At 71.5% G+C, this 53,954-nt stretch carries 58 protein-coding genes (2 of these 58 only partly in view); 36 read left to right on the top strand and 22 right to left on the bottom strand.

Going from position 1 to position 53,954, the window contains the following annotated elements:
- Together ACIBJB_RS10160 and rhaI are read right to left on the bottom strand one after the other, a co-directional pair.
- A protein-coding gene (locus ACIBJB_RS10160; protein ID WP_398928569.1) for a bifunctional aldolase/short-chain dehydrogenase crosses the window boundary here: on the bottom strand, positions 1-736 show its start. It extends 1,304 nt beyond the left edge of the window; the window shows 736 of its 2,040 coding nt (coding positions 1-736); the start codon lies at positions 734-736; its stop codon lies beyond the left edge, outside the window.
- A 138-nt stretch (positions 737-874) separates the two neighbouring features.
- On the bottom strand, positions 875-2,035 hold the full coding sequence (gene rhaI / locus ACIBJB_RS10165; protein WP_398928571.1) for an L-rhamnose isomerase: 1,161 nt from the start codon (positions 2,033-2,035) through the stop codon (positions 875-877).
- A 275-nt stretch (positions 2,036-2,310) separates the two neighbouring features.
- On the opposite strand from rhaI, the gene ACIBJB_RS10170 reads away from it, so the two are divergent.
- The 9 genes from ACIBJB_RS10170 to ACIBJB_RS10210 all read left to right on the top strand — a co-directional run bounded on the left by ACIBJB_RS10170 (position 2,311) and on the right by ACIBJB_RS10210 (position 12,052).
- Entirely contained in the window at positions 2,311-3,828 is a 1,518-nt protein-coding gene (locus tag ACIBJB_RS10170) for a sugar ABC transporter ATP-binding protein (RefSeq protein WP_398928574.1), read from the top strand.
- Complete coding sequence (locus ACIBJB_RS10175) at positions 3,825-4,865, top strand: ABC transporter permease (protein WP_398928576.1); 1,041 nt, start codon at positions 3,825-3,827, stop codon at positions 4,863-4,865. Before ACIBJB_RS10170 ends, ACIBJB_RS10175 begins: the two co-directional genes overlap by 4 nt.
- Positions 4,858-5,868, top strand: coding sequence for an ABC transporter permease (locus ACIBJB_RS10180; protein WP_398928578.1), 1,011 nt, complete (start codon positions 4,858-4,860; stop codon positions 5,866-5,868). The genes ACIBJB_RS10175 and ACIBJB_RS10180 overlap by 8 nt, the downstream gene beginning before the upstream one ends.
- A gap of 56 nt (positions 5,869-5,924) precedes the next feature.
- On the top strand, positions 5,925-7,004 hold the full coding sequence (gene rhaS, locus ACIBJB_RS10185) for a rhamnose ABC transporter substrate-binding protein (RefSeq protein WP_398928580.1): 1,080 nt from the start codon (positions 5,925-5,927) through the stop codon (positions 7,002-7,004).
- Between the two features lie 17 nt (positions 7,005-7,021).
- Positions 7,022-7,342 (top strand): L-rhamnose mutarotase, encoded by a 321-nt coding sequence (locus ACIBJB_RS10190; RefSeq protein ID WP_398928582.1) that lies wholly within the window; start codon positions 7,022-7,024, stop codon positions 7,340-7,342.
- A 42-nt stretch (positions 7,343-7,384) separates the two neighbouring features.
- Positions 7,385-8,809, top strand: coding sequence for a BNR repeat-containing protein (locus tag ACIBJB_RS10195; RefSeq protein WP_398928585.1), 1,425 nt, complete (start codon positions 7,385-7,387; stop codon positions 8,807-8,809).
- Positions 8,810-8,906: 97 nt separating this feature from the next.
- On the top strand, positions 8,907-9,932 hold the full coding sequence (locus ACIBJB_RS10200) for a LacI family DNA-binding transcriptional regulator (protein WP_398928587.1): 1,026 nt from the start codon (positions 8,907-8,909) through the stop codon (positions 9,930-9,932).
- A gap of 104 nt (positions 9,933-10,036) precedes the next feature.
- Complete coding sequence (locus ACIBJB_RS10205) at positions 10,037-11,338, top strand: alpha/beta fold hydrolase (RefSeq protein ID WP_398928589.1); 1,302 nt, start codon at positions 10,037-10,039, stop codon at positions 11,336-11,338.
- Positions 11,339-11,446: 108 nt separating this feature from the next.
- Positions 11,447-12,052, top strand: coding sequence for an FxLYD domain-containing protein (locus ACIBJB_RS10210; RefSeq protein WP_398928591.1), 606 nt, complete (start codon positions 11,447-11,449; stop codon positions 12,050-12,052).
- A gap of 1 nt (position 12,053) precedes the next feature.
- On the opposite strand, the gene ACIBJB_RS10215 is transcribed toward ACIBJB_RS10210, so the two are convergent.
- Positions 12,054-12,254, bottom strand: a complete 201-nt coding sequence (locus ACIBJB_RS10215) for a DUF5999 family protein (protein ID WP_398928593.1) — start codon at positions 12,252-12,254, stop codon at positions 12,054-12,056.
- Positions 12,255-12,416: 162 nt separating this feature from the next.
- Between ACIBJB_RS10215 and ACIBJB_RS10220 the strand changes: the two genes are divergently transcribed.
- Complete coding sequence (locus tag ACIBJB_RS10220; protein WP_398928595.1) at positions 12,417-13,232, top strand: pentapeptide repeat-containing protein; 816 nt, start codon at positions 12,417-12,419, stop codon at positions 13,230-13,232.
- On the opposite strand, the gene ACIBJB_RS10225 is transcribed toward ACIBJB_RS10220, so the two are convergent.
- Complete coding sequence (locus ACIBJB_RS10225; RefSeq protein ID WP_398928597.1) at positions 13,200-14,720, bottom strand: cytochrome P450; 1,521 nt, start codon at positions 14,718-14,720, stop codon at positions 13,200-13,202. The two genes, ACIBJB_RS10220 and ACIBJB_RS10225, sit on opposite strands and share 33 nt — an antisense overlap.
- 107 nt (positions 14,721-14,827) lie before the next feature.
- Between ACIBJB_RS10225 and ACIBJB_RS10230 the strand changes: the two genes are divergently transcribed.
- A complete protein-coding gene (locus ACIBJB_RS10230; protein ID WP_398928600.1) occupies positions 14,828-15,436 on the top strand; it encodes a TetR/AcrR family transcriptional regulator in 609 nt (202 codons plus the stop codon).
- Between the two features lie 103 nt (positions 15,437-15,539).
- Positions 15,540-16,265 carry a DUF2470 domain-containing protein gene (locus ACIBJB_RS10235; RefSeq protein WP_398928602.1) on the top strand — a complete coding sequence of 242 codons (726 nt, stop codon included), beginning with the start codon at positions 15,540-15,542 and terminating at the stop codon, positions 16,263-16,265.
- Here the strand turns inward: ACIBJB_RS10235 and ACIBJB_RS10240 are convergent.
- The 3 genes from ACIBJB_RS10240 to ACIBJB_RS10250 all read right to left on the bottom strand — a co-directional run bounded on the left by ACIBJB_RS10240 (position 16,233) and on the right by ACIBJB_RS10250 (position 19,877).
- Positions 16,233-17,450 (bottom strand): lactonase family protein, encoded by a 1,218-nt coding sequence (locus tag ACIBJB_RS10240; protein WP_398928604.1) that lies wholly within the window; start codon positions 17,448-17,450, stop codon positions 16,233-16,235. The genes ACIBJB_RS10235 and ACIBJB_RS10240 overlap by 33 nt on opposite strands.
- Positions 17,451-17,541: 91 nt before the next feature.
- On the bottom strand, positions 17,542-18,564 hold the full coding sequence (locus ACIBJB_RS10245) for a hypothetical protein (RefSeq protein WP_398928607.1): 1,023 nt from the start codon (positions 18,562-18,564) through the stop codon (positions 17,542-17,544).
- Between the two features lie 35 nt (positions 18,565-18,599).
- Positions 18,600-19,877, bottom strand: coding sequence for an aromatic acid exporter family protein (locus ACIBJB_RS10250; protein ID WP_398928609.1), 1,278 nt, complete (start codon positions 19,875-19,877; stop codon positions 18,600-18,602).
- 223 nt (positions 19,878-20,100) lie between these two features.
- Between ACIBJB_RS10250 and ACIBJB_RS10255 the strand changes: the two genes are divergently transcribed.
- Entirely contained in the window at positions 20,101-21,411 is a 1,311-nt protein-coding gene (locus tag ACIBJB_RS10255; RefSeq protein WP_398928611.1) for an erythromycin esterase family protein, read from the top strand.
- Here ACIBJB_RS10255 and ACIBJB_RS10260 read toward each other — a convergent pair.
- Entirely contained in the window at positions 21,375-21,962 is a 588-nt protein-coding gene (locus ACIBJB_RS10260; protein ID WP_398928613.1) for a CGNR zinc finger domain-containing protein, read from the bottom strand. The genes ACIBJB_RS10255 and ACIBJB_RS10260 overlap by 37 nt on opposite strands.
- 151 nt (positions 21,963-22,113) lie before the next feature.
- Here ACIBJB_RS10260 and ACIBJB_RS10265 point away from each other — a divergent pair, with 151 nt between their 5' ends.
- The 5 genes from ACIBJB_RS10265 to ACIBJB_RS10285 all read left to right on the top strand — a co-directional run bounded on the left by ACIBJB_RS10265 (position 22,114) and on the right by ACIBJB_RS10285 (position 26,782).
- Positions 22,114-23,121 carry a zinc-binding alcohol dehydrogenase family protein gene (locus tag ACIBJB_RS10265; protein WP_398928615.1) on the top strand — a complete coding sequence of 336 codons (1,008 nt, stop codon included), beginning with the start codon at positions 22,114-22,116 and terminating at the stop codon, positions 23,119-23,121.
- Positions 23,122-23,191: 70 nt separating this feature from the next.
- Positions 23,192-24,091: a DUF3626 domain-containing protein gene (locus ACIBJB_RS10270; RefSeq protein ID WP_398928617.1), complete on the top strand. Its 900-nt coding sequence runs from the start codon at positions 23,192-23,194 to the stop codon at positions 24,089-24,091.
- 55 nt (positions 24,092-24,146) lie between these two features.
- The gene (locus ACIBJB_RS10275) at positions 24,147-25,190 is read left to right on the top strand and encodes a phosphotransferase family protein (RefSeq protein WP_398928619.1); all 1,044 of its coding nucleotides are present in this window, start codon (positions 24,147-24,149) and stop codon (positions 25,188-25,190) included.
- The gene (locus ACIBJB_RS10280) at positions 25,187-26,476 is read left to right on the top strand and encodes an ROK family protein (RefSeq protein ID WP_398929816.1); all 1,290 of its coding nucleotides are present in this window, start codon (positions 25,187-25,189) and stop codon (positions 26,474-26,476) included. The genes ACIBJB_RS10275 and ACIBJB_RS10280 overlap by 4 nt, the downstream gene beginning before the upstream one ends.
- Positions 26,477-26,536: 60 nt before the next feature.
- On the top strand, positions 26,537-26,782 hold the full coding sequence (locus ACIBJB_RS10285; protein WP_398928621.1) for a hypothetical protein: 246 nt from the start codon (positions 26,537-26,539) through the stop codon (positions 26,780-26,782).
- Between the two features lie 30 nt (positions 26,783-26,812).
- Here ACIBJB_RS10285 and ACIBJB_RS10290 read toward each other — a convergent pair whose 3' ends face one another.
- Positions 26,813-27,841: an SDR family oxidoreductase gene (locus tag ACIBJB_RS10290; RefSeq protein ID WP_398928623.1), complete on the bottom strand. Its 1,029-nt coding sequence runs from the start codon at positions 27,839-27,841 to the stop codon at positions 26,813-26,815.
- Between the two features lie 104 nt (positions 27,842-27,945).
- On the opposite strand from ACIBJB_RS10290, the gene ACIBJB_RS10295 reads away from it, so the two are divergent.
- Complete coding sequence (locus ACIBJB_RS10295) at positions 27,946-28,602, top strand: M15 family metallopeptidase (protein WP_398928625.1); 657 nt, start codon at positions 27,946-27,948, stop codon at positions 28,600-28,602.
- Positions 28,603-28,651: 49 nt separating this feature from the next.
- On the opposite strand, the gene ACIBJB_RS10300 is transcribed toward ACIBJB_RS10295, so the two are convergent.
- From ACIBJB_RS10300 to ACIBJB_RS10315, 4 genes are all read right to left on the bottom strand, one after another.
- On the bottom strand, positions 28,652-29,611 hold the full coding sequence (locus tag ACIBJB_RS10300) for an SDR family NAD(P)-dependent oxidoreductase (protein WP_398928627.1): 960 nt from the start codon (positions 29,609-29,611) through the stop codon (positions 28,652-28,654).
- Between the two features lie 296 nt (positions 29,612-29,907).
- The gene (locus tag ACIBJB_RS10305) at positions 29,908-31,077 is read right to left on the bottom strand and encodes an aromatic acid exporter family protein (protein WP_398928629.1); all 1,170 of its coding nucleotides are present in this window, start codon (positions 31,075-31,077) and stop codon (positions 29,908-29,910) included.
- Positions 31,078-31,106: 29 nt separating this feature from the next.
- Positions 31,107-31,763 (bottom strand): HAD family hydrolase, encoded by a 657-nt coding sequence (locus ACIBJB_RS10310; RefSeq protein ID WP_398928631.1) that lies wholly within the window; start codon positions 31,761-31,763, stop codon positions 31,107-31,109.
- A gap of 39 nt (positions 31,764-31,802) precedes the next feature.
- The gene (locus ACIBJB_RS10315) at positions 31,803-32,840 is read right to left on the bottom strand and encodes a PHP domain-containing protein (RefSeq protein ID WP_398928633.1); all 1,038 of its coding nucleotides are present in this window, start codon (positions 32,838-32,840) and stop codon (positions 31,803-31,805) included.
- Between the two features lie 180 nt (positions 32,841-33,020).
- Here ACIBJB_RS10315 and ACIBJB_RS10320 point away from each other — a divergent pair, with 180 nt between their 5' ends.
- From ACIBJB_RS10320 to ACIBJB_RS10330, 3 genes are all read left to right on the top strand, one after another.
- A complete protein-coding gene (locus tag ACIBJB_RS10320) occupies positions 33,021-33,830 on the top strand; it encodes an SDR family oxidoreductase (RefSeq protein WP_398928636.1) in 810 nt (269 codons plus the stop codon).
- 39 nt (positions 33,831-33,869) lie between these two features.
- Complete coding sequence (locus ACIBJB_RS10325) at positions 33,870-34,052, top strand: hypothetical protein (protein WP_398928639.1); 183 nt, start codon at positions 33,870-33,872, stop codon at positions 34,050-34,052.
- A gap of 210 nt (positions 34,053-34,262) precedes the next feature.
- Positions 34,263-34,499 carry a hypothetical protein gene (locus tag ACIBJB_RS10330; protein WP_398928641.1) on the top strand — a complete coding sequence of 79 codons (237 nt, stop codon included), beginning with the start codon at positions 34,263-34,265 and terminating at the stop codon, positions 34,497-34,499.
- A 6-nt stretch (positions 34,500-34,505) separates the two neighbouring features.
- On the opposite strand, the gene ACIBJB_RS10335 is transcribed toward ACIBJB_RS10330, so the two are convergent.
- Positions 34,506-35,726, bottom strand: coding sequence for an RICIN domain-containing protein (locus ACIBJB_RS10335; RefSeq protein ID WP_398928643.1), 1,221 nt, complete (start codon positions 35,724-35,726; stop codon positions 34,506-34,508).
- Positions 35,727-35,835: 109 nt separating this feature from the next.
- Entirely contained in the window at positions 35,836-36,429 is a 594-nt protein-coding gene (locus ACIBJB_RS10340; protein WP_398928646.1) for a VanZ family protein, read from the bottom strand.
- Between the two features lie 215 nt (positions 36,430-36,644).
- Between ACIBJB_RS10340 and ACIBJB_RS10345 the strand changes: the two genes are divergently transcribed.
- Genes ACIBJB_RS10345 through ACIBJB_RS10370 form a run of 6 tightly spaced genes read left to right on the top strand, consistent with a single transcriptional unit; the run spans position 36,645 to position 40,373 of the window.
- Positions 36,645-36,827 (top strand): hypothetical protein, encoded by a 183-nt coding sequence (locus tag ACIBJB_RS10345; protein WP_398928649.1) that lies wholly within the window; start codon positions 36,645-36,647, stop codon positions 36,825-36,827.
- Positions 36,824-37,276 carry a monovalent cation/H+ antiporter complex subunit F gene (locus tag ACIBJB_RS10350; protein WP_398928651.1) on the top strand — a complete coding sequence of 151 codons (453 nt, stop codon included), beginning with the start codon at positions 36,824-36,826 and terminating at the stop codon, positions 37,274-37,276. Before ACIBJB_RS10345 ends, ACIBJB_RS10350 begins: the two co-directional genes overlap by 4 nt.
- On the top strand, positions 37,269-37,529 hold the full coding sequence (locus tag ACIBJB_RS10355; RefSeq protein WP_280860863.1) for a hydrogenase subunit MbhD domain-containing protein: 261 nt from the start codon (positions 37,269-37,271) through the stop codon (positions 37,527-37,529). The genes ACIBJB_RS10350 and ACIBJB_RS10355 overlap by 8 nt, the downstream gene beginning before the upstream one ends.
- A complete protein-coding gene (locus ACIBJB_RS10360) occupies positions 37,526-38,266 on the top strand; it encodes an MnhB domain-containing protein (protein ID WP_398928653.1) in 741 nt (246 codons plus the stop codon). Before ACIBJB_RS10355 ends, ACIBJB_RS10360 begins: the two co-directional genes overlap by 4 nt.
- A complete protein-coding gene (locus ACIBJB_RS10365) occupies positions 38,266-38,613 on the top strand; it encodes a sodium:proton antiporter (protein ID WP_398928655.1) in 348 nt (115 codons plus the stop codon). Before ACIBJB_RS10360 ends, ACIBJB_RS10365 begins: the two co-directional genes overlap by 1 nt.
- Complete coding sequence (locus ACIBJB_RS10370) at positions 38,613-40,373, top strand: complex I subunit 5 family protein (protein WP_398928657.1); 1,761 nt, start codon at positions 38,613-38,615, stop codon at positions 40,371-40,373. Before ACIBJB_RS10365 ends, ACIBJB_RS10370 begins: the two co-directional genes overlap by 1 nt.
- On the opposite strand, the gene ACIBJB_RS10375 is transcribed toward ACIBJB_RS10370, so the two are convergent.
- A complete protein-coding gene (locus tag ACIBJB_RS10375; RefSeq protein WP_398928660.1) occupies positions 40,374-41,036 on the bottom strand; it encodes a DUF4230 domain-containing protein in 663 nt (220 codons plus the stop codon).
- Between the two features lie 151 nt (positions 41,037-41,187).
- On the opposite strand from ACIBJB_RS10375, the gene ACIBJB_RS10380 reads away from it, so the two are divergent.
- Positions 41,188-42,381: a cytochrome P450 gene (locus ACIBJB_RS10380; RefSeq protein ID WP_398928662.1), complete on the top strand. Its 1,194-nt coding sequence runs from the start codon at positions 41,188-41,190 to the stop codon at positions 42,379-42,381.
- Positions 42,382-42,387: 6 nt separating this feature from the next.
- Here ACIBJB_RS10380 and otr(A) read toward each other — a convergent pair whose 3' ends face one another.
- Positions 42,388-44,235, bottom strand: a complete 1,848-nt coding sequence (gene otr(A) / locus ACIBJB_RS10385; RefSeq protein WP_398928664.1) for a tetracycline resistance ribosomal protection protein Otr(A) — start codon at positions 44,233-44,235, stop codon at positions 42,388-42,390.
- Positions 44,236-44,434: 199 nt separating this feature from the next.
- On the opposite strand from otr(A), the gene ACIBJB_RS10390 reads away from it, so the two are divergent.
- Positions 44,435-45,388, top strand: coding sequence for a ribose-phosphate diphosphokinase (locus ACIBJB_RS10390; RefSeq protein ID WP_398928666.1), 954 nt, complete (start codon positions 44,435-44,437; stop codon positions 45,386-45,388).
- A gap of 52 nt (positions 45,389-45,440) precedes the next feature.
- Here the strand turns inward: ACIBJB_RS10390 and ACIBJB_RS10395 are convergent, their stop codons facing one another.
- Positions 45,441-45,872 carry an anti-sigma factor antagonist gene (locus ACIBJB_RS10395; RefSeq protein WP_398928668.1) on the bottom strand — a complete coding sequence of 144 codons (432 nt, stop codon included), beginning with the start codon at positions 45,870-45,872 and terminating at the stop codon, positions 45,441-45,443.
- A gap of 118 nt (positions 45,873-45,990) precedes the next feature.
- A complete protein-coding gene (locus tag ACIBJB_RS10400) occupies positions 45,991-46,428 on the bottom strand; it encodes a MarR family winged helix-turn-helix transcriptional regulator (protein WP_398928671.1) in 438 nt (145 codons plus the stop codon).
- A gap of 103 nt (positions 46,429-46,531) precedes the next feature.
- On the opposite strand from ACIBJB_RS10400, the gene ACIBJB_RS10405 reads away from it, so the two are divergent.
- Entirely contained in the window at positions 46,532-47,986 is a 1,455-nt protein-coding gene (locus ACIBJB_RS10405; RefSeq protein ID WP_398928673.1) for an aldehyde dehydrogenase family protein, read from the top strand.
- A gap of 42 nt (positions 47,987-48,028) precedes the next feature.
- On the top strand, positions 48,029-49,135 hold the full coding sequence (locus ACIBJB_RS10410) for an NAD(P)-dependent alcohol dehydrogenase (protein WP_398928676.1): 1,107 nt from the start codon (positions 48,029-48,031) through the stop codon (positions 49,133-49,135).
- Between the two features lie 4 nt (positions 49,136-49,139).
- Here ACIBJB_RS10410 and ACIBJB_RS10415 read toward each other — a convergent pair whose 3' ends face one another.
- Positions 49,140-50,090 (bottom strand): NADP-dependent oxidoreductase, encoded by a 951-nt coding sequence (locus ACIBJB_RS10415; protein WP_398928678.1) that lies wholly within the window; start codon positions 50,088-50,090, stop codon positions 49,140-49,142.
- A 71-nt stretch (positions 50,091-50,161) separates the two neighbouring features.
- On the opposite strand from ACIBJB_RS10415, the gene ACIBJB_RS10420 reads away from it, so the two are divergent.
- Both ACIBJB_RS10420 and ACIBJB_RS10425 read left to right on the top strand, forming a co-directional pair.
- A complete protein-coding gene (locus tag ACIBJB_RS10420) occupies positions 50,162-51,121 on the top strand; it encodes a GlxA family transcriptional regulator (RefSeq protein ID WP_398928681.1) in 960 nt (319 codons plus the stop codon).
- Positions 51,122-51,182: 61 nt separating this feature from the next.
- Positions 51,183-52,022, top strand: coding sequence for a hypothetical protein (locus ACIBJB_RS10425; RefSeq protein WP_398928683.1), 840 nt, complete (start codon positions 51,183-51,185; stop codon positions 52,020-52,022).
- Positions 52,023-52,029: 7 nt separating this feature from the next.
- Here ACIBJB_RS10425 and ACIBJB_RS10430 read toward each other — a convergent pair whose 3' ends face one another.
- A complete protein-coding gene (locus ACIBJB_RS10430; protein ID WP_398928686.1) occupies positions 52,030-52,593 on the bottom strand; it encodes a TetR/AcrR family transcriptional regulator in 564 nt (187 codons plus the stop codon).
- Positions 52,590-52,952, bottom strand: a complete 363-nt coding sequence (locus ACIBJB_RS10435; protein ID WP_398928689.1) for a DUF1304 domain-containing protein — start codon at positions 52,950-52,952, stop codon at positions 52,590-52,592. The genes ACIBJB_RS10430 and ACIBJB_RS10435 overlap by 4 nt, the downstream gene beginning before the upstream one ends.
- Before the next feature lie 91 nt (positions 52,953-53,043).
- Between ACIBJB_RS10435 and ACIBJB_RS10440 the strand changes: the two genes are divergently transcribed.
- The gene (locus ACIBJB_RS10440; protein WP_398928692.1) at positions 53,044-53,574 is read left to right on the top strand and encodes a GNAT family N-acetyltransferase; all 531 of its coding nucleotides are present in this window, start codon (positions 53,044-53,046) and stop codon (positions 53,572-53,574) included.
- 23 nt (positions 53,575-53,597) lie between these two features.
- Positions 53,598-53,954, top strand: partial view of a pyridoxamine 5'-phosphate oxidase family protein gene (locus tag ACIBJB_RS10445; protein WP_398929818.1) — the 5' portion only. The gene runs 111 nt beyond the window's last position; 357 of the gene's 468 nt are visible here — the first part of the coding sequence; it begins with the start codon at positions 53,598-53,600; its stop codon lies beyond the right edge, outside the window.

Consider the following 53,954-nt stretch of genomic DNA (forward strand, 5'->3'; position numbering starts at 1 on the left):
CGTGCGGAGCGAGAGCGGCGGCCCGTGCGCGCCGCTCCGAGGGCTCCAGGGCCGCGTAGCCGTCGATCACCGGACCGAAAGGCTCCGGCTTCCCCCGCTCGGCGAGAAACGCCTCCGCCGTGCGGATGATGTGCAGCGAGTTCCGCTCGCACTCCTCGGCGGTGTCACCCCAGGCGGTGATCCCGTGCCCACCGAGCACGACCCCGATCGCCTGCGGGTTGGCCTCCTTGATGGCGGCGATGTCCAGCCCCAGCTGGAACCCGGGCCGCCGCCACGGCACCCAGGCGACGGTGTCGCCGAAACACTCGGCGGTCAGCTTCTCCCCGTCGGCAGCGCAGGCGAGCGCGATACCGGAGTCCGGGTGCAGATGATCGACATGGGCGGCCTCGACCAGCCCGTGCATGGCGGTGTCGATGGACGGAGCCGCCCCACCCTTCCCATGCAGGCAGTAGTCGAACGCGGCGACCATCTCGTCCTCGCGCTCGACCCCCGGGTACACATCGACGAGCGCCCGCATCCGGTCCAGCCGCAACACGGCCAGCCCCGCCTCGGTCAGCGTCCCGAGGTCACCCCCGGACCCCTTGACCCACATCAACTCCACATCACCCCCGGTGACGGGATCGACGGAGGTGCCCTTGGCGGACGCGTTGCCGCCGGCGTAGTTGGTATTACGGGCATCGGAGCCAAGCCGACGGGACCGGGCAAGGAGAGCGGCGGCTTCGGGGTGGGTAGCCATGACGTTCGGTTCCTTCTGGAGAGAGGGGAAGTTTTCCTACCTAGGGGCGCGGGGCTGCATCAATGTGCGGCTCCGCCGCGTGGGCGCGACCAGCCACAACGGACCCGCACCCCGCATACGACGGAAATCGGCAGACGCTTACGCTCCCCAACCAGCCTGTTCTCCACCAACCCGCTCAGACACGATCTTCTCGGCCCATCCGGACCGCTTGTACGCAGCAATCGGGTTGGCGTCCAAGCCCATCTCTTCCCGCACCTCGGCAAGCAGCGGCCGCACGTCGGTGTTGTACGCATCCATCAGCACGGCATTCGCCTCAAGAACATCCCCCTCCCGCTGAGCCACCGCAAGAGCGTCCCGGTCGACCAGCAGCGCCTTCGCCGTCGCTTCCTGCACGTTCATCACCGACCGGATGATCGCCGGAATCTTCGCCTCGATGTTGTGGCACTGGTCGAGCATGAAGGCGACGTCGGGCGTGAACCCCCCGCCACGGATGACCTCGTACATGATCCGGAACAGCTGGAACGGATCAGCCGCCCCCACCATGAGGTCGTCGTCGGCGTAGAACCGCGAGTTGAAGTCGAACCCGCCGAGCTTCCCCTCCCGCAGCAGCGTGGCGACGATGAACTCGATGTTGGTGCCGGGAGCGTGGTGCCCGGTGTCGACGACGACCTGCGCCTTGGGACCGAGCTTCAGACAGTGCGCGTACGCCGTCCCCCAGTCCGGCACGTCCGTCGCGTAGAAGGCCGGCTCGAAGAACTTGTACTCGAGCAGCATCCGCTGCCCGTCACCCAGACGGTCGTACACCTCGGAGAGACCTTCGGCCAGCCGGTCCTGGCGAGCCCGCAGATCGTCCTGACCGGGATAGTTCGTGCCGTCGGCGAACCACAGCTTCAGGTCCTGGGACCCGGTCGCGTCCATGATGTCGACGCACTCCAGCAGGTGGTCCAGCGCCTTCCGGCGCACCGAGGCGTCCGGATGGCAGATGCTGCCCAGCTTGTAGTCGTCGTCCTGGAACGTGTTGGAGTTGATGGCCCCCAGCTTCACGCCCCGCTCCTCGGCGAACTTCGCCAGTGCCGCGTAGTCCTCGACCTTGTCCCAGGGGATGTGCAGGGCGACGGTCGGGGCCACCCCGGTGAACGCGTGTACCTGCGCCGCGTCCTCCAGCTTCTCCTGCGGAGTACGCGGTACCCCCTGCTGGGCGAAGACCTTGAAGCGGGTTCCGGAGTTCCCGTACGCCCACGACGGCGTCTCGACTGCCTGGGTCTTGAGAGCGGCCTTCACCGCGGCGAGCTCGGTCACTTTGAGGGCTCCTGTGACGTCGGGTCCGAAGGGCTTGCGAACAGCTTCACTGTGAAACGATTCAAGACGCGAAAGTATGGCGGCCTCGAAGGAGTGTCAACCCCTGCGACCAAGGCTGTTGCCCGTGACCCGGCTGTGACCTGAGTCCATCGAAACATTTTCGACACGAACCCATTGACGTGACATGCGCTCCATGCCTAACGTCCCGGCAACCAAGTTGAAACCTTTCACGACGCCGTAAGGGTCGTCCCGCCGGCGTCGTCGAGGAGCCCCCAATGACCCACCCGTCCACCACGGGTCCGGCCCCGGTTCTCGCGCTCAGGGACATTTCGAAGTCCTTCGGCGCGGTTCGCGCCCTGCGGGACGTCTCCCTGGAGCTGTTTCCCGGGGAGGTACACGCTCTCGCCGGCGAGAACGGCGCGGGCAAGTCGACCCTCATCAAGACCCTCGCGGGAGTGCACCGGCCGGACACCGGCCAGGTAGTGCTCGACGGCGAGCCGGTCCTCTTCCACGGTCCCGGTGACGCCCGCGACGCCGGTATCGCCGTGATCTACCAGGAGCCCACGCTCTTCCCCGACCTGTCGATCGCCGAGAACATCTTCATGGGCCGCCAGCCCCGGCGCGCGCTCGGCCGGATCGACCACAAGGCCACGCACGCCGCGACCCTGGCGCTGATGCAGCGTCTCGGGGTCGAGCTCGACCCCGACCGCCCGGCGCGCGGCCTGTCCATCGCCGACCAGCAGATCGTCGAGATCGCCAAGGCGCTGTCCTTCGAGGCCCGGGTCCTGATCATGGACGAGCCGACCGCCGCCCTCACCGGCAGCGAGGTGGCCCGCCTCTTCGGCGTCGTCAAGACCCTGCGCGAGCAGGGCGCCGCCGTCCTGTTCATCTCGCACCGCCTCGAGGAGATCTTCCGGATCTGCCAGCGGGTCACCACCCTGCGCGACGGCGCCTGGATCGCCAGCGAGCCGATCGAGGGCATGACCGAGGACGATCTCGTCCGCCGTATGGTCGGCCGCGACCTCGACGAGCTGTACCCCAAGCAGGACGTACGTCCCGGCGAGGTCGCGCTCACGGTGAGCCGGCTGACCCGGGAGGGCGTCTTCACCGACGTCTCCTTCGAGGTCAGGCAGGGCGAGATCGTCGGCCTCGCGGGCCTCGTCGGAGCGGGCCGTACCGAAGTCGCCCGAGCCGTGTTCGGCATCGACCGCTGGGACGCCGGCGAGGTCTCCGTGGACGGCAAGGCCCTGGTCAACGGCGCCCCGTCCACCGCGATGGCCGCCGGACTCGCCCTGGTCCCCGAGGACCGGCGCGCCCAGGGCCTCGTGATGGACATGTCCATCGAGCGCAACATCGGCCTCACCGGACTCCGTACGACCGTCAAGGCGGGCCTCATGGACCGCGGCGCCGAACGCAGCCGTTCACTCGACTGGGCCGTCAAGCTCCAGGTGAAGTACGCCCGGATCGCCGACACCGTCAACACCCTGTCGGGCGGCAACCAGCAGAAGGTCGTCCTCGCCAAGTGGCTGGCCACCGGCCCCAAGGTGCTCATCGTCGACGAGCCGACCCGCGGCATCGACGTCGGCACCAAGGCCGAGGTGCACCGGCTGCTCAGCGAACTGGCCGCCGACGGGGTGGCCATCCTGATGATCTCCTCCGACCTGCCCGAGATCCTCGGCATGGCCGACCGCGTGCTCGTGATGCACGAGGGCCGCCTCACCGCCGAGATCCCGCGCTCCGACGCCACCGAGGAAACCGTGATGGCCGCAGCCACCGGGAGGGCCGCCGCATGACGGTCACCACCCCCCAGCAGGCCCCTCCCGCCGAGGTGCCGAAGGCCGGTGCCACCCGGCTCGTCGACCGCGTCTTCAAGATGCGCGAACTCGCCATCCTGCTCGTCTTCCTGGTGATGATCGTCATCACCCAGATCGGGAACAGCGACTTCCTCACCGAGCAGGGCATCAAGGACCTGCTGCTGAACGCCACCATCCTGGTCCTCGTCGCCACCGGGCAGTCGCTGGTGGTCATCACGAGGAACGTCGACCTCTCGGTCGGCTCCACCCTCGGGATCAGCGCCTTCGCCGCCGGCAACTACCTCCAGGGCGGCGGGAACCCCGTCGTGGCGATCGGGCTCGCGGTCCTGTTCGGCATCGGCTTCGGCCTGCTCAACGGCCTCCTCGTCAGCCTCGGTCAGGTGCCCGCGCTCGTGGTCACCCTGGGCACGCTCTACATCATCCGGGGCATCGACTCGATCTGGGTCGGTTCCCGCCAGATCACGGCGGCCGACCTCCCGGACAGCTTCGTCAACTTCGGCTCCGGCGGCATCTCCGCCGTGCCCTGGCTGGCCCTGATCGCGCTCGCGGTGCTCATCGCCACCGCCTACTACCTCAAGCACTTCGGCAGCGGACGCGAACTGTACGCGCTCGGCTCCAACCCCGAGGCCGCACGGCTCGCCGGCATCCCGGTGCGCAAACGGATCCTGGCCGCGTACACCTTCTGTGGAGGCCTCGCCGGTCTCGCCGGCGCGATGTATCTGGCCCGGTTCGGCAACGTCGACTCCGGGACCGGCACCGGCTACGAACTGACCGTCGTCAGCGCGGTCGTGGTCGGCGGTGTCGTCTTCACCGGCGGCTCCGGCAGCGTCTACGGCGCGGCCCTCGGCGCCCTCCTGCTGACCTCCATCAACAGCGTGCTGCCCGCCCTCGGCGTCAGCTCGGTCTGGGTGCTCGCCATCAACGGCATCCTGCTCATCCTCGCCATCGCGGTCGACCGGATCGTCGCGCTGCGCGTGGCCTCCGCCCTGAAGAAGAGGAACGCCCGCCATGCCTGAGTCCCTCAGCCGCGCGATCCGCTGGGACACGGTCGTGGGCACGCTCCTGATCGTTGTCCTGCTGCTGTCCTTCGGCACCGTCGACGGCTTCGGCAACGCGCTGAACCTGTCGTTCCTGATCGGCAACACCCTGCCGATCGCACTGATCGCCCTGCCGATGACCATGCTCGTGGTCTCCGGCGAGATCGACCTCTCCGTCGCCTCCACCGCCGGTCTGTCCGGCGCGGTCATGGGCGCCCTGTGGAACCAGGGCATGACGATCGAGGTGATCATCCCGATCTGCCTGGTCCTCGGAGTGGTATGCGGGCTGGTCAACGGCCTGCTGGTCACCCGGCTGGGCCTGCCGTCCCTCGCCGTCACCATCGGCACCCTCGCCGCGTACCGGGGCATCGCGCAGATCGTGCTCGGCTCCGACGCGGTGACCGACTTCCCCACGCAGTACCTGGACTTCGCGGCGGGCCGGGTCGGGGACACGTTCATCCCGCAGGCCTTCCTGCCCTTCCTGGTCCTGCTCGCGATCGCCGTGGTCGTCCTGCACGCCACGCCGTTCGGGCGGTCGGTGTTCGCGACCGGCGCGAGCGAGGAGGCGGCGCGTTTCGCCGGCATCCGGGTCAAGCGCCAGAAGCTGATCCTGTTCACGGTGACGGGCCTGATGGCCTCCCTCACCGGCATCTTCTGGGCACTGCACTACGCCAGCGCCCGCTACGACAACGCCACGGGACTCGAACTCTCCGTAGTGGCAGCCGTGTTGCTGGGCGGCATCGACTTCGACGGAGGCAAGGGCACGCTCGGCGGTGCGATCGCGGGAGTCTTCCTGCTCGGCGCGCTGCAGAACGTGATGAGCCTCCAGGACGTCTCCGCCCAGTCCCAGATCGTCGTCACGGGCGTTCTGCTCGTCCTCTCCGTGCTCGGCCCGCGGGTCGCACGGCAGATCTCGGTTGCGAGGGCCGGCCGCCGAGCCGCCTCGACACCGGCGTCCAAGGCGCCCACACCGGCCGCATAGGTCCGGAAGCCCCAAGGAAACCTCGTATCCGCTCACCGTCGTAAGGAAGTTCCGTCATGCGCAAGTCATCCCTCCGCCGTTCCTGCGCGGCCCTCGCCGCCGGCACCTCCCTCGCCCTCGCGCTCACCGCGTGCGGCGGCACCACCAAGAAGGACGTGCAGGACGAGGGCGCCTCGGCCGCCTCGACCGCCAAGGCCGACCCGAACGCGGCCACCAAGAAGGGCCTGACCGTCGGCTTCCTGCCCAAGCAGGTCAACAACCCCTACTTCACCTCCGCCGACAAGGGCGGCGAGGCGGCCCTGACGGACCTGGGCTCGAAGTACAAGGAGGTCGGCCCGTCCAGCGCCACCGACACCGCCGGGCAGGTCTCCTACGTCAACACGCTCACCCAGCAGCAGGTGAACGCGATGGCCGTGTCCGCGCAGGACCCGGGCGCCCTGTGCACCGCCCTCAAGCAGGCCATGAAGAACGACATCAAGGTCGTCACCTATGACTCCGACACCAAGGCCGACTGCCGCAACGCCTTCGTGTCGCAGGCCTCCGCCGAGGACCTGGGCCGCACCGAGGTCCAGCTGCTCGCCGAGCAGATCGGCTACAAGGGCGAGATCGCGATCCTGTCCGCCGCGCAGACGGCGACGAACCAGAACACCTGGATCGACTTCATGAAGGACGAGCTGAAGGACCCCAAGTACAAGAACATCAAGCTCGTCAAGGTCGCCTACGGCAATGACGACGCCCAGCAGTCCTTCCAGCAGACGCAGGGCCTGCTCCAGGAGTACCCGAACCTGAAGGGGATCATCTCCCCGACCACCGTCGGCATCAAGGCCGCCGCCCAGTACCTCTCCGGCTCCAAGTACAAGGGCAAGGTCAAGCTGACCGGCCTCGGCACCCCCAACGACATGCGCAAGTACGTCAAGAACGGCACGGTCGAGGGCTTCGAGCTGTGGGACCCGTCGAAGCTCGGCGCGCTGGCCGCCCAGACCGCCGTCGCCCTGGTCTCCGGCCAGATCACCGGCAAGGAGGGCGAGACCTTCAAGGCCGGCGACACCACGTACATCATCGGCAAGGACGGCGTGATCAACCTCGGCAAGCCGACCGTGTTCACCGCCAAGAACATCGACCAGTTCAACTTCTAGTCGCGGAGCGGTACTTCATGCAGCGCGTCTGTTTCCTCCTCAAGGTCCGTCAGGACAAGCTCGCCGAGTACCGCGAACGACACGCCGCCGTGTGGCCGGAGATGCTGGACGCACTCTCGGCCACCGGCTGGCACAACTACTCGCTCTTCCTGCGCGACGACGGCCTGCTCGTCGGCTACCTGGAGACCGAGGACTTCGAGGCCGCCAAGGCCGGTATGGACGCCACCGAGGTCAACGCCCGCTGGCAGGCCGAGATGGGCGAGTTCTTCGAGTCCCTCGACGGAGCTCGCCCCGACGAGGCGATGAAACCGCTCACCGAGGTCTTCCACCTCGCCTGACCCCTCCCCGTAAGGCCCCATCAGGACCGCAGGAGCCGCACCATGAAAAGACGCACACTGCTGGCAGGTGCCATCGTGTCCGCCATGTCCACCACCGCGCTCACCGGCGGCACCGCCCGCGCCGCCGATCCCGGTCCCTCCGTCACCCGGACCGGCACCACCACGCTCGACAGCCAGGCGGTCTTCTTCGTCTCCTACGACGGCCTCGTCAACAACAACTCGTTCCAGAAGAACGGCCTGCTGACCTACAAGGGCTACCAGTACGCCGTCTGGTACACCGCCGACAAGAACGCCGTCGTCGGCCGCCGCGTCCTCGGCGGGAGCACCTGGTCCACCGTCCAGGTCGGACACACCCTCAAGACCAGCGACTCCCACAACGTCATCTCCATGGGCGTCTCCAAGGTGGACGGCCGCCTCCACCTCAACATGGACTCGCACAGCGACGGCTTCACCTACGTCAAGTCGGTCGCGGGCCTCATGGACAACCCGTCCGGACTGAGCTGGACCACCGCCCGGTTCGGCGCACCCCAGTCCACCCTGGACGGAGTGGCCCTCACGACGCAGTTCACCTACCCGCAGTTCGTCGCCACCCCGGACGGCAAGCTCCAGCTCAGCTACCGGCGCGGAATATCCGGCAACGGCCGCAACGCCCTGGCGGAGTACGACGGTTCGACCTGGACCGACCTCGGCGAGTGGTCCGCCTCCACCGGCACCTACACCAGCGAGCACGGCTCCTCGACGGCCCGCAACATGTACCTGCACGGCATCGACTACGACAAGAACGGCCGGCTGCACTCCTTCTTCACCTGGCGCGAGCAGAACGGCGCCGTGATGTGCTCCAGCGGCGGCATCACCAACCACGACACCGGTTACGTCTACTCCGACGACCGCGGCCGCACCTGGCGCAACAACGCCGGCACCGTCGTCGGCACCACCGGCGGCTCCGACAAGGTCGCCGTCACCGACAGCGGCCTGGTCATCGACGCACTGAACCCGGACCACTCCCTGATGAACCAGGAGAGCCAGTCCACCGACTCCTCCGGCCTGCCGCACGCGATCATCTCGTACGTCCCCGGCCGCTTCGGGCAGTGCACCACGAACTACGTCTCCGACCGCACCACCAACGGCCGCGCCTTCCACGTCCGCAAGAACTCCTCGGGCACCTGGCAGAAGACCGAGATCCCGGTCGTGCTCGGCTCCAGCCAGCGCACCAAGCTGATCCTGGACAGGTACGACAACGCCTACGCGATCTTCCCCTTCGGCCGGATCGCCGCCGCCTCCAAGGCGTCCGGGTACACCGACTGGAAGATCCTGTTCGACGGCAGCGGCCTCAACGCCTTCGGCGAGGTCGTGATCGACGAGATGCGGATCGCACAGGACAACGTTCTGTCGTTCATGTACCAGGAGAAGTCGAGCGGTACGACCCCATCGGCGCTGCACGTCGTCGACTTCGCACTGCCTGCCTGATCGTGACCGGTGTGGGGGCGGCTCGACGATAATGTGAAGGTCGTCCTGTCGCCCCCGTCTTCCTGTCGCTCCCCGTCTTCCTGGAGGTCCCTGCCCGATGGCCCAGTCGGTGGGTATCAAGGACGTAGCCCGCGCCGCCGGAGTCTCCGTCGGCACGGTCTCGAACGTCATCAACCGTCCGGACTCCGTCGCCACCGAGACCCGGGCGCGCGTCCTGTCCGCGATAGACCGGCTCGGCTATGTCCGCAGCGAGTCCGCGCGTCAGCTGCGCGCGGGCCGCAGCCGGATCATGGGTCTGCTCGTGCTCGACATGGGCAACCCCTTCTTCGTCGACGTCGCGCGCGGCGCCGAACGGGCCGCCCGCGACGACGGCCTCGGCGTGATGGTCTGCAACAGCGCCCAGAGCGCGAGCGAGGAGGCGGAGTACCTGTCCCTCTTCGCCGAGCAGCGGGTCCGTGGCGTCCTGCTCACCCCGGCCGACGCCTCCGGCCGTAACATCGACTCCTTCCGCCGCCACGGCATCCCCTTCGTCCTCGTCGACCGGGTCGCCGAGGGCACCACCGAGTGCTCGGTCTCCGTCGACGACGTCGCCGGCGGCGCCCTGGCCGTGCGCCATCTCGTGGACGCCGGGCACCGCTCCATCGCCTACGTCAGCGGCCCGCCCGGCCTCAACCAGGTCCGCGACCGCCGCACCGGCGCCCTCAACGCGCTGGCCGAGGCCGGCCTGGGCCCCGACAACCTGCGCGAGCTGCCCACCGAACGGCTCGACGTGGCCGCGGGCCGGGACGCCGGCGCCCGTCTCCTCGGCCTCGCCGCCCGCCCGACCGCCGTGTTCTGCGCCAACGACCTGCTCGCCCTCGGCGTCCTGCAGGCCATGTACGCGGCGGGGATCACGGTCCCCGACGACCTCGCCATCGTCGGCTACGACGACATCGAGTTCGCCGCCGCCGCGGCCGTCCCCCTCACCTCGGTCCGCCAGCCCGCCGTCACCATGGGCGCCCTGGCCGCCGAACTGCTCCTGGAGGAGACGGAGGCCGAGACCAGCGGCAAGCGCCACGAGCACCGCCGGGTGGTGCTCCAGCCCGAACTGGTGGTGCGGCGCTCCAGCCTGGCCGCGCGCTGACCCGAGAGTCAGTAAGATTTCATGATCGAAGGGGTCGGAAGGCGGACGAACCTGTGCTGAACTGGGACGCGTCCACAGAATGTCCGTCCGTCCCGGGAGCCCTGTTGACCGCGACCTACCGCCAGCCCGGCCTCGTCCTCACCGACCGCCGCTTCACCGTCCCCCTCGACCACGACGACCCGGCCGGGGAGACGATCGAGCTCTATGCCCGCGAGGCCGTCGCGAGCGACAAGGCGGGCCAGAACCTGCCGTGGCTGGTCTACCTCCAGGGCGGCCCGGGCTTCGGGGCGAACCGCTTCGTCGGCAAGGGGGCCTGGTTCGGCCGGGCCCTGAAGGAGTACCGCGTCCTCCTGCTCGACCAGCGCGGCACCGGCCACTCCACACCGGCCAACCGGCAGACGCTCCCGCTGCGCGGCGGCCCCGCCGAACAGGCCGACTACCTGGCCCGCTTCCGCGCCGACTCCATCGTCCGCGACTGCGAGGCGCTCCGCGCCCAGGTGACCGGCGGCGCCCCCTGGACCGTCCTCGGCCAGAGCTTCGGCGGTTTCTGCGCCACGACCTATCTGTCCCTCGCCCCCCAGGGCCTCGCCGCCGCCCTCATCACCGGAGGCCTGCCCTCCCTCGACGCCCACGCCGACGACGTCTACCGGGCCGCCTACCCGCGCGTGGAGCGCAAGGTCGCCGCGCACTACGCCCGCTATCCACAGGACGTCGAACGGGCCCGCCGTATCGCCGACCATCTCCTCACCCGCGACGTCACCCTGCCGAACGGCTACCGCCTGACCGTCGAGGCCTTCCAGTCCCTCGGCATCCTCCTTGGCGGCAGCGAGGGCAGCCACCGCCTGCACTACCTCCTGGAGCACGCCTTCGTCCGCACCGCGCAGGGCCCGGAGCTCTCCGACGCGTTCCAGGAAGAGGTCCAGGGCCTCCTCTCGTACGCCCCCCACCCGCTCTACGCCCTCGTCCACGAGGCCACCTACGGCCAGGACGAGCGGCCCACCGCCTGGTCGGCCGAACGGGTACGCACCGAGTTCCCGCAGTTCGACGCGGCCAAGACGCTCGCCGGCGACGAGCCGTTGCTGTTCACCGGCGAGTCCATCCACCCCTGGCTGTTCGACTGCGACCCGGCCCTGCGCCCTCTGCGCGAGACCGCCGAGCTCCTCGCCGCCCGCACCGACTGGCGGCCCCTGTACGACCCGGCCCGCCTCGCCGCCAACGAGGTCCCGGTCGCCGCGGCCGTCTACCACGACGACATGTACGTCGACACGGCCCACTCCCTCGAGACCGCCCGCGCGATCCGCGGTCTGCGCACCTGGGTGACGGACGAGTTCGAACACGACGGCGTTCGCGCGGGCGGCCCCCGCGTCCTGGATCGGCTGCTCGCCCTCGCTCGCGGGGAGGTCTGACGCCGGACACCCGGGCGGCCCGCGGGCGGCGACATGCCGCGCCCTCGATTCCGGCATAAGGTTCATTTCGGTCATGCGTCGACGCCGGAGTCGAGAGGACGTCAGTCGATGAGCACACCGTCACCCCACGGACGGTCCCGGATCGCCGCCCTCGCCGTGGCCGTGGCCGCCGCGAGCGCGTTCACCCTGGCGGCCTGCGACGACGACTCCGGCGGCTCGTCGACGTCCTCCGCCACGCCCACGGCCCCGGACACGGCCTCCTTCTCCGGCAACGCGGCTTCAGCGCTCGAGTCCGTCAAGGCCTCGGTGCGGGCCGAGGCATCCAAGCGGGCCGCGTCCGCCTCGGCCGCCGCCTCCTCCTTCGAGGCTTCCGTCTCCGCCGAGACGGAACGCGCCAACAAAGCCGCGCGGACCGAACTCGCCAAGGTCGACGGACAGGGCAACGCCATGTCCGACGTCACTATGACCGGCAAGCCGCGCTCCGAGACCGGCGGTCTGCTAGCCGTCGTCGTCACCATCACCAACAAGACCGGCAACACGGCCTCCTACGCCGCCCAGGTCGACTTCCTGGACTCGTCGGGCAAGGTGGTGGAGACCCGGTATGTCGGCGCGGAGGACCTGAAGCCGGGGGAGAAGGCCCAGCCCGTCGCCGTCAGCCGCAAGCCCACCGATCCGGTGCTGACACCCAAGCTGGCGAAGGCGCAACGGTATTGACTCAGGCGGCCGTGGCCAGCGTGCCGGGTGCACGGTGCGGGCTGACGACCCGTCCGTCGGGCAGAAGTTCACCGGTGTCGTCGAAGATGATGGTGCCGTTGCACAGCAGGCTCCAGCCCTGTTCGGGATGGGCCGAGACGATCACCGCGGTGTGGTGGAAGGGGCTGTCGGCGGTGGGGCACGGGGGCTGGTGGCTGCACATGACGTCTCCTCGATGCGTTCGGCTCCTGCCTCGGTTCGGCCGGTCATCTCTGTGGTAGCCGAGCTTGTTTTCCGTTGGATGAGAAGACCCCCACATCGCCGGAATCTCATCGGTGAGTTCTCGTCAGGTGGGCCGGTCCGCGGGGCCGTTAGGCTGAAGGCGATGCAAGAACAATTGATCGACCTCAGCGGCGACTGCGCGCGGTGCTTCGGCCTGTGCTGTGTCGCCCTGCCCTTCACCGCCTCCGCGGACTTCGCCCGCGACAAGCCGGCCGGCACGCCCTGCCCGAACCTCCGGGACGACCACCGGTGCGGCATCCACGCGAAGCTGCGCGTCGAGGGCTACAGCGGATGCACGGTCTACGACTGCTTCGGCGCCGGACAGAAGGTTTCGCAGGTCACCTTCGGTGGCCGGGACTGGCGTACCGGCCCGCGCGAGGACGCCCGCCGCATGTTCGACGTCTTCCCGGTCGTGCGCCAGCTGCACGAGTTGCTCTGGTACCTCAGCGAGGCGCTCACCCTGCCCGCCGCCCGCCCGGTCCACGCCGACCTCCGCCGCCTGCTCGAGCGGACCGACGCGCTCACCCGGGGGACCTCCGAGGAAATCGCCGCGCTGGACGTCCCCGCGCACCGGCAGGAGGTCAACGTCCTCCTGCTGCGGACCAGCGAACTGGTGAGGGCGGGCATGGGCGGCAAGAAGAAGAACCGCCGGGGCGCGGACCTGATGGGCGCCCGTCTCAAGGGCGCCGACCTGCGCGGAGCGAGCCTTCGCGGCGCCTATCTCATCGCGGCCGACCTCACCGGCGCCGACCTGCGCGGCGCGGATCTGATCGGCGCCGACCTGCGCGACGCCGACCTGACGGATGCGGACCTGACCGGCGCGTTCTTCCTCACCCAGCCCCAGCTGAACGCGGCCCGGGGCAGCGCCGGCACTCGGCTGCCGGACTCAGTCACCCGCCCCGGACACTGGACAGCGTGACTCCGAGGCGGCCGGGGCCTCGTCGGAATCCGCCCCGGGGACGGCCATGGGGCCACTGCTCGCCCGCCGTTCCAAGTGCAGCCGCAGCCCCTCCGGCATCAGCGTCAGCCGCTCGGTCACGCTGAGCCGGTAGCCGGGGTCGGCCCGCAGCTCGTAGCGGCGCAGCAGCAGCCCGAGCACCAGCGTGGCCTCGTGGAGCGCGAACTGCCGCCCGATGCAGGCCCGCGCCCCGGTGCCGAACGGCTTGAAGACATGCGGGGGACGCGACCGTACGGCCTTCGGGTCGAAGCGGTCCGGGTCGAACCGCTCGGCGTCGGCGCCCCACACCTCGGGGTCGCGCTGCAGCATGGGCGTGAGCACCAGCGTCCACGCGCCGCGGCGCATCGGATGCCGCCCGGCCAGCACGGTGTCCTGGAGGGCCTCCCGGGCGAACGCGGGTGCCGTCGGCCACAGCCGCAGCGACTCGTCCAGCACCCGGCGCACATACCGCAGCTTCGCCACCTGGTCGTACCCCGGTACGGCGGCCGAGCCCCAGACGCGGTCCACCTCGGCACGCGCGCGTGCCGCGACCTCGGGGTGTCGGGAGAGGTAGTGCAGGGCGAAGGAGAGCGCGCCCGACGTCGTCTCATGGCCGGCCACCAGGAAGGTGATGACCTGCCGGCGGACGTTCTCCGGTGACAGCCGCTCACCGGTCTCCGGGTGGGCCGTCTCCAGCATCCGGTCCAGCAGGTCACCGTCCCCGCCCGCCGCGCGCCGGGCCCGGACCAGGTCGTCGACCATGCGGTTGAGGTAGGCGATGTCGTCCGCGTTGCGCTGCGCGGCACGCCGTAGAAGAGCCGGGAAGGGCACGGAGTTGAGGCGCTGCGCGTAGGTGAGGGTGCCCACCATGGCCGTCACGAAGGGATGCGGCCGGTCCCGCTCGAAAGAGCCGAAGTCATGGCCGAACCCGGTCCGCGCGATGGTCTCCAGGGTCAGTTTGGTCATGTCGGCGGGGACGTCCACCGACCGGCCCGCCGCCTGTTCGCGGTCCCAGTGGTCCGTCAGCCGCCCGGCGACGGCCAGCATCATCGGGTGGTAGGCCTCCATCGCCTCGCGGCTGAAGCCCGGTGCCAGCACGTCGTGTGCCAGCTGCCAGTTCGGCTCGTGGTTGTACGCGGTGAACAGCCCGTCACCGGCGACCGGCCGCAGATTGGCGACCCCCAGACCGACATGCTTGGCGAACCGTGACTCGTCCGCCAGATCCGCCACCAGCTCGGCACCCCAGACGAACACGAACTCCCGGTTGAACGCCTTGCGCCGGTAGATCGGCCCCAACTGGCGGGCGAAGCGCAGGGAGTCCTGGAGCGGGGTGGCCCGGTTGACGCCGAGGACGTCACCGAGCAGGGGGAGCCGGCGCGGCGGGTGCGGAATGCGGTGCAGCTCCGGCCAGCCCAGCTCGGCACTGCGGAAACCCCTGGGCTGCGCGGCCCTTGTCGTCGTCTCCGCCATGACAAGATCTCCCTTGATCCAGCGGCAGTTGAGCGCGTTGTACGTGGGTTCAATAACGCGCCTCAGTCTGATCCCGTTGTTGAACCGGCGTCAAGTAAAGTGCGGGCATGGCCGGGAAGCAGGGCGAGCGCACGCGCCGCAGGCTCAGCACCGAGGAGCGCCGCGAGCAGCTTCTGTCGGTGGGGGCGAGGCTGTTCTCGGAGAGCCCGTACGACGAGGTGTGGATCGAGCAGGTCGCCGAGATCGCCGGTGTCTCGCGCGGGCTGCTCTACCACTACTTCCCGACGAAGCGGGACTTCTTCGCGGCGGTCGTCGAGCGCGAGAGCGGGCGGATGCTGGCCATGACCGCGGCCGTGCCCGGCATCCCGGTGCGCGAGCAGCTCACCGCGGGGCTGGACACCTATCTGGAGTACGTGTCGGCGCACGCGCACGGCTACCGCGCCTTTCACCGTGCCGACGCCGCAGGCGACCAGTCCGTCCGCAAGGTCTACCAGCGGGCGCTGGCCGCGCAGGAGCGGCAGATCCTGGCGGCGCTGGCCGCGGATCCGGAGTTCCGGGCACAGGCCGAGGAACGCCCCGACCTTCAGCTGGCCGTCCGCGGCTGGCTGGCCTTCACCACGGCCGTCTGTCTGGAGTGGCTGAGGGGCTCCGACCTCTCCCGGGAACAGGTGCGCGATCTGTGCGCACGAGCCCTGCTCGGCGTCCTCAGGCCCTGACCGGAAGTCGCCCGTCCATCACGCACCCCAAGGTTGGCTTCGTCGCCGATCTTCGATAGGTTAGGCAAGGCTTACCTTATGCGGCAATGGATGGGTGACAGTGATGGGTGACAGCCAAACCTGGACGGCCGCGCCTTCCGCGGCGGAGCACGCCCGGTCGGTGCTCGCCGCCTCGTGGTCCTGTGCGGTGACCGCCGAGGGCGGCCGCGAGGAGTTCGTCGGCGCGCACACCGTCGCCGAGGACGGGCGGGTGACACTGGACGTGCCCGAGGACAGCACCCTGGTCGCGGCCGCGATCTGCGCGCCCCGCGGCGAGCCGTCCGCCGTCCTGGAGTTCGCCGACGTGGCACCTGTCCCCCTGCGCAGCCGTATCCGCGCCCGGCTCTGGATCGCCGGGTGGTTCGTCCCCGTGGACGGCCGGCTGGAGTTCACGACCACGCGCGTGGTGCTGCGCAGGCCGTCCGGCGCGGTGGTCGTCGACCTCGACGAGTTCGCCGCCGCCGCGCCCGACCCGCTCGCCACGGCCGAGGCCCGGCTGCTCACCCACCTCGCCGACTGCCACCCCGACGCGGTCGAGCGGCTCACCCGGCTCGTCGACGCCGACAGTCTGCACGGCGCGGTCCGCGTCCAGCCCCTCGCCGTGGACCGGCACGGACTGACGCTGCGGATCGAGCGCGCCCGCGCCCACGGCGACGTACGCCTGCCCTTCCACGCGCCCGCCGACGACGTGGCGCGGCTGACGGAGCGCATGCACGTCCTGCTGGCCCAGGCGAGCGCCGCGTCCTGCCCGCGTGCCCTACAGCGGCAGCGCACAGACCGCGACGGGTGAGGCGAACGGCTCGCCGGCGCGCCGCAGTGCACCGCTCGTCGCGTCCACGTGGAACACGCTGACACTGCTGGACCTCTGGTTCGCCGCGAACAGCAGTGTCCCGTCCGGCGAGAAGGCGATCTGCCGCGGGAAGTCACCGTTCACCGGAACCGTGTCGAGCAGCCGGAGCCGGGCGCCGTCCGCCTCCACCGCGTAGCGCGTGAGGCTGTTGTGGCCCCGGTTGGCCAGATAGGCGTACGAGCCGTTCGCGGTGACCAGCAACTGCGCCGGGTAGTTCGTGCCCGAGCCCGTTCCCGTGGACTGCGCCGCCCCGACGGAGAGGCGCCCGGTCCTGCGGTCATAGGCGCAGACCGCCACCGTGTTGTCGACCTCGTTGGCCAGGTAGGCGTACCGCCCCCCGGGATGGAAGGTGAGATGGCGCGGTCCGGCACCGGCCCGGGTGTGGGCCCGCGAGACCTCCGTGAGAGCGCCGGTCCGTTCGTTCAGGCGATAGCTGTAGACGGTGTCCGTGCCCAGGTCGACGGCGAGCACATGGCCGCCGTCGGGACTGGTGAGGAACTGGTGGGCGTGCGGACCCTCCTGGCCGGGCCCCGGCGCCGGACTGGAGTGCGTGACCGTTTCCCTGCGTTCGCCGAGCGCTCCCGAGGAGGCGATCGGGTGCACGGCCACGCTGCCGGAGCCGTAGTTGGCGCTGAGCAGCCAGCGGCCGCCCGGATGCACCGACAGATGACACGGCCCCGCCCCGCCGGTGCCGCGGCTCCCCAGGACCTTGCGGTCGGACAGGCGTACGGCGGTCACGGCACCGGCGTCCTGCTCGTCGACCGCGTACAGCGTGCGGCCGTCGGGGTGCAGCGCGAGATACGACGGATTGGTGACGCCAGTGATCGTGCCGGTGCCGGTGATACGCCCGCTGTCGGCGTCGTACCTGGCGACGCCGATGCCGTTGCCGCCGCCCTCGGCGGAGGTGTAGGTGCCGAGGTAGAGGGGCCGCGGGCCGGTCGGAGCCGGAGCGGACGGTGCTTTCGTGGGGCTCGGTGAGACCGTTTCAGGGGAGCCGGGAGTCCGCGAGGGCACCGACTCCGCCGACGACCCGGACGACGTCGAGCAGCCGGCGAGTCCCGAGGCGGCTCCCGCGAGAACGCCGACGAAGCCGCGCCTGCTGCAGCCGCCGTTCGCACTGCCCATCCCTGCGCACCCCGGTGATCGATCGTCGCGGTCGTGACAGCCACCTTCACCCGGATCACGCGCCCCGTGCAACCCGAGCCCGCGCGGCCCGCTACCAGTCGCCGTCCTGGACCGGCTTGCCCGGTGCGTCCCCCAGCTTCTTGACCTGGTGCGATCCCGGCGGCTGCCAGGGCTCGTGATCGTCCCCGAGCCAGTCTCCGACCGGCTTCACGCCCTCCAGGGGGTCCGTCGGGGCGAGGTCCTCCGCGTCCTGGTCGTAGTAGTCGAACCAGGGCAGTCCCGCATGGGTGTACGCGGCGCGGTCCACGGGCGACGGCGGAGGAGCCTCGCCGGTGATGCGGCGCCACTCGGGCGGTGTCACCAGGTGCACGAACACCCGGCCGGCCGGTGTGTCCGCCCAGTCCGACAGCGGCCGGTCGTCCCGGTAGACCTCCTGGCGCATGGAACCCCCGACGCCGAGCCCCATGGCCGGAGCACTGCGGGGCGCCCCCGCCGGAGCGGCGGGCGCGGCCATCGCCATGGGCACGGCAGCGCCGTAACCCATGGTGGGCCTGCTCGCCAACCGCAGCCGCCGCTGCGCCTGGCGCCACTCGGTCAGCCGCTCCTCGACCAGCGGGAACGACTGCAGCTGGACACCGCCCCAGACCTCCTCGCCCGTGACCTGCCCCTCGACGGTCGCGCCCAGCCCGAGCGGCACGGCGACGAACTGGCGGACCGTCCCCTTGCCGGAGTTGATGCCGTCCAGCCACGGCTGCCGGGGCAGGACCACGTAGTTCTGCGGGTCACGGGTGAGCCGGTCGCTCCAGGGCTTCCCCGAGACCGCGCACACCTTGCCCACCCCGACCTGGAGCGCAGCGGGCTCGGTGGTGCTGCCGAAGCTCAGCCACATCGCCTCGCGCAGATACACCGGCAGCATCACCCCGCCGCGGGCCCGCCACTGCTCCGGCACGGTGTCGGCGTAGTCGGAGACGCGACGCACCGGGAACTCGCCGAGCCCCGGCGGCAGCGGATGCGTGCCGGTCTCGGGCAGTCGCAGGGTGCGGACGAACCGCACCGCCGCACCGCCCGGCAGCCGCAGTGTGTTCCCGTCGATCCGCACACTTGTGCCGGTCATCGGCCCGCCCCCTGTGTCTGCTCGATGTGCCTGTCTCACCTGGAACGACGGGAGAGCACCGGGCGGTTCCCGCGCCACCGCTCCTGGAGCCGGGTCAGATGCGGCATCCGCTCACGCTGCTCGCGGGCGGCCTTGTCCAGCTCCTCCAGCAGACGGCGGGAGCGGTGCTCGGTGTCGAGCTCGTCGAGGATGCGGTTGACCTCGGTGAGGACGGCGCCGTGCAGCTGCCAGTGGCGGGAGTCGCGCTGGACCTCCTCCAGCAGCAGCTGGGCCAGTTTGTCGCGGGTCGCCGTGGCCTGGCGCAGCTCGGCGGTGAGCCGGGCCTCCGCGGACTCGGCGCTCACGCTGACATGGGTGGTGACCAGGACCGCGAAGCTGACCACGGCGTCACCGATCTCGGACAGCAACTGCTCCACCGTACGACCGGTCTCGGGCCCGAACAGCGGCTCGGGAGCCTGGCCCTCGTCGATCGCGTAGGGCTCGTCGGCGAAGGGGTCGCGTTCCTTCGCGAGGTCGGTGAGGGTGCGGGCGAGGACCCGCAGCACGACCGTGCAGATCTCCAGGGTGTCCAGGCCGGTGCGCAGCACCACCCGGTGCAGCAGACCCTCCTTCACCCTGGGGTTCAGTTTGAGACTGTCCTCGGCCTGCCGGAGGGCCGCGTCCACCTCGACGATGTCGTGGTCGAGCTCGCGCGCCTCGTACAGCCGGGCCGTCGCCAGCTCCACGGGGGTACGGCCCGCGGCCTCCTCGCCCATCCGCAGCATCAGCTTCCGCACCCGGCGGGCCAGCCCCTCGATCGACTCGCCCGCCTCGCCCACCCACACCGGGGGAGCGAGCAGCAGATTGAAGGCGAGGCCGACGACCGCGCCGATCAGCGTCTCCACCACGCGCGCCCAGGCGGTGTCCCCGACGGTCGTCACCCCGAGCACCAGCATCGCGCTGATCGCCACCTCGGGCACGAACTCCTCGACCCGCACCAGCCGTCCGACCACCAGCGACGCCACGATCAGCAGGGCCAGGCTCCACCAGGTCAGACCCACCAGCAGACTGAAGGCGATGGCGACGAGGACTCCGGTCACCACGGAGTTCACCCGGCGGATGCCGGTGGTGAGCGTGGAGTAGAGGGTGACCTGCACGACCAGCAGCGCCGTCAGGGGAGCCGTGAGCGGTGCCGCCTCGGGGCTGAGCCGCAGCGCGATGACGTACGCGATCGTCGCCGCGCCCGCCGACCGCAGTGTCTGCACGAGGACAGGGTCCCGGCGCCGCTTCACAAACCGCACCAGGGACGCCGTCCACTCACGTACATGTCGCATCCTCAGTGTGTTCCTCTTCCACATAGACGTCCGGTGCACTCCTTGCGGACCGTAACTGTCCGCAAGCGTGCCCACCTTGTGGGGTGCGGCCGATTGACGGCAAGGGGCCAGGGCAGTGATCGCGGACACCCGGCAACCTCGGGCGGTCCCTGGGGAAAACCCCCGGCGTCGACGGTGGACCGCCGGATGGCCCGCGGCCGGTCGGGCGCGAAAGCGTGGAGCGATGACCTGGAAACGGACCTCGACCATCCTGACCCTGATCGTCACACTCGGCACGGTCGCGCCGGCGGCGGCGACGACCCGGGCACCGGCCCCGTCCGTCGTCGACGCCCTCGACCGGACCGCGCACCCGCTTCGGACCGTCGAACCCGGCGGCGACACCCGCGATCTGCGACCCCTCGACCGGATGATCGCCGACGCCGAGGTCGTCGGCGTCGGCGAGGCCACGCACGGCTCGCACGACTTCTTCGCCCTCAAGGACCGCCTCTTCCGCCACCTCGTCGAGGAGAAGGGCTTTCGTACCTTCGCCCTCGAGGCCCCCTGGAGCACCGGCCTGCGGCTCGACGACTACGTGGTGCACGGCAAGGGAGACCCGCGGCGCATCATGCGCGAGGAGTTCCAGCGCGACTACCAGTGGTGGAACAACACCGACTATCTGCGGCTCGTCGAGTGGATGCGGGGGTACAACATCCGCCACCCCGCCGACCCCGTCCACTTCGTCGGCGACGACACCGCCTGGACCGGCCCCGAGGTGTACGACAGGGTCGTGGCCCGTGTGGCCGCCGCCGACCCCGGCTCCGGCGAGCGCCTCAAGGGGCTGTACCGCGGGCTGCGGCCCACCGCGCCGACGGGAACGTACATCGAGAGCTACCTCGGCAAGCCGTACGCCGAACGCAGGGAGATGGCCGAACGCACCAGCGAGGCACTGGAGCTGGTGAAGCGGGCGGGGGCCGGCGAGCGGACCGTCCAGGACGCCACGGCGATCGACCGCACCGCCCGCCAGTACGCCTTCGACTTCGAGGAGCCCGGACAGATCGCCGAGGCCATGCGCTACCGCGACCGGGCGATGGCCGCCAACGTGCTCTGGTGGCAACGGCACACCGGGACCAGGGTCCTGCTGTCCGCGCACGACGCCCATGTCGGCTACGAGAGCTATGACCCCGCCTACCCGAAGATGCAGGGCGCCTTCCTGCGCGACGGTCTGGGAGCGGCGTACGTGAACATCGGCCTGACGTTCGACCGGGGCTCGTTCAACGCCACCGACCAGGACGAGACCGCCGTACGGCGCTGGACGGTGGGCCCGGCCGCCCCCGGCAGCAACGAGTGGACCCTCGACCGGGTGAGGTACCGCGACTACGCGGTCGACCTGCGGACGGTCGGCTCACCGGCGCGCGCGTGGCTCCGCCAGGCCCGCCCGACCTACCGCATCGGCACCGCCTACCCCGACGGGCCGCACGATGTCGCCCTGGCCCGCACGCACGACATCCTGATCCACCTTCACCGGGTGGAGGCGGCCCGGCTGCGGGACCGGTAACCGGCGATCTTCGCGAGGTTGCCGCAGCGGTCCATCGAGCACCAACGGCGGCGGCGGGCCTGCGAGTCGTCCAGGAACAGCAGGGAACAGTCCGGGTTCTCGCACTCCTTGACCCGCTCCAGGAGCGGGCCCCGCACCAGGAGTACGGCGTCCCGCGCCACCGTCGCCAGGGCCGCGCGGGCCGGACTGCGCGCCGTCCACCGCACCGGACCCAGCTGGGGCGCGAGATCCGGCTGGGCGGCGACCGCGTTGACCCGCTCCACGTCGGCCGGTTCGGGTTCCCGGCCGGCCATCGCGGCGCGGACCAGGCCGTACAGGGCCTCGCGCAGGAGGCGGGCGTCCGTCAGGTCCCGAGCCGTGACCCGCACCGCACCCCCGTCGGTGGCCAGCTCCGCCTCCGTGAACCAGCGCGCGAGGGCAGTGGTGTCGGGGAGTCGTTCCAGTGGCGTGGCGTGCCGTTTGCCGAGGGTGGCCGCGAAGTCCAGACAGGGGCGGCCGCCGATGAAGGGGAACGCGAGTGCCGGGTCGGCGGGGGCGGGGCTGCCGGTCATGCGTCGAGCGTACACCGGTTCATGGGGTGTCGGATCGATGGGCCGAGCCTCTTGACACCGGTTGAGGAGGTGTCCGATGGTGACACCACTTCACGACACCACTTCAACGGGTGTCAGTCGCTCGGGTGGCCGGGCAGAGAGCAGGTGCGGTATGCGTGCGGTGCGGATCGACAGGTTCGGCGGACCGGAGGTACTGGTGCCGGTCGACGTCCCCGACCCGGTACCGGGCCCCGGAGAGGTGCTGGTGCGGATCGCCGCGGCCGGGGTGAACCGGGCGGACGCCCTGCTCCGCGCCGGCCTCTACCACCGCGGCGGACGCCCGCCGCTCATCCCGGGCGCCGAGGCCGCGGGCGTCGTCGTGGAGGTGGGTGAAGGCGTGACCGACTTCGCGCCGGGACAGCGGGTCATGGCCCTGGACGGCGGCAAGTCGTCAGGTCTCTATGCCGAGTTGGCGACGGTGTCCGCCACCCAGGTGGTCGTGCTCCCCGACGGCGTGGACCTGGCCCGGGCGGCGGCCCTGCCGATCGCCTGGCTCAGCGCCTGGTACTGCGTGCGGCATCTCGCCCGTGTCGCCAAGGGCGACACCGTGGTGGTGAAGGCGGCGGCGAGCGGTGTCGGTACCGCGGCCGTGCAGATCGCCGCCGAGGCGGGGGCGCGGGTCCTCGCCCTCGCCGGTTCGGCCGAGAAGGCCGCCTGGGCGGGGGAGTTCGGTGCCGACGTCACCGTCGACACCTCCGCCCACCCCGACGACGCCGAGGTCGAGGAGGTGCTCCGGCTCACCGACGGCCGTGGCGCCGACGTAGTCCTGGACACCGTCGGCGGCCGGGCCTTCGGGCACAGCCTGCGTGAAGTGGGTCACGGCGGGCGGGTCGTGGCCCTCGCCAACGTCGCCCTGGAACCGAGCACAGTCGACACCCGCGACTTCTATCCCAAGAACGCCTCGATCCTCGGCTTCCAGCTCACCAACCTCCAGCTCCACGGCTACGACCCCCGCCCCGACCTGCGGGAACTGGCCGACCGGGTGGCCGCCGGCCGCTATCGCGTGCCGATCGAGACCGTCGTACCCCTGGAAGAGGCGCGGGCCGCGCACGAGCGGCTGGAACGGCGTGACAACCGCGGCAAGATCGTGCTCTCGGTCGGACCGGAATTCGGCAAATGAGATGCGTCCGTCCTCCTCGCCAGGTGATCATCCGGAGTGTCGTGGGTGAGTCGCGGGTGAGGAGACGCCGATGGATCCAGAGGGATCGGCTCGAGCACGGGCAGCGCTGAACCATGTGGCGGCCGTCTCGGAGGGGCCGGCCGTCCCCCCGGACGCGCGCATCACGCTGAACTTCCATCCGGACCGCGTGGCGCGCGGCCTGCCCCTCCTGGAGGCCCTGGCCCAGGACGGCGTCTACCACTCGCAGTTCGTCACCGGCACGAGCAACGGCGGGCTGACCGCGCACCCCGGCGGCGACCGCTGGCGCTGGGAGAGCCGGATCTTCGGCGGCGCCTACGACGACGCGGACGCCCATGACCGGCCCGTGTACGGCGCGCTGAACTTCCGTCGTCAAGTCGTGGGCGCGGCCCCGCGGTTCGGCTCCTCGCACTTCCGGCTGACCGGCGAGCCGCTGGCCCGCGCCACCTTCTGCTACCCCGACAGCGCCGCCGAGCCGGTCCACTTCGGGGTCGCCGCCGGCATGTCCCTGATCGCCCTCGCGGAAGCGGACGAGCAGGACGCCCTGAACGACTACATCGAGGCCCAGGTGCACGGCGGCGTGGACCTGGCCCGCGATGTGGAGGCACTCGTCCTGGACGCGAGCTACCGGAACACCCCCGTCGAGGCGGCGGCACACCTGCTGCCCGTCCCCGTCGAGTGGCACCCCGGCTACCGGATCACCGTCGCCGAACTGCACCGCCACGCCGACTACCGCGGACAGGAGTACGCCGACCTGGGCGCGAGCATCGCGGAGGACGGCGTGGTCGACCCGCGCATCATCGGTGACGCCGCCCGGACGGGCCGCTACGAACTCCAGCACCTGAAGATGGTCTGGCACACGCTGGCCCGATTCGGTGCGCCGGAGGCGACGGCTCATGCGGGGGAGGCCGCGGGGGGCCGGACGCCGGTGGTGAGCACCCCGGGCGCGTAGGCCCACGAATGGCCTCGGTGTGCGGGACACGTTCCGTACTCTGTTCCGGGAACGCATGCTCGACACCGACCGGACGGCTGCCGAGCGGAGAGATGGGGGCGGGACGTTGGTGGACTCCTGGGAATGGGCCCGACAGGTACTGGAGGGCGCGGGTCTCGACCCCGGCCGCCTCGTCGGGCTGCGGCCGCTGAGCGGCGGCACGTACAACGCCGTCGAGGAGCTCCTTCTGACCGACGGCACCCGCTACGTCCTCAAGGTCCCGCCCGCGTCCACCGTTCCCGGCCTGCGTTACGAGCGGGAACTCCTGGTCTCGGAGGCGGAGTTCTACCGCGCCGCCGCCGTGGCCGAGGTCGCGGCACCGCACGTCGTGGCCCTCGGTGAGGACACCGCCGTACCCCATCTGCTGATGACCGCGTGTCCCGGCGAGCCCTGGGACGGCTCGGTGACGGAAGCCGAACGGGCGCAACTGCGCAGGGAGTTGGGCCGCCAGGTGGCCCGGCTGCACACGGTGACCGGGCCGGGCTTCGGCTACCCCTCCGGTGCTCTCGGACCCCTCGCCCCCGACTGGCGGACCGCGTTCACCGCCATGATCGAGGCCATCCTCGACGACGCCCGGGACTACGGAGCACGGCTGCCCCGCTCCGTCGACCAGGTCGCGAGCACCCTGAGGGCCGGCTTCCCCACCCTCGACGAGGTCACGGTGCCGGCCCTGGTCCACTTCGACCTGTGGGACGGCAACATTCTGCTGGACCGCCGGGCGGACGGGGAGCTCCGTATCGGCGGGCTCATCGACGGGGAGCGGATGCTCTGGGGCGACCCCCTCGCCGACTTCGTCTCGCTCGCGCTGCTCGGGGACATCAAGAAGGACGAGGCGTTTCTCGCGGGCTACCGGGAGGAGGGCGGCCGGGCCGAGTTCGACGTGCCGGCCCGGGTGCGTCTGGCCCTGTACCGCGCCTACCTCTACCTGATCATGCTCACCGAGACCGTCCCGCGGGCGGTCGACGACGAGAAGGAACGCTGGGTCCAGTCGGCGGTGGCACCGGAACTCGTCGCCGCCCTGGACGAGATCGAGGCCCTCGCCCGGGTCGCGGGAGCCTGAGCACCGTGAACGGACGCACCGTACGCGATCTCAGACGCGCCAACCGCACTGCCGTACTGCAGCGCCTCTACTTCGACGGCCCCCTCAGCCGCTTCGAACTCGGCCCGGTCACCGGGCTCAGCTCCGGCTCGGTCAGCAACGTCGTCGCCGACCTGGTGGCCGACGGCCTGCTGGAGGAGGCCGGCAGCGTCGACTCCGACGGCGGACGCCCCCGCACCCTGCTGCGGGTGGCGCCCGGCAGCGGCCACATGATCGGCGTCGACGTCGGCGAGACCCGGGTGCGCGTCGAGCTGTTCGACCTGACCCTCACCGAACTCGCCCGCGCCGAAAGGCCGTTGACCCAGCGGAGCTACGACGTCGAGGCCATCGTCGGGCACATCCGCGACGGCATCGCCGAGGTGCTCGCCGGTACCGGGACCGAGCCCGAGGCGCTGCTCGGCGTCGGCATCGGCGTGCCCGGCATCGTCGCCCACACCCCCCGCAGCGGGGCCGTCGTGCACGGACAGACCATCGGCTGGGACGCCGTCCCGCTGGAGGCACTGCTGCGCACCGGCTCCCCGCTGCCCGGCAGCGTCCGGTACTTCATCGACAACGGCGCCAAGACCCTCGGCCAGGCCGAGATGTGGTTCGGCGGCGGCCGCGGTGCCCGCAGCGCCGTCGTGGTCCTCTTCGGCTCCGGCCTCGGCGCCTGTCTGGTGACGCCCGAGGTGGAGCACGGCCGGGCCGTCGAATGGGGGCATCTGACCGTACGGGTCAGGGGGCGCCGCTGCCGCTGCGGTGCCCTCGGCTGCCTGGAGGCCTACGCGGGCGCGGAATCGCTGCTCGAACGCTGGCGCGAAGCGGGCGGCCGCCCGCCCGAGGACGTCGACGAGGAGACCGCGCTGACCGCGATGCTCGCCGCAGCCCACCCGGCCGAGGGCGGCGAGGGCGACCCGGTGGCCCTGGCCGTCCTGGAGGAGACCGCCGAGTACCTGGGCGCGGGCCTGTCCGACCTGATCAACCTCTTCCAGCCCGAGCGGATCATCGTGGGCGGCTGGGCCGGGCTCCAGCTCGGCGCCGGATTCCTGCCCGCCGTACGGCGCCACGCGACGGCGTACGCGCTGCGGTACCCGGCCGAGAAGGTCACCGTCGACCTCGGCCGGCTCGGGCCCGACGCGGTCACCGTCGGCGCGGCCATCCTCCCGCTCGCCGACTTCTTCGCCCGCGGCGGCCGGCGACCCGAACCCGCGCCCGAGGGACCGGCACCGGCCTGGCGGACGGCCCTGGAGGAGCGGGCCCCGCACTGACGTTTCGCCGACCTGCGCGGAGGTACTCGCGCTCCCGCCAGGCACGCGAAGGAGGACGCCGTGGACCACCGTCACGAAGCACCCGGCGAGAACGGTGACCCCGTCCCGCGGGATCTGCCGGACCAGCAGGCGGGCGAGGGCGAGGACCCCTGGGACGCCGCCACCGTCCCGGACGAGAAGCCCGGTGCCGACGACGAGCCCGGGGCCGTCCCCGACACCGACGAGGCGGGCACCGGCCGGCAGGGGGCGACGCGGTCGGACACCGTGCACCCCGAGCACCCGGGAGCCGAGGAGTCCACCGGCTGACGCCCGGGCCGCATGGGCCGCAAGGATTGCTCAGCCGACCTTGCGGCCCTTCATCGGCTCCGTCCGCGCCCCCGCGCCCTGCTGCATCCCGTGCAGGAACTCCTCCAGCACCTCGGTGGCCGTGTGCTCCGGGTGCCAGCCGAGTTCCGTACGCGCACGCGTGCAGTCCATCAGGGGCAGCCGCAGGACCGCGTCGAAAAGATGCGGGGACGCGGGCAGCAGATGCAGGCCCCACGCGGCCGCGATCGCCGAGCGGGCCGCGGGGCGCGGCAGCCGTACCGGGCGGGCGCCGAGCATCTCGCCCAGCAACTCGGCGTCGACCGGCGGCTCACCCGCCAGGTTGAAGGCGCCCCGCACGTCCGAGCGCACTGCCAGGACGTAGGCCTGAGCGGCGTCGTCGGTGTGCAGTGCCTGCACCCGCAGACCGGGAATGTCGGGGAGGAAGGGCAGCAGATCGGGCCGCGCCAGCTGGCCCGGCAGGAAACGGCCGCCGAAGATGCGGCGCTGCTCGCTCGCCGACTCCCGCTTGAAGAGGAACGCCGGACGCATCCGTACGACCCGGACGGCGGGGTGGTCGCGCTCGAAGGTGTCCAGGGCGCGTTCCAGATAGGCCTTCTCCCGGCAGTACGCGGCGTCCGGCCAGCCGTGGGTCGGCCACGACTCGTCCACCGCGTGCTCCTTCGGACCCGGGGAGTAGGCACCCACGGACGACGCGTGCACCAGCGCCGGCACCTTGGCCGCCGCGACCGCCTCGAACACCCGGATAGAGCCGAGGACGTTGGTGCGCCAGGTCGTCGCCGGGTCGTGCGTCGGCTGGAACGCCCACGCCAGATGGACCACCGCGTCGGCGCCCGCGAACTCCTCGGTCAGATCGGTCCGTTCCGATGCGAGGTCGACCGCGGACCACTCGGTCCGCGCGGGCGACCAGTCCGGGATCCGCCGGGCCAGGCCCCGTACGGAGCCGACCTCCGGATCCTCGGAGAGAAGGCGCACCACGCTGGTTCCCACGTTGCCGGTGGCGCCCGTGACCACGATCCTGCTGCCGGTTGAAGTGCTCACGTTCGGCTCCTTCGGGCCGCTGGGGCGGGGAGACGCCCGAGTACCCGCCCTCCGGTGATGCACGCGGTGCACGGCACGGTCCGCGGCCACGAGATGATCAATCCATGAGTGAGATCATCCTGATGTCCGACGCCCGTGTCGCCGCCGTCCCCGTCGAGGAGAATGGCGAACCCCTCGTGGACGTCAGCGCCCACCTGCGCGTCGACGACCGCAAGCACGAGGACTCCCGGGGCGCCGAGGTCCTTCTGCGCCAGGGTGTCCTCGACCGGCTGCTCCGGGCGCAGGCCCTGCTGCCCGACGGCCTGCGCCTGCTCTTCGTCGAGGGGTACCGGCCGCCCGCCCTCCAGCGGCACTATTTCGAGACGTACGCCGACGGACTGCGCGCCGCCCACCCGGACTGGTCCGCCGACCGGATCCGCAGCGCGGCCAGCCGTTACGTCTCCCCGCCCGAGATAGCCCCGCACAGCGCCGGCGCGGCCGTCGATCTCACCCTCACCGACGCCGACGGCCGCGAACCCGACCTGGGCACCGCCATGAACGCCAACCCGGAGGAGAGCGACGGCGCCTGCTACACGGACGCCGCCAACATCACCGAGGAGGCCAAGGCCAACCGGGCCGTGCTCGGCGAGGCGCTGAGCGCGGCGGGCCTCGTCAACTATCCGACCGAGTGGTGGCACTGGTCCTACGGCGACCGCTACTGGGCTCTGCAGACGGGGGCGCCCGCCGCGCTGTACGCGGCGAAGGAACTCGAGAGCCGCTGACGGGACCGACAGCCGCCGCAGCCACCGGCAGAGCATTCGAGCCGTCGGCTCAGGCGAACGCGTTCACGCCCGTGAGTTCCGCCGACAGCGTCCACAGGCGCTCCGCCTGCTCCGGGTCGGTCGCCCACGCCCTGACGCCGCTGGACTCGTCGCCGTCGACTGCGGGCTCGGCGATGTCGCAGTCCTCCAGGTAGACCCCGCCCATCCCGGCCAGCTGGGGCGAGGTCGCCGCCCACACCTGGGTGGCCGCGCCCTGCTCCGGGCTCTTGAAACCCGAGGGGTTGAGCGCGTTGCCCTGCTCGTCGATCCAGCCGCGCTCCACCATCTCCGCCTTGGGCAGGTGGCGCTGCAGCGGGGTGAGGATGCCGCCGGGGTGGAGCGAGAAGGCGCGTACACCGCGGTCGGCGCCGAGCTTGTCGAGGTGGACCGCGAACAGGACGTTCGCCGTCTTGGCCTGACCGTAGGCCTGCCACTTGTCGTAGCCGGTCCGCCAGTGGACGTCGTCCCAGCGCATCCCGGAGAAGTGGTGGGCGCGCGAGGACACCGAGACCACGCGGGCGCCGCCGGGCTCGATCGCCGGCCACAGCCGGTTGACCAGCGCGAAGTGACCGAGGTGGTTGGTCGCGAACTGCGCCTCCCAGCCCGGCCCGACCCGCGTCTCCGGGCAGGCCATGATCCCGGCGTTGTCGATGACGAAGTCGACCGTGCGGCCCGAGTCGAGGAACCGCTCGGCGAAGGCGCGCACGCTGTCCAGGTCGCTGAGATCGAGTTCGTCCAGTTCGACACCGTCGAGGCCGGCCAGGGCCTTCCAGGCGGTGTCGGGACGCCGGGCCGGGACGACGACCCGGGCGCCCGCCTTCGTGAGCGCGCGGGTGGTCTCCAGACCGAGCCCCGAGTAGCCCCCGGTGACGATGGCGAGCTTGCCGGACAGGTCGATGCCCGCGAGAACGTCGTCGGCGGTGCTGTGGGCGCCGAACCCCGAACCGATCTTGTGCTGTGCAGTGCTCATGACGGGAACGCTACGAATTGGAGTGCTCTCGAAGTCAAGCCCACACCCCCGGGGCACCGGGCCGGGACAAAAGGAAGCCCCGACCGGACGGGGGAATCACGGTCGGGGCGGTCTCGCGGTGGGCACGGACGGCGGTCGCCTCTCGGCGAAAGGCTCCACAGGGCTTCAGCCGAACGATCGTCCCTGTGGGCAAAAGGTGAGGCCCGGGGACACTGTCCCGTCCGTACCCACGGTCTGTTCAACGGGCAACGACCCTGTGGTGTTCCGCCGTTCGGGGCGTTGTCGGGTGAGCTGTGTCACCCGTGCCGACCGGTCGGCACGGTCTCGCTCCACAGGTTCTCGGCCTGCAGCAGCAGGCTCCCCAGCACCGTCGCGCCGTCGGCCCGCTGCCCGGCGTGCTCCCGCAGCCCGTCCTGGAGCTGCTCGCGCAGCTCCCGCATCGCCGACTCCGCATGCTCGTCCTGACGGGCCGCGCCGTCGACCGTCAGCAGCCGGTCGCTCTCCGCGTGACAGGCGTCGCCGATCAGCTGCAGGAGGTCGGCGTACGCGTCCAGCACCGCCCCGGAGGGCGGAACGGGGGCGCGGCCGTCGTCGGCGGCCACGGCCAGGGTCCGGGTGAGCGCCCGGATGTGCCCGGTGACACGGCTCCAGCGCTCGTCGTCCTCTTCCGGCGGGACGGACTCGGGAAGCCGCCGTACGGCACGCCGCGGGGCGGCCGTCAGACGCAGGCTCTCCCGGCTCCAGCCACGGGCGGACCGCAGCGCGTCCAGCCGGCGCTCCAGCCGGGCCGAGGCATGCGACCAGCGCTGCGCGTCCCAGTCGCCGTCCCGCAGGTCACCGGCCACGCTGTGCAGCACGTCGCCCGCCTCCCGGGCCAGCGCCGCGAGGTTCTCGCGTACGTCCCGCAGATGGATCGGCGGAAGCACGAACGCGTTCACGGCGACACCGATGACCGCGCCGAGCGCGGCCTGGCCCACCCGGTGGCCGACGGCGTGGACGTCGGCGGCGCCGGTGGCGAGGGTGAACAGCGCGGTGGTGGCGCCGTAGATGCCCTGGTCGCCGAAGCGCGGCCAGTTCGCCAGCAGCATCAGCAGCGGTACGGACAGCGCCACGGCACCCAGCGTGTTCCCGGTGACGGCCAGGGCGAGGGACGCCAGCAGCGCCCCGGCGCAGATCGCCGTGAACTGCCGGACCGCCTGCACCAGCGAGCTGTACACGGTGGCCTGCACCAGCACCACCGCCACCCAGGGCGCCATCAGGGCCATCGGATCGCCCATCCACACGCCCGCCACGAGCCAGGCGAGGATCGCGGCGGCCGAGGCCTTCAGCGACTGCACGAGCAGATCGCGCTCCCGCCCGGGCCCACGGCAGGCGGCACGGGCCGCCCGGCCGACGGCATGTGCCTCCTCCCGTACCGCGTGCGTCGGGCGGGGCTGTCGACGTAGAGCTTCCGTCACACCAGTCATCTGCTGTGGGTTCCGTGCCGTACGGCAGGTCATGCCAAAGGACTGTCCGCAAGGGATGCCAGCAGATGGGCCGGATCGTCGTAGATCGCCTGCGCGCCCGCCTCCACCAGGTCGGCGCGAGGGATGCCGCCGCACAGGACGCCGACGCAGCGCACGCCCGCCCGGGAGCCGGCCCGCATGTCCCAGACGGTGTCACCGACGAAGACCGCGCGCTCCGCGGGCACCCCGGCCAGCTCCAGCGCGTGTTCCACGGGCTCCGGGGCGGGCTTGCCCTCCGCCACGTCGTCGGCGCTCGCGGTGGCCGTGATCGCGTCGTCCGCGGAGATCGCCCGGCGCAGCGCGGACAGCTCCGCCCCGCCCGCCGAGGTGGCGAGCACCACCCGCCAGCCGTCCCGGTCGAGGCGGCGCAGCAGCCGCCCGGCGTCCCGGAGCGCCGGCAGCCGATCGAAGTACTGCCCGTACAGGGCCTTGTGGGCGGCGCTGAGCTCATCGTCCCGGTCCTGGTCGCGGTCGTCGCCGAGGAGATGGGCGACGAGGTCGGCGGAGCCGAGTCCGATGGCCCGGTGCACGGCATGCATCGGCACCCGGTGGCCCGCCTGCCGGAGCGCCTCCCACCACGTCGTCACATGCAGGTGGTTGGTGTCCACCAGAGTGCCGTCGACGTCGAACACAGCCGCGCGTTGCATGAACCGCCCCTTTCCTGTCGTGCCGTCCCCAGTACCACGTCAGACGTTCGCCACTCGGGACGGCACCCGGCCCTCCCGGGACCAGGCCAGCAGCTCCTCCAGACCCCAGGTGGTCACGATCCGCTCGGCGGGCACCCCGCACTCCTCCGCCCGCGCGCACCCGAGGATCTGCCAGTCGAGCTGGCCGGGCGCGTGCGCGTCGGTGTCGACCGAGAACAGCACGCCCGCGTCGACCGCCCGGCGCAGCAGCCGGCGCGGCGGGTCGAGGCGTTCCGGCCGGCTGTTGATCTCCACCGCCGTGCCGGACTCGGCGCACGCGGCGAACACCTCGTCCGCGTCGAACTCCGACTCGGGCCGCCCCCGCCCGGTCAGGAGGCGTCCCGTGCAGTGCCCGAGGACGTTCGCGTGCGGATCGCGTACGGCGGCCACCATGCGCCGGGTCATCGCCCGGGCGTCCATGCGCAGCTTGGAGTGCACGGACACCACCACCACGTCCAGGCGGTCCAGGAGTTCCGGTTCCTGGTCCAGCGAGCCGTCGTCGAGGATGTCGCACTCGATGCCGGTGAGCAGCCGGAACGGCGCCCACGTCTCGTTCAGCGCCGCCACCACGTCCAGCTGGTGCCGCAGCCGCTCCGGGGACAGCCCCCGGGCCACGGTCAGCCGCGGCGAGTGGTCGGTCAGCGCCGCCCACTCATGGCCGAGCTCCGCCGCGGTCCGGCCCATCTCCTCGATCGGGCTGCCGCCGTCCGACCAGTCGGAGTGCAGATGGCAGTCGCCCCGCAGCAGCGCCCGCAGCTTCTCGCCGCCCCGGGCGCGCGGCGCGGCGGACTCACCCTCCAGCTTCTCCAGGTAGCCGGGCACCCCTCCGGCCAGCGCCTCACGCACCACCTGCGCCGTCTTCGGACCGACGCCCTTGAGCGACTCCAGCGACCCTGCCCGCGCGCGCTCGCGCACCTCGTCCGCGGGCAGCTCGGCCAGCACCCGGGCCGCCGTACGGAAGGCACGGACGCGGTACGTCGGTGCCAGGGACCGCTCCAGCAGGAAGGCGATCCGGTCCAGGGCTTCGAGGGGATCCATCGCCACCTCCTCCTCCAGGGTTCCCCACGCCCACCGGGCCCGCACGACGGGCGAGCGGTTTGTCCGGTACGCCGCCGGGTACTGCGATGCCTCGTCGGATGTCACGCGGACCTCGGACCCCGGACGTCCGGCAACCGCCTCGTCGCCCCTGACGACGCCCCCCTTCCCGAGGAGGCCCAGATGTCCGCCCCCACCGCACCCCGCAGCAAGGTGGCCGTGATCACCGGAGCCGACTCCGGCATCGGCAGGGCCACCGCCATCCGGCTGGCCCGGGCGGGGATGGACATCGGCATCACCTGGCACACCGATCTCAAGGGTGCCGAGGAGACCGCCGAGGAGGTCCGCGCCCACGGTCAGCGGGCCGCGGTGGCCCAGATGGACCTCACGCGGCTGCCCGTCGCCGCAGGCACGGTCGACGAGCTGTGCGACCGGCTCGGCCGCCTCGACGTCCTGGTCAACAACGCGGGCACGGGCACCATGACGCCCTTCCTCGACCTGGAGCTCGACACCGTCCGCGAGGTCCTCGACGTCGACCTCGTCGGGCCCTTCCTGTGCGGCCAGCGGGCCGCCCGGCACATGATCCGGCAGGGCTCGGGTGGCCGGATCGTCAACGTGACGTCCGTTCACGAGCACCAGCCGCGGGTCGGCGCCGCCCCCTACTGCGCGGCCAAGGGCGGCCTCGGGCTGCTCACCCAGGTCATGGCCCTGGAACTCGCCGAGCACGGCATCACCGTCAACGCGGTCGCGCCCGGAGAGATCGCCACCCCGATGACCGGCCAGGACGACACCGACGTCCACACCGAGGACCGCCCCGGCGTCCCGCTCGGCCGTCCGGGGGACGCCCGTGAGGTGGCCGCCGTGATCGCCTTCCTCGCCGGCCCCGAGGCCACGTATGTCACCGGCGCGTCCTGGAGTGTCGACGGCGGCATGCTCCGGATGGGCCCGCAGGCCGGCTCACACCTCGGGGACGACGAGTGGCGGCGCCCTTGAGACCGCGGACCAGCACGTGCGACCGCCCCGGGTCCGGCTGTGGCCGGGAGCATTTTGCGCCATCTCCAGGCGGCGGGCACCGACGACGCCGGTCGCCGTCAGTACCTGTACCCCGAGCGGTTCCGCGCCCAGCAGGAGCAGGCCGAGCACAAGCACATGCGGGAGGTGGCCCGCCCTGCCGGGGCATGTCTGACGACCATGCTCCGTGAACACGTCCCCTGAGGCCGCGACGAGCTCACCTTCGCCCATCCGGCAGATGGCCCGAGCTGTCCGAGCAGGGGAGGACCGTCCGCCCCACGCTCACCCGGCTGGGCGAACACGGGGACTTCGGGCGGCCGGCCACCCAGGGAGGGGTCGAGGCGGCGGTCCTCGCGCTGCTCGGCGGTCGACGCGCGCCCCTCATTCCCGGGCATTGCGTTCTACGCTCTATGCATGACCGAAATCGCGAGCCCGCACATCGCCAAGCCGCGGATCATCGTGCTCGGGGTCCAGCCGACCACGCCTCCGTTCCGGATCGTGGAGATCGACGGGGAGGTGGTCGGCGAGGCGAGGGCCGTCACCGACGTCCTGGAGGCGGCCGCCGCCTTCGGCATCACGGTCCACGACCTGGACGACCCGGACGTGGTCCGCTGGGTGGGCGGAGACAAGTTCACCTGGACCCGGCACTGACCCGGTTCAGCCCACGGTCCACTTCTGGTTGGCGCCGCCCGTGCAGGTCCACAGCTGCAGCCGGGTGCCGTTGGCCGAGCTGTTGCCGGTCACGTCGAGGCACTTGTCGGCCTGCGGGTTGACGATGTCGCGTGCCCCCGTGACGGTCCACCGCTGGGCCCCGGAGCCGTTGCAGTCGTAGAGCTGGACCGCGGTCCCGTCCGCGGTGCCGCCGCCCGTCACGTCCAGGCACTTGCCGAGCGCGCGGATCGTGCCGTCCGAGCCGACGGTCCACTGCTGGGCGGCGGTGCCGTTGCAGTCGTAGAGCTGTACGGCGGTCCCGTTCGCGGGGTTCGCCCCGGCGACGTCCACGCACTTGCCGGCCAGGCCCCGGATCGCCGCCCCCGTCGCCGTGTCGCCGGTGGTCACCGACACGTGGTCCACCACGAGCTGCTGAGGAAAGACCGTGGAGCCGTCCGGGTCGCCGGGCCAGTAGCCGCCCACCGCGAGGTTCAGGATCAGGAAGAACGGCTTGTCGAACACCCAGGTGCGGCCGCCCAGGTCGGCGGGCGTGCGGCGCTGGTAGACGTTTCCGTCCACGGACCAGGTGATCGAGTCGGGTGCCCAGTCCACGGCGAAGGTGTGGAAGGCGTCCGCGAACGCCTGGCCGTTCGGCAGGGAGTAGCCGGCGCCTATGCCGCCCGAGCCGGAGTAGCCGGGGCCGTGGATCGTGCCGTGCACGGTCGAGGGCTCGAAGCCGACGTTCTCCATGACGTCGATCTCGCCCGAGTCCGGCCAGTTGACCGGGGTGCCGAGCATCCAGAACGCCGGCCACATGCCCTGCCCCCGCGGGATCCTCATCCGAGCCTCGACGTGCCCGTACTGCGCCGTGAACCTCCCGGAGGTGTTCAGCCGGGCCGACGTGTACTGGCAGGTGCCGTACCAGCACTGGTAGTTCGCCGGGTTCTCGCGCCGGGCCGTGATCACGAGATGGCCCTGGCCGTCGAGAGCGGCGTTCTTGTTGCCCGACGTGTAGTACTGCCTCTCATGGTTGTTGACGTTGTCGCCGGTCTCGATCTGCCACTTCGAGGAGTCGACGGCGGCTCCGGCGGGCCCGTCGAAGGTGTCGGAGAAGGTCACCGCGGCGGCGGTGACGGCGGGTGGGTCCGCCTGGGCGGTACCCGACGAAATGAGGACGGCGGACAGGGCGGCGAGGAGACATCTGCGCAGCAGGCGTGAGGCGGCCACGGCTCTTCCTTCGAGGCGGGGGGTGAAGGTGTCGCCTCTTGATTTAAGGAGTGAGCTAAGGGGCCGTCAATACTTTGGTACAGACCAGGAGTTGAGTCAGGAGGATTCCTTACGCCTTCTTCGCCGACTTGGCGGCAGGCTTCTTGACGGCCGGCCTCTTGACGGTCGGCCTCTTGTGCACCGCCCGGCTCAGCCGCCGTCCCAGCAGCAGATAGCCGATCAGAGCGCCGGCCGTGTTGAGGATGACGTCGTCGATGTCGAACGCCCGCCCCTCCACGAGCGCGCCCTGCGCGAACTCGACCAGCAGCATCACCACGGCCGTCAGCAGCAGGATCCGCAGCAGCCCGCGGGTCTTGGGAGCCAGGATCGGCACCAGGATCCCGAACGGCACGCCCAGCAGGATGTTCCCGCCGATCTGCTTGACGGCGTCCCGCATCTCGGGCTGGTCCAGATACGCCTTGAGGGAGGAGCCGGGATGCAGGTTGGTGTGGGTGAGGTCCACCGAAGCGGGCGAGGGCTCCAGGGTCAGCCGGGCCAGGACGACGGCGAACGCCACCATGAACGCGAAGGCGAACACCATCGCCACGAAACGGACGACGAGGGAGAGCGGATCGCGCCGCGGGCGGGCGGGTTTCGCCGCGCGCTCGGTCTTGGCCGTGCCGGTGTCCGACCCCGCTCGCGAACGTGAGGGCGCCCAGGCCATTAAGTCCTCCACTCTCAACTTCCCCGTGTCGAAAGGCGATTACCCCTGAACGGCCCGAGAATGCCGCCGCGCCCCGACCGGTCCCCGGTTTCCCTTCGTACGGTCGGGGCACTCCGGGCTGAGTACCGCGCGCGTCGCCACCGCACGCCCTCGGGCCGGTGTTTGGATGGCGCGCGACGGACCTGTCCCAGGCCGCGGCGGCGAGGAGGTGGCGCATGAGCGGGCGTACAACACTTCTCGCCACGGCCGAACTCCTCGGCTGGTGGACCGCGCTCGCCGTGCTCTGGCTCGTGTTCGTCAGCACCGTGGACACCCTGGAACTCGCGGTCGGCGCGGGCGCCGCCTGCCTCGGGGCACTCGCCGCCCGGGCCGCCCGACGGGCGGTGACCGGCCGGTGAACGGCTGGATCCTCGCGGCGGCCGGCACCCTCGGCGGGGGAGTGGGCGCCACCGTGTGGGGCGTCGCCACCGGCCCGCTCAGGCGCCGGGTCGTGGCACAGAACCTGTGCACCGCGTTCGCCTGTCCCGCCCTCCTGCTGCTCTCCCAGGGCTACGACCGCCCCTCCTACGTCGATCTCGCCCTGGTCCTGGCCCTGCTGGGCCCGGTCGGCACCCTCGTCTTCGCCCGGCTGCTCGCCGAGGAACTGGCCGAGGACCCGCCGAGCGCCTGGGCCCTGACCTACGCGGCCGCCGCGGTCAGTACGGTGGTCGTCCCCGCGGTGTGCGTGGCCGTCGGGCCGAGCCGGGCCATGGCCAAGCTCCTGGTCGTCGGCGTCCTGCTGATCGGCGGGAACGTCGTCGCCTCACGTGCCCTGTCCGGCGGGTTCCCGGAGGTCCGCCGTGGCTGACGCGGTGATCGTCGTCGCACTGCTGCTGGTCGCCGTCTCCGCGACGGCGGCGGTGGCCGTCCGCGACCCCGTGCGCCAGGCCCTCGTGCTGTCCGTGCTCGGCGTGGTCCTCGCGGTCCTGTTCACCGTGCTCCAGGCACCCGACGTGGCCCTGTCGCAGCTCGCGGTCGGCTCCGCCCTCACCCCGCTGCTGCTCCTGCTCGCGGTCCACAAGGTGAAGCGGCGCGGGCGGAAGGAAGGACGCCACCGGTGAGCCGACGCGTCCGACTGTGGCTCCTGGCGGTGGGCGGCACGGGCCTGGCGACCCTCTTCGCGGCCGCCGCCCTCGACCTGCCCGCCTTCGGCGGCGACCGCCACCCCTACGGCGACCGCGCCGTCCACGCCTCCCTGGCCCGGCACACCGCCAACACCATCGCCTCCGTCAACTTCGACCAGCGCGCCTTCGACACCCTCGGCGAGATGACCATCCTCTTCTCGGCCGTCATCGGCTGCGTGATCCTGCTGCGGCAGACCCGCGACGAACACCGCGACCGCCCCGCCCCCGAGAAGGTGGCCCGCCCGGTCCGCCGCCACGCCCTCCTCGTCCTGCCCGTCGCCCTGCTCACCGGCCTCTACGTGATCGCCCACGGCCAGCTCAGCCCCGGCGGCGGCTTCCAGGGCGGAGTCGTCGCCGCGACCTCCCTGCACCTGCTCTACCTGGGCGCCGACTACCAGGCCCTGGAACGTGTCCGGCCGGTCGGCCTGTACGAGACCGGCGACGCGATCGCGACCTCCGCCTACCTCGTCACCGGCCTCGCCGGACTGATCGGCGGTACGGCCTTCCTCGCCAACACCGTGCTGCCGTACGGCACGTTCAACACGCTGTCCTCCGGCGGCACCGTCCCCCTGCTGAACGCGGCCGTCGGCATGGAGGTCGCCTGCGCGGTCGTCGTCCTGCTCGCCCGCTTCCTGGACCAGGCCGTCGAGATCGAGGAGGGGAACGGGAAGTGATGGACGTCTTTCCCTATCTGGTGGCCGGATGGGTCTTCCTGGCCGGCTGCTACGGCCTCGCCACCAGCCGCAACCTGATCCACGCCGTCGGCTGCCTTTCCGTGTGCCAGGCCGGCACCTACGTCCTGCTGCTCACGGTCGGCTACCGCGACGGCGCCACCGCCCCCGTCTTCTCCGACCTGGAACCCGGCTCGCGCCCGGTCGTCGACCCGGTCGTGCAGGCCCTGACGCTGACCGACGTCGTCGTCGGCGCCACCGTCACCGCCCTGCTGCTCGCCCTCGTCGTGCAGATCTCCAAACGGCACGGCACCGTCGACCCCGACGAACTCTCCGAGCTGCGCGGCTGATGGACGCCCTGCTGCCCCTGCTGGTGGCCGTACCGCTGCTGGGCGCCGCCCTGCTGGTCGCCGGCGGCCGCCTGGTGCCCCGGCCCGTCGCGGAGACCGTCGGCTGCGCGGTCTCCGCGGGCACGGCCGCCCTCGCCCTCGTCCTCCTGCTGAAGTCCTCCCCGCCCTTCCTGGAGTGGGCCGGCGGCTGGACCCCCGTGGAGGGGCAGAGCGTCGGCATCGTCCTGATCGGCGACGGGCCCGGCCTCGGCATGGCCGCGCTGGCCTCCCTGCTCACCCTGGCGGCACTGGCGTACTCCTGGCGCTACTTCGACGAACCGCCGCGCGGTCACGCCGGTTCCTTCCCCGCGCTCCTGCTGCTCTTCCAGGGCGGCATGTGCGGGTTCGCGATCGCGGGCGACCTGTTCAACGCGTTCGTGTGGTTCGAGCTGATGAGCGTCGTGGCGTACGCCCTGACCGGGCACCGGGTCGAGGAGGCCCGGGCCGTGCAGGGCGCGCTGACCTTCGCGGTCGTCACCTCGCTCGGCGCCTACGCCATGCTCATGGGCATCGGACTGCTGTACGCGCGCACCGGCGAGCTGGGTATGCACAAGATCGGCCGGGGACTGGACGCGCACGGCCGCCCCGATGCCCTGGTCCTCGCCGCGTTCGTCCTGGTCATGACCGGACTGCTGGTCAAGGCGGCCGCCGTCCCCTTCCACTTCTGGCTGCCCGACGCGCACGCCGTCGCCCCCACCCCGGTGTGCATGCTGCTGTCGGGTGTCATGGTCGAACTCGGCGCCTTCGGCGTCTGGCGCGTCTACGGCACGGTCTTCTCCGGACCCGGCGGCGTCCCGGCCCCCGAGTTCGAGCGGGCCCTCGTGGCGCTGGGCGCGCTGACGGCCGTGATCGGCGCGGTGATGTGCTGGTACCAGCGGCACATCAAACGGCTGCTGGCCTACTCCACGGTCGCCCACACCGGGCTCTTCCTCGTCGGCATCGGCGTCCTGAAGCCCGAGGCCGACGACGGGATCGCCCTGTACGTCCTCGGCCACGCCGGAGTGAAGGCGGCCCTGTTCGCGTGCACCGGCATCCTCCTCGACCGCTACGGCAGCGTCGACGAGCACGCCCTGCACGGCAGGGCCCGCGAACTGAAGGGCGTCGGCGTGCTGTTCGTCCTGGGAGCCCTCGGTCTGGCGGGCCTGCCACCGTTCGGCACGGCACTCGGCAAGTCGGTGACGGAGGAGGCCGTGGGAGGCCCGCTCACGGTGCTGTACGTGGCGGCGAGCGCGGTGACCGCCGCGGCCGTGCTGCGGGTCGCCGCCCGGGTGTTCCTGGGCCTGGGCCCCAGGCCCGAGGTCGGTTCGGGGTACGAGACCACCGGCTCCGGCGAACGGCCCGAGACCCGGCACCGGCTCAGCCGGATTCCGGACACCATGACCGCGGTGCCCGCCGTGCTGCTCGCCGGAGCCGTCACCGTCGGCGTGGCCCCCGGTTTCGCGAAGGTGGTCGCGCACTCCGTGAACGAGACCGGGTCCGCGGGCGTGTTCACCTCCGTCCACTGGACCCCGGCCGGGGCCCTGCTGGGCCTGGTCTCGACCCTCCTGGCCGGGGTCCTCGCCCTCCTCGCCGTCATCCGCCCGCAGCCGTTCGCCGCACCGGACCGGGCGCTGTGGCTGCGGCGCCTGCAGTCCGGGCACGTCGGCGACTACGTGGCCTGGGTACTGGTCGGCACCACCGTGCTCGGTGCCCTCACCCTGCCGGGCATGCTCGGCGGCTGATCAGGTGCCGTAGGTGACCTCGACCTTCTTGAAGCCGAGCGAGTTCAGCAGTCCCTTGAGCATGTTGGTGGTGTTGGTCTCGGCCCGTTTGGTCAGCTCGCTCTCCTTCGCCGCCTCGGTGATGTGCTTCACCGCGAGCTTCTGCACGGCCTGTTCGCCGTTGGGGTTGTCGGAGAAGAAGTCGCCGAGCCGGTCGAGCAGACCGCGCTGCTTGGAGACCGCGTAGGAGCGGTCGGCGTCCAGGGTGGCCTTGCCGAGCTGGGCGTGCGGCAGGTGGAGGGTGGCGGCCGTGCGGTCCTCGTTGACCGTCACGTCGTTCTTGGCGACCTTGCCGAGGTCGACGTAGGCGTCCACGGCGCCTGCCCCGACATACAGGGTGCGGGAGCCGCGGATCGCGTCGGGCAGGTACTTGGTGTCCTTCTCCAGGTCCACGACGACCTGGAAATTGCCGGAGGCGGCGTCGTAACGGCTGATGTCCTGGATGGACTCCAGAAGTGCGGGACCCGAACGGTCGTGGGTCTCCGTGCCGAACAGGTCCTTGAGGCCAGGGAGCACACTGAACCGGATCCCGGCGAAGAACACCACGAGCACCACCACGACGGCGGTCAGTATCTTCGCCCAGCCGGGCATGCGCCTGGACACGCGCCTGATGGGAGTCGTCATGCGACGGCCCTCCTTCCTACTGCACGGATGCCCAGGGATGACCCCCAAAAGCCCTGCGGGACCGTCTTGTTGGCCGATTGGGACACTGCCGGGACACAGCGGGGCGCACTAGCGTGGAGAACTCCGCGTACCGGCGTGTCTGGAGACCCGGATGACCACAGACAGCACGTCCCGCACCCTTCGTCCCATGCACCGCATCCCCCTGCCCGAGAACGGCCCGCCCCGGCTCACCACCCTGGCCACCGGCACCCCGGTGTGGCTCGTGACCCGCTACGCCGACGTGCGCCAGGTGCTCATGGACCCCCGCTTCAACAGGAAGTCGCTCCACGAGGAGGACGCCCCGCCGCTGCTCCTCGTACCGAACCTGCTGGACTCCCCGGACGGCCTCATCAACCAGGACGGCCCGCCCCACCAGCTGCTGCGCGGCACGGTCCAGCGGGCCTTCACCCCGCGCGCGATCGCCCGCTGGCGGCCCTGGACCGCCTCCGTGGTGGAGACCCTCCTCGACGACCTCGCGGGGCAGCCGCGACCCGCCGACATCGTCGAGGGGTTCACCCGCCGGCTGCCGGTGTCGGTGATCTCCCGGCTGATGGGCCTGGAACACGCCGACTGGGAGCGCATCCGCGACTGGGCCGACCACGCCCTGTCCGGCGGCGCGCACACCGCCGAGGAAGTCGGAGCGGCCATGCGGGAGTTCGGCCTGTTCTGTGCGGAACTGGTCGCCGAGCGGCGCAAGGAGCCGGGCGACGACCTGGTGAGCGCCCTGGTCGTCGCCGGCGACGGCCTCGGGATCGAGGAGTCGCGGCTGGTCATCCTGGTCCTGGGCCTGGTCGTCGCCGGACACGAGACGACCATGACCGCCCTCGGGAACATCGTCGTCCACCTCCTCACCGACGGGCGGCATGCCTGGCCCGGTCTCGCCGAGAGCCAGGAGTCGGCCGAGACCGCCGTCGAACAGCTCCTGCGCACGATCCCGCTGAGCGAGGGCAGGGTGCTGCCCGGGCTGATCCGCCGGGCCGTCGAGGACGTCGAGGTCGGCGGGGTGACGATCCCGGCGGGGGCCGTGGTCGCCGTCCAGACCAACGCGGCGAACCGGGACCCGGACGTCTTCCCGCAGCCCGACGAGACCGATCTCTTCGCCCCGCTGACCACACCGAGCGTGGTTTTCGGCGCCGGCCCCCACCACTGCCTGGGCGCGTGGCTGGCCCGCCTGGAGCTGGGGCTGGCCCTGCACCGGCTGGCGGTCCGGTTCCCTGGACTGCGGGCCGAGTTCACGCCGGAGACGATCGAGTGGCGGGAGGGGCAGATGACACGGGGGCCGCGGCGGCTGCCGGTGTCGTGGTGAGCACTCCTAGTGGGGCTTGAGTTCCCGGTCGCCCGAGGGCCTGGACCACCACACCCCTTCGCCGTGCGTGAGACCGGGCAGTCGCAGTTCGATCTCGCGCACCCTGCGGGCCGGGAGCTCGCCGGTGATCAGCCATGCGGTGCTGCCGCCGGTAGTCCCCGTGAACTCGGCGCCCGCCGAGGCGAGTTGCGCGGTCACCGGGGCCAGCGCGTCGAGGGGGATCTCCGCCTCGAACGCGTGGTACGGCTCGAACAGCCGCGTCCCGGCCCGCTCCAGGGCCCGGCGCAGCACGATCGGCGTGAGCCCCCGGAAGTCGGCTGCGGTACTGAGCGGCGCCACGAAACCGGAGCGGACCAGGACGACGCGGTAGTCCGTCACGGTCGCACCCGTCAGCCCGGTCCGCATGCTCGCGTGGACCGTCTCCTCGATGGCCTGGTGGAACGCCCGTGGCAATGCGCCGAGTTCGGTCTCGTACGCGAACACCCCGCCGGAGCCACGCTCGCCCGGCTCGACCCGCAGTCCGATCGTCGCCCAGTAGCGGGTCCCGAGATGCCAGGGATTGCCTTCGTCCGCCTCCCCCGAACCGCGCGGGCGCTCCAGATACCGGACCCGGGCCGGCTCGAAGTCCGCCTCGACACCGAAGTCCTGGGCGAGGGTCGCCGCGAGCACCTCCATCTGGACCTCGCCGTACAACAGCAGTGTGGTGGCGCCGCCGGGCGTGGGACGGGCGTGGATCAGCGGGTCCTGTTCGGCGAGGGTCAGCAGCGCCGAGCGCAGCCGCGCCGCCTGTCCGGGGTGGCGGGCGGTGACCAGGGTTTCCAGGGTCGGGGGCGCGAACTGCGGTGCGCGCTCGGTGAGTTCGCCGAGACGGTCGCCCACGCGCAGGCCGGAGGAGAAGGTCAGCGCCGCGATGTTCCCCGCGGTCAGCGGCCCGGCTAGACGGGTGACCCGCCCGGACACCCGGCTGGTCGTCCCGTCGGCCTCGCGCCTGAGGAGGGTGAGGCGCTGCCGTTCGGTCACCTCACCGCCGTAGAGCCGCAGATAGGCGGTGCGCTCGCCGCCGGGTCCGGGCCGCACGGCGAACACCGTCCCGCGCGGATCACCCGTGGGTGTCACGGGAGGGCGGGGGATCAGCCGGACCATCCCCTCGACCAGTTCGGGGACGCCCTGGCCGCCGAGGGCGGAGCCGAAGAACACCGGGTGGAAGGAGCCGTCGGCGGTGCGGGCGGCGAGGGCCTTGTGGAGGTCGTCCGGGGTGGGCTCGGGGCCGTCCACGACCGCCGTGAGGATGTCCGGGTCCACGTCGGCGAGAGCCTCGGCCAGTCGCCGGTCGTCCTTCGCGAGGACGCTCACGTGGGCGTCGGACGTGCCGATGCCCGCCACCTGTGTCAGCGGGGCGACGTACGGCGTCAGCCGGCGCCGGATGTCGGTGAGCAGGCCCTCGGCGCGGGCGCCCGTCCGGTCGATCTTGTTGACGAAGACCAGGGTGGGCAGCCGTAGCCTGCGCAGGGTCCGCATCAGTACCCGGGTCTGCGCCTGCACGCCCTCCACGGCGGACAGCAGCAGCACCGCGCCGTCGAGGACCTCCAGAGCGCGCTCGACCTCGGCGATGAAGTCGGAGTGGCCCGGGGTGTCGATGAGGTTGATCCGGGTGTCGCCGACGGTGAAGGAGGCGACCGCGGAGCGGATGGTGATGCCGCGCTGCCGCTCGATCGCGCCGTCGTCCGTGCGGGTGTCACCGGTGTCGACGCTGCCGAGCCGGTCGATCGCGCCGTGGTCGAAGAGCAGGCGCTCGGTGAGGCTGGTCTTACCGGCGTCGACGTGGGCCAGAATGCCGATGTTCAGGGTGTGCATGCGTGGTCGAGTCCTCGAGAACCGTGGGCCGAAGGGGGCGCTGGGTCGATTCGAGGAGTCGGCGCATGTGAGGGATCCTGACGTGAGGAGACACGGTCGCGCCCATGATGGCGCCGGCGGACCGGGGCACCGCAACCGAATATCGGCGGCCAGTAGCATGATCCCGGCAGCCCGAGATGATCATCCTAGGAGCAGGCCCGTGCGAGACATCGCCGTGTTCAGCGGTAGCGCCCACCCCGAGCTGGCGGCGGAGGTCTGCGCGCATCTCGGTGTGCCGCTCAGCCCCACCCGGGTCAGCCGGTTCGCCAACGACTGCCTGGAGGTGCAGCTCCAGGCGAACTGCCGGGAGCGGGACGTCTTCCTCATCCAGCCGCTGGTCAGGCCGGTCCAGGAGCACCTGGTGGAGCTGCTGCTGATGTGCGACGCGGCACGCGGTGCCTCGGCGCGCCGGATCACCGTCGTCATGCCGCACTACTCCTACGCCCGCTCCGACAAGAAGGACGAGCCCCGCATCTCCCTCGGCGGGCGGCTCGTCGCCGACCTGATGGTGTCGGCCGGGGCGAGCCGTGTCCTCGCCATGACCCTGCACTCCCCGCAGGTGCACGGCTTCTTCTCGGTGCCCGTCGACCACCTGCACGCCCTGCGCGAGCTGGCCGCGCACTTCCGGCAGTACGACCTGACCCGCACCACCGTCGTCTCCCCGGACCTCGGCAACGCCAAGGAGGCGGCCGCCTTCGCCCGGCTGATCGGCGCCCAGGTGGCCGCGGGCGCCAAGCAGCGGTTCGCCGACGACCGGGTCAGCATCAGCGACGTCATCGGCGAGGTCGCCGGACGGGACGTCATCGTGCTGGACGACGAGATCGCCAAGGGCAGCACGGTCCTGGAACTGCTCGACAGACTACGGGAGTTGGGTCCGCGCTCCATCCGGGTCGCGTGCACGCACGGCCTGTTCGCGGACGGTGCCCTCAAGAGGATCGGCGAGCAGCCCGACGTACTGGAGATCGTGTGCACCAACACCGTGCCGGTCCCCGACGAGGAGCGCACCGACAAGCTGCGGATCCTGTCCATCGCCCCCGCGCTCGCCGAGGCCGTACGGCGCATTCACAACGGTGAGTCCGTCAGCGCCCTGTTCGACTCGCCCCGGAGTGAATAGCGTCGATTCGCCCCGGAGTGAAGAGCGCACGGTCATAGCGGACAGCGCACGGTCATAACGCCTCGGACGTGGCCTCGGGCTGGTCCAGGGCCGCGTCAAGCGACGGCAGCGGGGGCAGCAGCCGGGACAGGCCGGTCACCCGGACGACCCGCAGCGTGAGCGGATGGGTACAGACCAGGAGCAGCCTGCCGTTGTTGTCGAGCACACGCGAGCGGGCCCGGTACAGCAGCCGAAGGCCGGAGCAGTCGAAGAACTCCACTCCGCTGAGGTCGATGACCAGCCGTGCGTCGGGCTGCCCCGTGGCGCGGTCCAGGTGGGGGAGGAGCTCCACGGCCGCGGCGATGTCGATCTCCCCGCGGAACTCCAGCACCGTGTGACCGCGGTCCTGGTGGACGCGCAGATGCCGGGAGGGCGGTGCGGAATCCTGCTGCACGACGACATCGCCTCCAACCGGCTCCACAGGCGGCATGGGGTGCGTGCACATCCGTCCCCCGCCCTGCAAGTTACCCTCGATGGAGTGAATTTGAGCATGTTCGATTGACATATGTCTGCGAATTGCGGCCGCCAGTTCGCAACGGGTTCGCGCGGGGCACGCGCCCGGCTCACGACAGGGCGTGCCAGGCCCTGGTCAACGCTTGACGGAACTGCTCGGTCTGGTGCGCGGTGAGGTCCCGCACCATCCGGTCCTCCAGCTCCCGCACGGGGCCCTCGTGCTGGGCGAGCAGCGCGCGCCCCTCCTCGGTCAGCAGGATCAGCAGTTCGCGGCGGTTCTTCGGATTGCGCTCCCGGCGCACCAGTCCGCGGGTCTCCAGGGAGCGCACGAGATCGGCGATCGACTGGGCGGTGACGAAGGAGTCCCGGGCCAGTTGCGCCGCCGACAGCCCGTCGTGCCGCTCGAGGACCGTGAGGGCCGTGTACTGCAGAGCGGTGATCCCGGACGGCTTGACCAGCTCGTCCAGATGGGAACGGACGACGAGCTCCACCTGTTTCACCATGTAGAGGAGCGACGGGGGCGCCTTGGTCACCTGTGTGTCGAGCATGGGTTCAGGCTAGACCATTGACAGGAAACCTGTCTGTAAAGAGACTGCGAACCAACAGGAATCCTGTTGGTTGAAATCTTGGCGACGAAGCTGAGGAGCGGCGATGTCCCCCATCGAGATCGAACCCGGACGGCTGTTTGTGGGCGGCCAGTGGCGTGAGGCCGCCGACGGCGCACGCACCGAGGTGGTCGACCCGTCCCGGGGGGCGGTCGTCACCACCGTCGCGGAGGCCGGCGCCGCCGACGTGGACGCGGCCGTCCGCTCCGCCCGGGAGACCTTCGACGACGGCGCCTGGTCCGGCCTCAGCGGTCGCGAGCGGGGCCGGATCCTGCACCGGGTCGCCGAGCTGATCCGCGAGAACGCCGACGAACTCGCCCAGCTGGAGAGCCTGGACGTCGGCAAGCCGATCTCCCTGTGCCACGCCGTGGACGTGACCAACGCGGCCAACGACTACGAGCACTTCGCGGCCCTCGCCCACTCCCTGGACGGCTCGGTCCGCAACACGCCCATGAACGCCCTCGCGTATACGAAACGCGAGCCGCTCGGCGTGGTCGCCGCCATCACCCCGTTCAACTTCCCGCTGATCCTCTCCGGTTCCAAGATCGGCCCCGCGCTCGCCGCCGGCAACACGGTCGTGCACAAGCCGGCCGACGAGACCCCGCTCAGCGCCCTGTACATGGCCGCACTGCTCCAGCGGGCCGGCGTCCCCGACGGCGTCGTCAACGTGGTCACCGGCGCCGGACCGGTGGCCGGCGAGGCCCTGCTGCGTCACCGCGGCGTCGACAAGGTCGCCTTCACCGGCTCCACGGCGATCGGCCGGCATGTGGCGGCGACGGCGGGCGAGGCGCTCAAGCCCGTCACCATGGAGCTCGGCGGCAACGCGGCCAACATCGTCTTCGAGGACGCCGACCTGGAGAAGGCGGTCGGCGCGATCATCAAGGCGTTCGTCTTCAACACCGGACAGTTCTGCATGGGCGGGCCGCGTCTGCTCGTGGCCCGCTCGGTCCACAGCACTCTGCTGGGCATCCTGGCCGACGCCGTGCCCGGCGTTCCGGTCGGCGACCCGCGCGACCCCGGGACCGTCGTCGGTCCGATGGCGGGGGAGAAGCATCTGAAGAAGGTCGAGGAGTACGTCGACCTGGCCCGCAAGGAGGGCGGCCGGATCGTCTGCGGCGGCGAGCGCCTCGACCTCGACGGCGGCTTCTACTACAAGCCCACCGTCATCGCCGATCTCTCCAACGACTCACGGGTCGTGCAGGAGGAGATCTTCGGACCGGTGCTGACCGTGCAGCCCTTCGACAGCGAGGACGAGGCCGTCGCCCTCGCCAACTCCACGCCGTACGGCCTCGCGTCGGGCGTCCAGACCACGAACCTCGCCCGCGCGCACCGGGTCGCGGACCGCCTCCAGGCGGGCATCGTCTGGGTCAACGACTGGGCGATGCTCGACCCCGCGGTGCCCTTCGGCGGGGTCAAGGACTCCGGCTACGGCCGCGAGTACGGCCCCGAGGCGCTCGACGCCTACACCAGGGTCAAGTCCGTCGTCGTCTCGCTCGACTGAGCGCGCGCCCGAACACGCTTGAAGACAAAGGGAGTTCGTACGATGCCCACCACCACCCGCGCCGCCGTCGTCGAGTCCGGCGGAGCACCCTTCACCCTCTCCGACATCGAGCTCGACGAGCCCGGGCCGCACGAGGCGCTCGTCCGCATGGTCGCCACCGGTCTGTGTCACACCGACCTCGGTGTGGCGAGCGGCGGACTGCCCTTCCCGCTGCCCGGCGTCCTCGGGCACGAGGGTGCGGGAGTCGTCGAGGCCGTCGGCTCGGCCGTCGCCGGCGTCGCCCCCGGCGACCACGTCGTGCTGTCCTTCACCTCCTGCGGCGACTGCCGCAACTGCGACGGCGGCCACCCCGCCTACTGTGCCGGCTGGCTGCCGCTGAACCTCCTCGGCGGCCGCCGGGCCGACGGGACCAGCACCATCAGCCGGGACGGCGAGCCGCTCGGCGGGCACTTCTTCGGCCAGTCCTCGTTCGCCGAGCGCGCCCTGGTCGACGAGCGCAGCCTCGTCAAGGTCGACCAGGACGTGCCGCTGGAGTCCATCGCCCCGCTCGGCTGCGGAGTGCAGACCGGCGTCGGCGCCGTGTGGAACGTCCTGAAGCCGGTCACCGGTTCCACGATCGTCGTGCTCGGCGCCGGAGCGGTCGGCCTGTCCGCGGTCATGGCCGCCGCCCTCACTCCGGCCACGACGATCGTCGCCGTCGACCGGTTCGGGGAACGCCTCACCCTGGCAAGGGAGTTGGGTGCCACCCACACCGTCAACGCCGGCGAGGAGGACCTCGGCGAGGCGCTCGCCGCGATCACCGGCGGTCAGGGCGCGGACGGCATCGTGGAGACCACGGGCAACGTGAACGTCCTGCGCCAGGGCGTCGACGCGCTCGGCGCTCGCGGCACGGTGGTCGTCGTGGGCGCCCCGCCGTTCGGCACCGAGGTCTCCCTCGACGTCAACGGGCTCCTCGGCGGCAAGCGGGTCGTCGGCCTCACCCTCGGTGACGCCGAGACCCAGAGCTTCATCCCCGCCCTGGTCCGTCTGGTCAAGGAGGGGCGCCTCCCGCTGCACCGCCTGATCAGCACCTATCCGTTCGCGGACATCGACCAGGCGGTGCGGGACATGCGCGCGGGCAAGGCGATCAAGCCCGTCCTGACGTTCTGACGGGTCAGTCGACCACCAGAACCAGCTTCCCCTTCGTACGGCCGGTGTCGCCCAGCGCATGCGCCTCGGCGGCATCGGCCAACGGGAAGGTCCCCGCGATGGTGGGGCGCAGCTCGCCCCGCTCCACCAGTTCCGCGATCGCGTTCATCCCGGCGCGGTCGGCGTCGACGAGCATCCGCACGGCCCGCACCCCCAGCCGCTCGGCCTCCTCGCCGAACTCGTCCGAGCCGACCGGCAGGATCGACACCACGATCCCGCCGGGCCGCAGCACCCGCAGCGAGCGCACGGACGTCTCGCCGCCGAGCGTGTCCAGCACGACATCGACGTCCTTCACGGCCTCGGCGAAGTCCGTCTCCCGGTAGTCGATCACCTCGTCCGCGCCCAGCTCGCGCAGGAAGTCGTGCTTGCCCGCGCTGGCGGTACCGATCACGTACGCGCCCCGCGCCTTGGCGATCTGCACGGCCACATGACCCACCCCGCCGGCCGCCGCGTGGATCAGCACCCGCTGCCCCGGCCTGAGTTCCGCGTTCTCGACCAGCGCCTGCCACGCGGTCAGCGACACCAGCGGCAGCGCGCCGGCCTGCGTGTGGTCGATCGACGACGGCTTGTGGGTGAGGGCCCGCACCGGCGCGATCACGTACTCGGCGTGCGAACCATGGCCCCACGGGTACGGCAGCATGCCGAACACCTCGTCACCGGGCTTGAAGGTGGCGACCCCGACGCCGACCGCCTCGACCACGCCGGAGACGTCCCAGCCGAGGACGAACGGCGGCTCGCCGAGGAAGCCGCCGGTGGCGCGGTGCTTCCAGTCGGTCGGGTTCAGGCCGGCCGCCCGCACCCGGACCAGTACCTGGTTGGGCCGCGGCTCGGGCCGCTCTACCTCGATCTCCTCGAGGACCTCGGGACCGCCGAGGGCGGTCTGGCTGATGGCTCGCATGGTGTTCACAGTGCTCATGGTCGTCCAGCCTGCCCGGCCCCGCCCGCCCAGGAAATGGCATGATTGCCAAGCTTCGATAGGATCGTGCCATGCGACATGTGGAGCGGACCGAGCGGGTCGTGGTGCTGGCCCTGGACGGCGTGTACCCCTTCGAGCTGGGCATCCCCAGCCGGATCCTCGGCGCCGCCGACGGCCGGTACGAGGTGCTGACCTGTTCGGTCGACGGCCGACCGGTGCGCAGCAACGCCGACTTCACCATCGGCGTCGAGCACGGACCCGAGATCCTGGCCACCGCGGACACCGTGGTGATCACCCCCGTCTCGCCGGAGCGGATGCCCGCCGAGCTCCCGGAAGAGGTGCGCGACGCCCTCGCGTACGTCCGCCCCGAGGCGAGGATCGTCTCCATCTGCACCGGCGCCTTCGTCCTCGCCGCGGCCGGCCTCCTGGACGGCCACCGGGCGACCACCCACTGGCAGCTCGCCGGCCGCTTCCGGAGCATGTTCCCGCACATCGACCTCGACCCCGACGTGCTCTTCGTCGACGACGACCGCATCCTCACCTCGGCCGGAGCCGCCTCCGGCGTGGACATCTGCCTGCACCTCGTCCGCAAGGACCACGGCAGCGAACTCGCCAACGCAGTCGCCCGCCGCTGCGTGGTCCCGCCGTTCCGGGACGGCGGCCAGGCCCAGTACATCGAGCAGCCGGTCCCGGAACAGGGCGCCGCGAGTACCGCCGAGACCCGCGCCTGGGCGCTGGAGCGCCTGGACGAGTCCCTGACCTTGGCCGACCTTGCCGCCCACGCCCGGATGAGCCTGCGCACCTTCGCCCGCCGCTTCAACGAGGAGGTGGGCATGAGCCCCGGCCGCTGGCTCATCCAGCAGCGCGTCGCCCGGGCCCGGCACCTCCTGGAGTCCAGCGACCTCGCGGTCGACCAGATCGCCGGCCGCGTCGGTTTCGCCACGGGCGCGTCCCTGCGCCAGCATCTGCACGCGGCGATCGGGGTGTCACCGCAGGTGTACCGGCGGACGTTCCAGACGGCGGCGCGCTGAACGTTCCGGTGCCCCGCGGCGTCGAAGGATCATGAGAGCGGGCGGAGTGACGGGGGCCGGGATGCGCGGAAGAATGACGGCGGTGCTGGGGGCGGCGCTGGTCATGGTGGTCGTGGGGTGCGACGCCGGGGACGACGTGGTCGTCGACGGTACGGTGCCGAGCGCGCCCTACGACGGACCGCTGAACGTCCCCACGAAGGAACAGGACGAGCACACCCCGCAGGCGCTGCGCCTCGCCTCCGGGGCCGTGGGCCGGGCCCTGGAGTGCGCCGGCGAGATCTACAACGGCAACGGCCCCGACGGCTGGAGCAGGGACGACGGCGGGGACGGCCCGGAGGAAGGGCTGAACCTGTACTTCGACCTGCTCGACCCGGGCGACCCCCGATCCGGCTACCGCGTGGAACGCCGGGAGAGGGACCGCGTGCTGTACTCGTACGACGTCGACGGGCGGGCCAAGGTGGCGGTCGTGGTCGCCAAGGACCAGGAGGACAGGCCCGGTTGGGGCCCGGAGACCAGCGCGTCCTGCGATCCGTCCGAACTCCCGGCCGACTGGACCGACTCCCACGGCTACGAGATCTGGACCGGCCGCGCGGGCGAGCGGGTGCCCACCACCGAGGTGAGCAGCGGTCCCGGCGACGACCACTGCGGCTGGGATGAGGTGCACTTCCTGGACCTCGGAGAACGGATGTACGCCCGCGACCCCGAGGGCCTGCTCGACCCCGGCATGCTCACCGCGCCCTACGACGGCTCGGCCGCCATGCCGGCCGGCGCACGCGACACCGGATACCGGTACGAGGACCGGCAGTTGTGGCTGACCGACGACCGACGCACGGCGTACGTCCGTACAGCCGACGGCGTGGAGGCCTGGCCCCTGCTCAGGGAACACGTGGCCTGCATGTGATCCGGCCTCACCGGCTCGCGTGCAGCGCGACCAGCAACTGCCAGACCTGGTCGGCGATGTCGGCCGCGGTGGCGTCGAGCAGGCCATGCAGCCAGTCGGCCAGTACGCCGGCGAAGGTGGCGGCGACCGCGGACGCGATCAGCGGGGCGTCCGCCGCGCCCGCGAGCTCGCGCTCCCGCAGGCTGTAGGCCCTCAGGTCCCGGTGCAGGACCCTGCCGAGGGGGCCGCCGCCGCCCGGGGCGAGCAGGGACCGGTACAGGGCGGTGTGCGGGGTGAGCGAGCCGAAGAACTCCGCGAGCGCGGGCGGCGCGTGCACCGGATCGGGCCGCCCCCGCCAGGCGTGCAGCGCCTCCACGGCGTCCCGTACGACGTCCGCGCAGGCGTCGACGGCGAGCGCCTCCAGGCCGTCGTAGTGCACATAGAAGGTCGCCCGGCCGACCCCGGCCCGCCGCACCAGCGCGGCCACGCCGACCTCCTCCAGCGGCCGCTCGGCACACTCCGCGAGCAGCGCCTCCCGCAGCCGCGCCCGGGTGCGGGCCGCCCGCGGGTCCTCGGGTGCGGCGCGGGTCACTGCGCCACGAGCACGGCCGCCAGGGCGAGCGCGCCGGGCAGGGCCTGGGCGACGAGGATCCGGACGTTGGCGGTGACGGCGCCGTACACACCCGCGACGATCACGCACACCAGGAAGAACACCTGAGCCGCGAACCCGGTCGGATCACCGGCGACGAGCCCCCACACCAGTCCCGCCGCGAGGAAGCCGTTGTACAGGCCCTGGTTGGCGGCCATCGCGGCGGTGGCCCGGGCCATTTCCCGGTCGAACCCGTGAAAGGACATCCCCGGCTTCTTCTGCCACAGGAACATCTCCATCACCAGGATGTACACATGCAGCGCCGCCACCAGGGCGACCAGCACCTTCGCCAGGATCTCCATCAGCTTCCCTACTTCTTGGACGTGTGTCCACTATAGCTGGACATCCGTCCAGGAAGTCCACCTGTCAGTGCCACCCGCTAGCGTGCCCGCCATGACCGATCACGACCTGACCGTCCGCCGCGCCCGCCCCGACGACATCCCGGGACTGGTCGCCTCCAGCGCGGGCCTGTTCGCCGAGGACGCCGGAACCAGGGATGCGAGCGTCGACATCGACTGGCCGCGCGAGCACGGGGCCGCGTCGTACACGCAGGCCCTCGCGGACCCGGCGCGGCTCGTCCTGGTCGTGGTTCACGACGGTGAGGTGGTCGGACACCTGACGGGATCCCTGACCGAACCGTCGGCCGTGCGGCCCGTGAAGTCGGCCACGCTGAACAGCCTGTACGTCCGCCCGGCCCACCGGCGTGCGCGGGTGGGCGGGAGGTTGGTGGAGGAGTTCCTGGCCTGGGCCGGGGCGCGGGGGGCCGTGCAGGCGGAGGTCGCCGCCTACGCGGCCAACCCGGAGGCGATCCGTTTCTACGAGCGCCAGGGATTCGGGGCCCACGCCGTGACACTGCGACACGTCCTAGGCCGAAAGGCGGAGGTGGAAGCCGGTTCGAACGGCCAGACTGATGCCGTCACTTGATGATCCAGCAGGAGGACGCGCCGATGGCCCCGCAGCCGCCACGCCCCGCGAAGCAGCGCAAGCAGGACACCCTGAACCGACTGGAGCACGACGAGGACGTCTGGGTCGCCACGGCCCCGGCCGACGGCTCCGGTGTGCCGTATCTCGTCCCGCTCTCGTTCCTCTGGGACGGCTCCACCATCCTCCTGGCCACCCCGGCCGGCAGCCCCACCGGGCGGAACCTGAAGGCGACCGGCAGAGTGCGGCTCGGCCTCGGGCCCACCCGGGACGTCGTGATGATCGAGGGCACCGTCGACACCGTCACCCAGGCCGAGCTGACCGGCGAGGACGGGGACCGGTTCGCCGCCCGAACCGGCTTCGACCCCCGCCGGCTCACCACG

The sequence above is a fragment of the Streptomyces sp. NPDC050759 genome (assembly GCF_044456945.1).
Classification (GTDB): Bacteria; Actinomycetota; Actinomycetes; order Streptomycetales; family Streptomycetaceae; genus Streptomyces.

Bases quoted from the DNA above. Each gene is read 5' to 3' on its own strand.
- ACIBJB_RS10425 (WP_398928683.1), top strand. From the start codon at position 51,183: ATGCGCGGAAGAATGACGGCGGTGCTGGGGGCGGCGCTGGTCATGGTG.
- ACIBJB_RS10440 (WP_398928692.1), top strand. From the start codon at position 53,044: ATGACCGATCACGACCTGACCGTCCGCCGCGCCCGCCCCGACGACATC.
- ACIBJB_RS10365 (WP_398928655.1), top strand. From the start codon at position 38,266: ATGGACGTCTTTCCCTATCTGGTGGCCGGATGGGTCTTCCTGGCCGGC.
- ACIBJB_RS10295 (WP_398928625.1), top strand. From the start codon at position 27,946: ATGAGTGAGATCATCCTGATGTCCGACGCCCGTGTCGCCGCCGTCCCC.
- ACIBJB_RS10310 (WP_398928631.1), bottom strand. From the start codon at position 31,763: ATGCAACGCGCGGCTGTGTTCGACGTCGACGGCACTCTGGTGGACACC.
- ACIBJB_RS10230 (WP_398928600.1), top strand. From the start codon at position 14,828: ATGGCCGGGAAGCAGGGCGAGCGCACGCGCCGCAGGCTCAGCACCGAG.
- ACIBJB_RS10345 (WP_398928649.1), top strand. From the start codon at position 36,645: ATGAGCGGGCGTACAACACTTCTCGCCACGGCCGAACTCCTCGGCTGG.
- ACIBJB_RS10320 (WP_398928636.1), top strand. From the start codon at position 33,021: ATGTCCGCCCCCACCGCACCCCGCAGCAAGGTGGCCGTGATCACCGGA.
- ACIBJB_RS10240 (WP_398928604.1), bottom strand. From the start codon at position 17,450: ATGGGCAGTGCGAACGGCGGCTGCAGCAGGCGCGGCTTCGTCGGCGTT.
- ACIBJB_RS10270 (WP_398928617.1), top strand. From the start codon at position 23,192: ATGGATCCAGAGGGATCGGCTCGAGCACGGGCAGCGCTGAACCATGTG.
- ACIBJB_RS10415 (WP_398928678.1), bottom strand. From the start codon at position 50,090: ATGAGCACTGTGAACACCATGCGAGCCATCAGCCAGACCGCCCTCGGC.
- ACIBJB_RS10220 (WP_398928595.1), top strand. From the start codon at position 12,417: ATGCAAGAACAATTGATCGACCTCAGCGGCGACTGCGCGCGGTGCTTC.
- ACIBJB_RS10200 (WP_398928587.1), top strand. From the start codon at position 8,907: ATGGCCCAGTCGGTGGGTATCAAGGACGTAGCCCGCGCCGCCGGAGTC.
- rhaS (WP_398928580.1), top strand. From the start codon at position 5,925: ATGCGCAAGTCATCCCTCCGCCGTTCCTGCGCGGCCCTCGCCGCCGGC.
- ACIBJB_RS10195 (WP_398928585.1), top strand. From the start codon at position 7,385: ATGAAAAGACGCACACTGCTGGCAGGTGCCATCGTGTCCGCCATGTCC.
- ACIBJB_RS10380 (WP_398928662.1), top strand. From the start codon at position 41,188: ATGACCACAGACAGCACGTCCCGCACCCTTCGTCCCATGCACCGCATC.
- ACIBJB_RS10235 (WP_398928602.1), top strand. From the start codon at position 15,540: ATGGGTGACAGCCAAACCTGGACGGCCGCGCCTTCCGCGGCGGAGCAC.
- ACIBJB_RS10405 (WP_398928673.1), top strand. From the start codon at position 46,532: ATGTCCCCCATCGAGATCGAACCCGGACGGCTGTTTGTGGGCGGCCAG.
- ACIBJB_RS10275 (WP_398928619.1), top strand. From the start codon at position 24,147: ATGCTCGACACCGACCGGACGGCTGCCGAGCGGAGAGATGGGGGCGGG.
- ACIBJB_RS10175 (WP_398928576.1), top strand. From the start codon at position 3,825: ATGACGGTCACCACCCCCCAGCAGGCCCCTCCCGCCGAGGTGCCGAAG.
- ACIBJB_RS10395 (WP_398928668.1), bottom strand. From the start codon at position 45,872: ATGTGCACGCACCCCATGCCGCCTGTGGAGCCGGTTGGAGGCGATGTC.
- ACIBJB_RS10190 (WP_398928582.1), top strand. From the start codon at position 7,022: ATGCAGCGCGTCTGTTTCCTCCTCAAGGTCCGTCAGGACAAGCTCGCC.
- ACIBJB_RS10435 (WP_398928689.1), bottom strand. From the start codon at position 52,952: ATGGAGATCCTGGCGAAGGTGCTGGTCGCCCTGGTGGCGGCGCTGCAT.
- ACIBJB_RS10375 (WP_398928660.1), bottom strand. From the start codon at position 41,036: ATGACGACTCCCATCAGGCGCGTGTCCAGGCGCATGCCCGGCTGGGCG.
- ACIBJB_RS10330 (WP_398928641.1), top strand. From the start codon at position 34,263: ATGACCGAAATCGCGAGCCCGCACATCGCCAAGCCGCGGATCATCGTG.
- ACIBJB_RS10225 (WP_398928597.1), bottom strand. From the start codon at position 14,720: ATGGCGGAGACGACGACAAGGGCCGCGCAGCCCAGGGGTTTCCGCAGT.
- ACIBJB_RS10250 (WP_398928609.1), bottom strand. From the start codon at position 19,877: ATGCGACATGTACGTGAGTGGACGGCGTCCCTGGTGCGGTTTGTGAAG.
- ACIBJB_RS10180 (WP_398928578.1), top strand. From the start codon at position 4,858: ATGCCTGAGTCCCTCAGCCGCGCGATCCGCTGGGACACGGTCGTGGGC.
- ACIBJB_RS10305 (WP_398928629.1), bottom strand. From the start codon at position 31,077: ATGACTGGTGTGACGGAAGCTCTACGTCGACAGCCCCGCCCGACGCAC.
- ACIBJB_RS10300 (WP_398928627.1), bottom strand. From the start codon at position 29,611: ATGAGCACTGCACAGCACAAGATCGGTTCGGGGTTCGGCGCCCACAGC.
- ACIBJB_RS10420 (WP_398928681.1), top strand. From the start codon at position 50,162: ATGCGACATGTGGAGCGGACCGAGCGGGTCGTGGTGCTGGCCCTGGAC.
- ACIBJB_RS10255 (WP_398928611.1), top strand. From the start codon at position 20,101: ATGACCTGGAAACGGACCTCGACCATCCTGACCCTGATCGTCACACTC.
- ACIBJB_RS10215 (WP_398928593.1), bottom strand. From the start codon at position 12,254: ATGTGCAGCCACCAGCCCCCGTGCCCCACCGCCGACAGCCCCTTCCAC.
- ACIBJB_RS10210 (WP_398928591.1), top strand. From the start codon at position 11,447: ATGAGCACACCGTCACCCCACGGACGGTCCCGGATCGCCGCCCTCGCC.
- ACIBJB_RS10370 (WP_398928657.1), top strand. From the start codon at position 38,613: ATGGACGCCCTGCTGCCCCTGCTGGTGGCCGTACCGCTGCTGGGCGCC.
- ACIBJB_RS10245 (WP_398928607.1), bottom strand. From the start codon at position 18,564: ATGACCGGCACAAGTGTGCGGATCGACGGGAACACACTGCGGCTGCCG.
- ACIBJB_RS10315 (WP_398928633.1), bottom strand. From the start codon at position 32,840: ATGGATCCCCTCGAAGCCCTGGACCGGATCGCCTTCCTGCTGGAGCGG.
- ACIBJB_RS10410 (WP_398928676.1), top strand. From the start codon at position 48,029: ATGCCCACCACCACCCGCGCCGCCGTCGTCGAGTCCGGCGGAGCACCC.
- ACIBJB_RS10170 (WP_398928574.1), top strand. From the start codon at position 2,311: ATGACCCACCCGTCCACCACGGGTCCGGCCCCGGTTCTCGCGCTCAGG.
- ACIBJB_RS10260 (WP_398928613.1), bottom strand. From the start codon at position 21,962: ATGACCGGCAGCCCCGCCCCCGCCGACCCGGCACTCGCGTTCCCCTTC.
- ACIBJB_RS10400 (WP_398928671.1), bottom strand. From the start codon at position 46,428: ATGCTCGACACACAGGTGACCAAGGCGCCCCCGTCGCTCCTCTACATG.
- ACIBJB_RS10265 (WP_398928615.1), top strand. From the start codon at position 22,114: ATGCGTGCGGTGCGGATCGACAGGTTCGGCGGACCGGAGGTACTGGTG.
- ACIBJB_RS10340 (WP_398928646.1), bottom strand. From the start codon at position 36,429: ATGGCCTGGGCGCCCTCACGTTCGCGAGCGGGGTCGGACACCGGCACG.